General features: G+C 43.8%; 51 protein-coding genes and 1 pseudogene (1 of these 52 running past the window's edge). 27 read left to right on the top strand and 25 right to left on the bottom strand.

Translation table 11 applies throughout. The annotated features are described in order from the left end of the window. From AM228_RS19065 to AM228_RS19050, 4 genes are all read left to right on the top strand, one after another. On the top strand, positions 1–2,466 hold the 3' portion of the coding sequence (locus tag AM228_RS19065) for a substrate-binding domain-containing protein (protein WP_054468179.1). The gene continues 180 nt to the left of window position 1, outside the view; only the last 2,466 of its 2,646 coding nucleotides appear in the window; its start codon lies off the left edge, out of view; the stop codon is at positions 2,464–2,466. Positions 2,467–2,487: 21 nt separating this feature from the next. Continuing rightward, on the top strand, positions 2,488–2,985 hold the full coding sequence (locus AM228_RS19060) for a phage tail protein (protein ID WP_054468177.1): 498 nt from the start codon (positions 2,488–2,490) through the stop codon (positions 2,983–2,985). 60 nt (positions 2,986–3,045) lie between these two features. Then, positions 3,046–3,858, top strand: a complete 813-nt coding sequence (locus AM228_RS19055; RefSeq protein WP_054468175.1) for a hypothetical protein — start codon at positions 3,046–3,048, stop codon at positions 3,856–3,858. A gap of 136 nt (positions 3,859–3,994) precedes the next feature. Beyond that, positions 3,995–4,459 (top strand): hypothetical protein, encoded by a 465-nt coding sequence (locus tag AM228_RS19050; RefSeq protein ID WP_054468173.1) that lies wholly within the window; start codon positions 3,995–3,997, stop codon positions 4,457–4,459. A gap of 262 nt (positions 4,460–4,721) precedes the next feature. On the opposite strand, the gene hisIE is transcribed toward AM228_RS19050, so the two are convergent. Together hisIE and AM228_RS19040 are read right to left on the bottom strand one after the other, a co-directional pair. Continuing rightward, complete coding sequence (gene hisIE, locus AM228_RS19045; RefSeq protein ID WP_054468172.1) at positions 4,722–5,357, bottom strand: bifunctional phosphoribosyl-AMP cyclohydrolase/phosphoribosyl-ATP diphosphatase HisIE; 636 nt, start codon at positions 5,355–5,357, stop codon at positions 4,722–4,724. A 204-nt stretch (positions 5,358–5,561) separates the two neighbouring features. Beyond that, entirely contained in the window at positions 5,562–6,437 is an 876-nt protein-coding gene (locus AM228_RS19040; RefSeq protein WP_054468169.1) for a hypothetical protein, read from the bottom strand. Positions 6,438–6,589: 152 nt separating this feature from the next. On the opposite strand from AM228_RS19040, the gene hemL reads away from it, so the two are divergent. After that, the gene (gene hemL, locus AM228_RS19035; protein ID WP_054468168.1) at positions 6,590–7,888 is read left to right on the top strand and encodes a glutamate-1-semialdehyde 2,1-aminomutase; all 1,299 of its coding nucleotides are present in this window, start codon (positions 6,590–6,592) and stop codon (positions 7,886–7,888) included. 390 nt (positions 7,889–8,278) lie between these two features. Here the strand turns inward: hemL and AM228_RS19030 are convergent, their stop codons facing one another. Together AM228_RS19030 and AM228_RS19025 are read right to left on the bottom strand one after the other, a co-directional pair. Continuing rightward, on the bottom strand, positions 8,279–8,716 hold the full coding sequence (locus tag AM228_RS19030; protein WP_054468166.1) for a response regulator: 438 nt from the start codon (positions 8,714–8,716) through the stop codon (positions 8,279–8,281). A gap of 225 nt (positions 8,717–8,941) precedes the next feature. Then, a complete protein-coding gene (locus AM228_RS19025) occupies positions 8,942–9,880 on the bottom strand; it encodes an ADP-ribosylglycohydrolase family protein (RefSeq protein ID WP_156331904.1) in 939 nt (312 codons plus the stop codon). 395 nt (positions 9,881–10,275) lie between these two features. On the opposite strand from AM228_RS19025, the gene AM228_RS19020 reads away from it, so the two are divergent. After that, positions 10,276–10,488 (top strand): high light inducible protein, encoded by a 213-nt coding sequence (locus AM228_RS19020; RefSeq protein WP_054468162.1) that lies wholly within the window; start codon positions 10,276–10,278, stop codon positions 10,486–10,488. Positions 10,489–10,993: 505 nt separating this feature from the next. Here AM228_RS19020 and AM228_RS19015 read toward each other — a convergent pair. Beyond that, positions 10,994–11,617: a hypothetical protein gene (locus tag AM228_RS19015; protein WP_054468160.1), complete on the bottom strand. Its 624-nt coding sequence runs from the start codon at positions 11,615–11,617 to the stop codon at positions 10,994–10,996. Between the two features lie 395 nt (positions 11,618–12,012). Here AM228_RS19015 and AM228_RS19010 point away from each other — a divergent pair, with 395 nt between their 5' ends. Next, complete coding sequence (locus AM228_RS19010) at positions 12,013–12,591, top strand: glyoxalase-like domain protein (RefSeq protein WP_054468158.1); 579 nt, start codon at positions 12,013–12,015, stop codon at positions 12,589–12,591. A 234-nt stretch (positions 12,592–12,825) separates the two neighbouring features. Here AM228_RS19010 and AM228_RS19005 read toward each other — a convergent pair whose 3' ends face one another. Beyond that, positions 12,826–14,967 carry a PhoX family phosphatase gene (locus AM228_RS19005; protein ID WP_054468156.1) on the bottom strand — a complete coding sequence of 714 codons (2,142 nt, stop codon included), beginning with the start codon at positions 14,965–14,967 and terminating at the stop codon, positions 12,826–12,828. A 259-nt stretch (positions 14,968–15,226) separates the two neighbouring features. Between AM228_RS19005 and AM228_RS19000 the strand changes: the two genes are divergently transcribed. The 3 genes from AM228_RS19000 to AM228_RS18990 are packed head-to-tail and all read left to right on the top strand — an operon-like array spanning position 15,227 to position 17,505. Beyond that, complete coding sequence (locus AM228_RS19000; RefSeq protein ID WP_054468154.1) at positions 15,227–16,222, top strand: SH3 domain-containing protein; 996 nt, start codon at positions 15,227–15,229, stop codon at positions 16,220–16,222. Positions 16,223–16,263: 41 nt separating this feature from the next. Further along, on the top strand, positions 16,264–16,548 hold the full coding sequence (locus AM228_RS18995; protein ID WP_054468152.1) for a CrcB family protein: 285 nt from the start codon (positions 16,264–16,266) through the stop codon (positions 16,546–16,548). A gap of 30 nt (positions 16,549–16,578) precedes the next feature. Then, a complete protein-coding gene (locus AM228_RS18990) occupies positions 16,579–17,505 on the top strand; it encodes a bestrophin family protein (protein ID WP_054468205.1) in 927 nt (308 codons plus the stop codon). Positions 17,506–18,099: 594 nt separating this feature from the next. Here the strand turns inward: AM228_RS18990 and AM228_RS18985 are convergent. Then, a complete protein-coding gene (locus tag AM228_RS18985) occupies positions 18,100–19,404 on the bottom strand; it encodes a hypothetical protein (RefSeq protein ID WP_054468150.1) in 1,305 nt (434 codons plus the stop codon). 215 nt (positions 19,405–19,619) lie between these two features. Here AM228_RS18985 and AM228_RS18980 point away from each other — a divergent pair, with 215 nt between their 5' ends. After that, positions 19,620–20,252 carry a hypothetical protein gene (locus AM228_RS18980; protein WP_156331901.1) on the top strand — a complete coding sequence of 211 codons (633 nt, stop codon included), beginning with the start codon at positions 19,620–19,622 and terminating at the stop codon, positions 20,250–20,252. Between the two features lie 177 nt (positions 20,253–20,429). After that, positions 20,430–20,783: a hypothetical protein gene (locus tag AM228_RS33060; RefSeq protein ID WP_072160849.1), complete on the top strand. Its 354-nt coding sequence runs from the start codon at positions 20,430–20,432 to the stop codon at positions 20,781–20,783. Between the two features lie 342 nt (positions 20,784–21,125). On the opposite strand, the gene AM228_RS36875 is transcribed toward AM228_RS33060, so the two are convergent. Continuing rightward, positions 21,126–21,521, bottom strand: coding sequence for a hypothetical protein (locus tag AM228_RS36875; protein WP_354634981.1), 396 nt, complete (start codon positions 21,519–21,521; stop codon positions 21,126–21,128). Positions 21,522–21,585: 64 nt separating this feature from the next. On the opposite strand from AM228_RS36875, the pseudogene AM228_RS29920 reads away from it, so the two are divergent. Next, positions 21,586–22,002: pseudogene (locus AM228_RS29920) on the top strand (HNH endonuclease); the annotation flags it as partial. A gap of 169 nt (positions 22,003–22,171) precedes the next feature. Here AM228_RS29920 and AM228_RS33055 read toward each other — a convergent pair. Then, positions 22,172–22,318, bottom strand: coding sequence for a hypothetical protein (locus tag AM228_RS33055; protein WP_156331900.1), 147 nt, complete (start codon positions 22,316–22,318; stop codon positions 22,172–22,174). A gap of 169 nt (positions 22,319–22,487) precedes the next feature. On the opposite strand from AM228_RS33055, the gene AM228_RS18970 reads away from it, so the two are divergent. The 3 genes from AM228_RS18970 (at position 22,488) to AM228_RS18965 (ending at position 26,020) form a co-directional block, all read left to right on the top strand. Beyond that, positions 22,488–23,321, top strand: a complete 834-nt coding sequence (locus AM228_RS18970) for a segregation/condensation protein A (protein WP_054468143.1) — start codon at positions 22,488–22,490, stop codon at positions 23,319–23,321. Positions 23,322–24,539: 1,218 nt separating this feature from the next. Beyond that, on the top strand, positions 24,540–24,779 hold the full coding sequence (locus AM228_RS33050; RefSeq protein ID WP_156331899.1) for a hypothetical protein: 240 nt from the start codon (positions 24,540–24,542) through the stop codon (positions 24,777–24,779). A gap of 74 nt (positions 24,780–24,853) precedes the next feature. Next, positions 24,854–26,020, top strand: coding sequence for a sugar phosphate nucleotidyltransferase (locus AM228_RS18965; protein WP_054468141.1), 1,167 nt, complete (start codon positions 24,854–24,856; stop codon positions 26,018–26,020). 128 nt (positions 26,021–26,148) lie between these two features. On the opposite strand, the gene speA is transcribed toward AM228_RS18965, so the two are convergent. Beyond that, a complete protein-coding gene (gene speA, locus AM228_RS18960) occupies positions 26,149–28,173 on the bottom strand; it encodes a biosynthetic arginine decarboxylase (protein ID WP_231636867.1) in 2,025 nt (674 codons plus the stop codon). Between the two features lie 190 nt (positions 28,174–28,363). Between speA and AM228_RS18955 the strand changes: the two genes are divergently transcribed. The 4 genes from AM228_RS18955 (at position 28,364) to AM228_RS18935 (ending at position 31,870) form a co-directional block, all read left to right on the top strand. Further along, positions 28,364–29,038, top strand: a complete 675-nt coding sequence (locus tag AM228_RS18955) for a hypothetical protein (RefSeq protein ID WP_054468139.1) — start codon at positions 28,364–28,366, stop codon at positions 29,036–29,038. Between the two features lie 414 nt (positions 29,039–29,452). Continuing rightward, positions 29,453–29,638 (top strand): hypothetical protein, encoded by a 186-nt coding sequence (locus AM228_RS18950; protein WP_054468137.1) that lies wholly within the window; start codon positions 29,453–29,455, stop codon positions 29,636–29,638. Between the two features lie 484 nt (positions 29,639–30,122). After that, positions 30,123–30,635, top strand: a complete 513-nt coding sequence (locus AM228_RS18940) for an inorganic diphosphatase (RefSeq protein WP_054468133.1) — start codon at positions 30,123–30,125, stop codon at positions 30,633–30,635. Positions 30,636–31,000: 365 nt separating this feature from the next. Beyond that, a complete protein-coding gene (locus AM228_RS18935) occupies positions 31,001–31,870 on the top strand; it encodes an MBL fold metallo-hydrolase (RefSeq protein ID WP_054468131.1) in 870 nt (289 codons plus the stop codon). A gap of 178 nt (positions 31,871–32,048) precedes the next feature. Here the strand turns inward: AM228_RS18935 and AM228_RS18930 are convergent, their stop codons facing one another. Further along, positions 32,049–33,518 (bottom strand): GH25 family lysozyme, encoded by a 1,470-nt coding sequence (locus tag AM228_RS18930; protein ID WP_072160847.1) that lies wholly within the window; start codon positions 33,516–33,518, stop codon positions 32,049–32,051. A gap of 512 nt (positions 33,519–34,030) precedes the next feature. Here AM228_RS18930 and AM228_RS35445 point away from each other — a divergent pair. The 7 genes from AM228_RS35445 to AM228_RS18920 all read left to right on the top strand — a co-directional run bounded on the left by AM228_RS35445 (position 34,031) and on the right by AM228_RS18920 (position 36,585). Then, positions 34,031–34,177 (top strand): response regulator, encoded by a 147-nt coding sequence (locus AM228_RS35445; protein WP_231636866.1) that lies wholly within the window; start codon positions 34,031–34,033, stop codon positions 34,175–34,177. A 63-nt stretch (positions 34,178–34,240) separates the two neighbouring features. Beyond that, entirely contained in the window at positions 34,241–34,393 is a 153-nt protein-coding gene (locus AM228_RS35440) for a hypothetical protein (RefSeq protein ID WP_231636865.1), read from the top strand. Then, positions 34,381–34,656: a hypothetical protein gene (locus AM228_RS34370; RefSeq protein ID WP_054468129.1), complete on the top strand. Its 276-nt coding sequence runs from the start codon at positions 34,381–34,383 to the stop codon at positions 34,654–34,656. The genes AM228_RS35440 and AM228_RS34370 overlap by 13 nt, the downstream gene beginning before the upstream one ends. A 104-nt stretch (positions 34,657–34,760) precedes the next feature. After that, positions 34,761–34,889 (top strand): hypothetical protein, encoded by a 129-nt coding sequence (locus AM228_RS36285; RefSeq protein ID WP_255353225.1) that lies wholly within the window; start codon positions 34,761–34,763, stop codon positions 34,887–34,889. Further along, positions 34,886–35,050 (top strand): hypothetical protein, encoded by a 165-nt coding sequence (locus AM228_RS35435; protein WP_156331898.1) that lies wholly within the window; start codon positions 34,886–34,888, stop codon positions 35,048–35,050. The genes AM228_RS36285 and AM228_RS35435 overlap by 4 nt, the downstream gene beginning before the upstream one ends. A 33-nt stretch (positions 35,051–35,083) precedes the next feature. Continuing rightward, a complete protein-coding gene (locus AM228_RS36870) occupies positions 35,084–35,194 on the top strand; it encodes a hypothetical protein (RefSeq protein ID WP_156331897.1) in 111 nt (36 codons plus the stop codon). Positions 35,195–35,346: 152 nt separating this feature from the next. Next, positions 35,347–36,585 carry a response regulator gene (locus tag AM228_RS18920; protein ID WP_054468127.1) on the top strand — a complete coding sequence of 413 codons (1,239 nt, stop codon included), beginning with the start codon at positions 35,347–35,349 and terminating at the stop codon, positions 36,583–36,585. A 65-nt stretch (positions 36,586–36,650) separates the two neighbouring features. Here AM228_RS18920 and AM228_RS18915 read toward each other — a convergent pair whose 3' ends face one another. The 14 genes from AM228_RS18915 to ureE all read right to left on the bottom strand — a co-directional run bounded on the left by AM228_RS18915 (position 36,651) and on the right by ureE (position 57,527). After that, positions 36,651–38,078: an amidase gene (locus AM228_RS18915; RefSeq protein WP_054468125.1), complete on the bottom strand. Its 1,428-nt coding sequence runs from the start codon at positions 38,076–38,078 to the stop codon at positions 36,651–36,653. 392 nt (positions 38,079–38,470) lie between these two features. Beyond that, positions 38,471–39,688 (bottom strand): ABC transporter permease, encoded by a 1,218-nt coding sequence (locus AM228_RS18910; protein ID WP_054468123.1) that lies wholly within the window; start codon positions 39,686–39,688, stop codon positions 38,471–38,473. Between the two features lie 211 nt (positions 39,689–39,899). After that, entirely contained in the window at positions 39,900–41,828 is a 1,929-nt protein-coding gene (locus AM228_RS18905; RefSeq protein WP_054468121.1) for a response regulator, read from the bottom strand. Continuing rightward, complete coding sequence (locus AM228_RS18900; protein ID WP_054468118.1) at positions 41,825–45,889, bottom strand: CHASE2 domain-containing protein; 4,065 nt, start codon at positions 45,887–45,889, stop codon at positions 41,825–41,827. Before AM228_RS18900 ends, AM228_RS18905 begins: the two co-directional genes overlap by 4 nt. Before the next feature lie 44 nt (positions 45,890–45,933). Next, positions 45,934–46,740: a DUF928 domain-containing protein gene (locus AM228_RS18895; RefSeq protein WP_190880330.1), complete on the bottom strand. Its 807-nt coding sequence runs from the start codon at positions 46,738–46,740 to the stop codon at positions 45,934–45,936. A 47-nt stretch (positions 46,741–46,787) separates the two neighbouring features. Continuing rightward, complete coding sequence (locus tag AM228_RS36280) at positions 46,788–46,919, bottom strand: hypothetical protein (protein WP_255353224.1); 132 nt, start codon at positions 46,917–46,919, stop codon at positions 46,788–46,790. Positions 46,920–46,971: 52 nt separating this feature from the next. Further along, a complete protein-coding gene (locus AM228_RS18890) occupies positions 46,972–49,605 on the bottom strand; it encodes a CHAT domain-containing protein (RefSeq protein WP_054468114.1) in 2,634 nt (877 codons plus the stop codon). 138 nt (positions 49,606–49,743) lie between these two features. After that, complete coding sequence (locus tag AM228_RS18885; protein WP_054468111.1) at positions 49,744–52,317, bottom strand: filamentous hemagglutinin N-terminal domain-containing protein; 2,574 nt, start codon at positions 52,315–52,317, stop codon at positions 49,744–49,746. 316 nt (positions 52,318–52,633) lie between these two features. After that, positions 52,634–54,340 (bottom strand): urease subunit alpha, encoded by a 1,707-nt coding sequence (gene ureC, locus AM228_RS18880; RefSeq protein WP_054468110.1) that lies wholly within the window; start codon positions 54,338–54,340, stop codon positions 52,634–52,636. A gap of 36 nt (positions 54,341–54,376) precedes the next feature. Beyond that, on the bottom strand, positions 54,377–54,682 hold the full coding sequence (locus AM228_RS18875; protein WP_190880324.1) for an urease subunit beta: 306 nt from the start codon (positions 54,680–54,682) through the stop codon (positions 54,377–54,379). 79 nt (positions 54,683–54,761) lie between these two features. Then, on the bottom strand, positions 54,762–55,064 hold the full coding sequence (ureA, locus tag AM228_RS18870; protein WP_054468106.1) for an urease subunit gamma: 303 nt from the start codon (positions 55,062–55,064) through the stop codon (positions 54,762–54,764). A 230-nt stretch (positions 55,065–55,294) separates the two neighbouring features. Then, positions 55,295–56,176, bottom strand: coding sequence for an urease accessory protein UreD (locus tag AM228_RS18865; protein WP_054468104.1), 882 nt, complete (start codon positions 56,174–56,176; stop codon positions 55,295–55,297). Beyond that, positions 56,177–56,890 (bottom strand): urease accessory protein UreF, encoded by a 714-nt coding sequence (locus AM228_RS18860; RefSeq protein WP_054468102.1) that lies wholly within the window; start codon positions 56,888–56,890, stop codon positions 56,177–56,179. It abuts the gene before it with no gap. A gap of 202 nt (positions 56,891–57,092) precedes the next feature. Then, a complete protein-coding gene (ureE, locus tag AM228_RS18855) occupies positions 57,093–57,527 on the bottom strand; it encodes an urease accessory protein UreE (protein ID WP_054468100.1) in 435 nt (144 codons plus the stop codon). Positions 57,528–57,671 lie beyond the last annotated feature (144 nt).

The raw sequence follows: 57,671 nt of genomic DNA, 5'->3' as shown, positions 1-57,671 counted from the left end.
AAGCTCGATAAGCTTCCCGGTGTTAACAAACTGAAAAAATCTAAAAGATTCACTAAGCTGATTAAAAAGTTACCGAAATCAGTTAGAGATAAATTTGCTGGGGAATTAGAAACTCAGGAAACTGAACTGAATCTGGAAGAAACGATGACAGAGGAGGCAGTTAAACCAAGGATTGTTAAACCACTTTATGTGAAATATGCTTGTGAAGTGGGAAATCCTTTATTTTGTGATTTTCCTCAGCAAACTGTTGAGCAAATTGCTGATGCTAAATCTTGCCAAAAATGTCGGTTTCCGGCTTTGTTAGCCCCGGAAACTAAGATTCGGGGTTCTAAAGAAATCTATCAAATCGACAATTACCTGGGACACCGAGGAATTGGGAGATTTTATCAGGCGGTGCAAATTTCAAATCAAGAAGCATTAATTATTAAAGAGTATTTGTTACCAAAGCGTTATTTTTCCCCAACAGAAACTAGACAGTTGAAAGAAATTTTTTTGCGAATCGGCGGGTTTAATTTAGCAGATAATCGATTTCAAGATTTTCGGCTGATTCTGCCTTCGGAGGCGATCGCTGATGCGAACCAAGAACGCTGCTATCTAGTTTACCATACTAATTTATACACTGCCCCAACTTTGGCCAGTTACTTAGAACAAACTGGGGCAATGACCAGCAGGGAAGTCTACCAGGTTCTTAGCCAAGTTCTCCAAAGTTTAGATTGTTTACATCGGCAAAAGTTTCGCTTGCGATCGGGATTAGTTCGCCAAGGCATCCCTCACGGAAATCTGAATCTGGAAACGTTGATTATTGTGCCGAATTTACAGGGGTTTTTTATTTATCTTTGCGATCCGGCTTTGTGGGAAGATTTGTTTTATCCTGAACCGAATCAAGTGCCAGCCCGATCGCTTAAACAAGATTTAAAAGATTTGGGGAATTTGGCTTTTTATTTGTTAGCCGGTGATTCTATAGATCGGACAATGGGTTATCCTTTAGATCCAATGCTAGACGCAAACTGGCCAGAGTCGGTGAACCCAGAGTTAAAAAACTTTATTTTTAATTTGATGGAGTTGGGCGATTCTCTACCCTACGGGAAGGCGGAACGTCTACGGGATAGCTTCGCTTCACGCCAATTTGACAGCGCGGAAATGGCTAGATTAGCTTTGTTAAAAATTTCGGTAAATTTGGTGGAGAAGGTTGAATTTACCGAGGTAGAAAAGCCCGTAGAAGAAAAAAAGAAACGGAATTGGCGGCAAATTCTTTTGTGGATAGTCGGGATTTCTAGTGTGTTGCTAGTTGGTTATTTAATTTGGTTTTTCCTGGTTCGCGATCGCAGTCAAATAAAGGATTCATCGGTGGTCTGTTGTGTGGATCGAGTGTCCGGTTTTCCCACGGGAATTTTTTCCTATACGGCGAAGCAAAATGACACTTGGCATCGGGTTTTATTAGGAGAAAATCTAATTCGCCAAGGAACCACTTTACAGGAGGAGTTAGCCAAACGCTTAAACCCTCCGGCGAAAGATGGTCAGGAACCGCCTCAGATCCAGTTGATTTATCTACCTCAAGCTTCGGCAACAGATGCGATCGCTAAAGTTCGTAACCGAGAGGCTTATTTTGCCATTTCTAATCTGGTCAGCGTGGAAAAGTTCTATCGAAATCTGATCTATCGAGATTTGGACTATAAAATTATCGGCTATGATAGCTTAGTCTTTTTTGTCGCTTTTGGGTATAACCAACGAGAAAATAGTATTCCCACTTATTTAAATGGCCAGATTACTTTTGAGCAACTGCGTCAACTGTACACGGGTAAAATTACCAATTGGCAAGAATTGGGTGGGCCAGATATGCCGGTGAAATTATATATCCCTAATCAACCAGAAGCGGTGGAACTTTTCGAGGATGTGGTGCTGCAAGATCGTAACTTGATTCGGGAGTTTCAAGCTTTACAAAAGTCTCAACAGTCTGAACAACAAGCAAATAGTTTTGTGCAGATACAACCGGCGATCAGTCAGCCGAATAGTATGACTGAGCTGCTGCGAGGGATTATCGGAGATTTTGAACAAGAACAACCCGTAGGCGCGATCGCCTTTGGCCCTTTCAGCCAAGTATTTAATCAATGTTCCGTCTATCCTTTAGCCTTACAAGCAGACCAAAAAACACCGATTTCCCCGCTAATCCAAAACAATCAACAACCGATTACGCCCGCCAATGACTTATGTAATAATAAAGGCAGTTATGGCCCGAATTTACCAGAATTAATTTCCCAACGCTATCCCCTAGTTTATCCTCTGGCTTTAGTCTATTTAAAAGACAATCGTCTATTACCAGTAGGGCAAAAATTTGGCGAAGTTATGAGAACGGTAGAAATGCAGCGTTTACTCACTCAAACAGGTTTAATTCCTATTAAAGACCTGTCGATTCCCAGGCAAAATCCAGAAACAATCCAGAAAAAAAATTCCAAGAACATAAAATAAATATTTCCAGGGGTTTTGATTATGGCCGATACACATGGGCTAAACTATGTCACCGCTAATCGTTTTTACATAGAAATGCAGCCAGGAAACAGCCTGACGGCTTGTTTTAGCGAATGTTCCGGTTTAAGTGTTAACTTAAAATATGAGACTTACTTTGAAGGAGGAGTTAACGATCAACAGCGAATTATTCTGGGACATAAAGAATTCTCTGATGTGACTTTAAAGCGGGGAATTACTGACGATCTGGCTTTTTGGGATTGGGCAACAGGCTCACCCCCGAAACGTCGCAATATTAATATTTTATTGTTTAATCAAGCTGGTGAAACGATACAATGTTGGCGACTAATTGGGGCGGTTCCGGTTGCGTGGAAAACTGAGGGACTACAAGCGAACTCATCGAGTCTTGCTATTGAAGAATTGACGATCGCCTATGAGGGATTAAATGTGCAAGCGAAGACCGCTGGAGGTGGTGTGACTGAACTCAGTGCGCGGGATGGGACGGGTTTCTTTCCTCAGTAGTTGTATTTAGCGGCCATTTTCATCATGAATTTTAGATAGAATAAACCATAATAAAATAATATGATTCCCGTAAAACCTCTCGGTCTGCAAAATCCTTTACTACCCTCTAAACCTTTAGGTGAAAATCACCGATTATCCACGGTGTTTTTACCCGAAAATTTTGGGGATATTTCCTCAGAGTTTGTGCCAGAGGAAGCGATTGAGTCTCGCTCTAAGTCTGTCCCAAGATTTCCGCCCAATGATGACGGGGTGACAGAGGAAGATAAAGGTGAGAAGTATTCAGCCCTTGTTGGGGAAAATGCGGCAGAGCAACGGCGGTCAAACTTGAGTGCAAAACTTAGTCAAAATGCTTGGCCTACAGTGGTGGAATCTTTGAGTCAAATTCGCCCTTTGAATGAGGCTACAATGGAATTATCCAGGGCGATCGCCCCAGAAATTGTGTTTGATCTCCCAGGCAGCAATAACAGTCTGGTTCCCAGGCCAAAAAATGCTTCTGGGTCTTTATCGGCTAATTCAGAATTGCCAAATTCTTGGTCAAGTCTGGCTGACTTACTAGACAATATTAGTGAGAGTAATCTTGATAATTTTCCCCAGGAGGAAATTATTTTCACTCCCACGGGGTTTCAGCGGCAAAATTCTGATGAGAAAGCCAAGCAGCGTCAGTCCTCTGGGCCATCTTCTCCCCAAGAAGATACTTACGCGCCCTCGGTGATTCAACCTGTGACCCTGACTTCTCCGTATTTGGCTTCAGAACCCGAACTCCCGGATAATTTAGATGCGATCGCCCGCGAAGTTTACCGTCGAGTGGTTGCTCGCTTGCAAATCGAACGAGAACGTAATGGGCGATCGTATTCCGGTCGTTTACCCTGGTGAACTTAGGTTAACTGGACTTACGCATTTATTCAATCAATGGGGGCAACCACGGGGGGAATTGCCCCTACAAAATCCTGAACAATTGCCGGTTTCCCGGTTATAAATTCCTCTTGAAATCCTGATTAAAAAAATCATTATGGCAAATTCAGCAGCGTCTGGCAAACTCGAAAAAGCAAAACTAATTTCCCAAGAAAGTGACACGATCGAGTTTATGTTTAATCCGAATGAATTGGTTTTTCAAAGATCCATTCAGGTGAATGCCAGTAAAGGCGCCCGCACCAAAAGGGGTCTGCCAAAAGTCAGTTTTGCCTATCCAGAACCTTACACTCTGACGATTAGCAATATTGTTTTTGATACTTATGAAGATGGCAGCAATGTTATGGATAAGTATATTAATAAACTGAAAAAATCTGTAGAATTTGCTACGAAAGGCAGCGGCAAAGATAAACGTCCTCCAATTTATGTGTTTACCTGGGGACAACAGCAATACATCCGCTGTTTTGTGCAGCAAATAAGTTATAGATTGACGCGATTTTTACGGGATGGGACTCCGGTACAAGCGCGAGTTGATTTGACCTTAACAGAAGTGGATCAAGTTTGAGGTTTTGTTTTTGAGGTTTTGGTTTAGAAATTTCAGATATTTCAGATATTTTAGAAATCGGGTTTCTGAATAGGTTTCTGACAGCGATGCTGAAATTATTACCGAAACCCGATTTTTTTGCTCCTAGTTTTTGCTCCTAGTTTTTGCTCCTAGTTTTTGGCCGATATTTGATGGTTTCTGGCTAACCCGCGATCGCCTAAAAGGTTGCGATCGCGGATGAAACATCGCCTAAAAGATGAGGCTATTGATGGGGCTAATTGACTTATCCTCGGCGTTCTTGCAATTTGCGATAAACCGCTCTTAAGGGAACATTATGATGAGCTAATGCCACCATTGCATGATAAAATAAGTCAGCTACTTCCCCGGCAATTTCTTCGGGATTATCATCTTTACAAGCCATCACCACTTCGGCACTTTCTTCGCCAATTTTCTTGAGGATTTTATTATCCCCACCGGCCAATAGTTTACAAGTATAAGAGGATTCATTGGGATTATTTTTGCGATCGCAGATTACCTCAAATACCTGAGATAATGTATCGGCTGGGGGGGCAGAAATTTGCCCATCGACTTGATGAAAACAACTGCGTTCCCCGGTATGACAGGCAATATCGCCGATTTGCTCGATGCCAATTAGTAGGCAATCGCTATCACAATCGTAGCGCAGAGATTTGACTTTTTGGATATGTCCAGAAGTCGCCCCTTTATGCCACAATTCTTGCCGCGATCGGCTCCAATACCAGGCTTCCCCAGTTGCCAAAGTTTTTTGCAATGATTCCTGATTCATCCAAGCCATCATTAACACGGTGCCATCGAGATAATCTTGGGCGATCGCGGGGACTAATCCTTGCTCATTGTAACGAATTTGTTCTACAGGAATTGCGGTATTGAAATTTTCCATAATTAGTTGTTAGTTGTTAGTTGTTAGTTGTTGGTTGTTAGTTGTTGGGTAGGGATTCTTTGGTTGTTAGTTGTTTTTTGTTGGTAGTTGATTGTTCATTGTTGTTGGTTGGTGGTTGGTGGTTGGGTAGGGATTCTTTGATTGTTGAATTTGCCCAAACAACAACCAACAAAGAACTAAAGAACAAAGAACAACCAACAATTATTAATAGAATACCGTATTTTTAATTTTATCACTCCATTTATCCCCAAAATGCTGAATTTCTAAAAAATTGGCATTTGCTGGAGCGGGCTTATAAATTCTAAAAGTCCGGGCTAAACCGAGGGATGCCGCACTTTCTAGAGGGCCAAAAAATCGACAATCGATTTGGCCAAAATAATCTTGAATCGCCCAATACTCCATTTGCTTTTGATTTAAAAAGAAACAACCAGAGTGGGGGTTTTCTGCCCGTTTGATGACAATTTCTTCACCCATCAATCTGGCTAAAATGGTTAAATTATCGGTAAAATAATGGGCAAACTCTCCCGGTTGACCCGTTTTAAATAGTAGTTCTGGATCGATATAGTTTTTTCTAATTAAATTCGCTTCTTGCACCCATTCAAAGCGATTCGGCTGAAGTACCCACCCATCCCCGACCGATGAATTAAACCAACGCAACTTTTGAAAAAAAGCCGGATCGTGTAAAATTAAATCATCTTCTAAATAACCGTAATAATCATAAGCACCCAGATTTTTTTTCAGGATACCATGACATTGAAACCCTAATAACATCGGATCGCAGTCCGTGGGATGGTGTTGATAAAAATCCGAGGTCACCGGAAGGCGATCGAGCACATGAAGTCCTTGAGTGGTGGCAATGATAATATCCACTTGCATCGATGGATTTTGGTTCGCCGGTAATTGGTAGAGTTGATGGCGATCGTACTTAAAATAAATCTGATCCGACCCATACAGACCATGCAAGGCTCTAACACATTCAGTCAAAGCCAAAATTCTCGGCTGTGGATCGGCGCTTAAAGACGCATATTTTCCACCGCCATCAGGATTAAAAACATGGGGAATTACGATCAGGACACGCATTTTACTTATGGCTAATTAATCTTGAAATTCACTCTGTCACCGATGATCCATCTCCATGAGATAATCGATTCTTGTGTTGTCGGGGCGATCGCCCTTGCAACTAACTCAAAATCCGCACAGTGTACATATTCGTCCAACCAAGGAGAAGCACTTTGGTGACAACTACCTTTAATACAAAAAGATCCGAAGAAATTTTCGCAGACGCACTTAAACTGATGCCTGGGGGAGTGAGTTCCCCAGTTCGCGCCTTTAAATCCGTTGGCGGTCAACCGATCGTCTTTGACCGGGTACAGGGCCCTTATATTTGGGATGTAGACGACAACCAATACATTGATTATGTTGGCACTTGGGGGCCGGCGATCTGTGGCCATGCCCATCCCGAAGTCATTGCCGCTCTCAAAGCCGCCTTGGAAAAAGGCACCAGCTTTGGCGCTCCCTGTGTGCTGGAAAACGTCCTCGCCGAAATGGTGATTGACGCAGTTCCCTGCATTGAGATGGTGCGATTTGTCAACTCTGGAACTGAAGCTTGTATGTCAGTCCTGCGGTTGATGCGAGCCTTCACCGGACGGGAAAAAATTATTAAATTTGAAGGCTGCTACCACGGTCACGCCGATATGTTTTTAGTCAAAGCAGGGTCAGGGGTGGCCACCCTCGGCTTGCCTGACTCTCCCGGCGTTCCCAAGTCTACCACCACCAATACCCTCACCGCACCTTATAACGACTTAGAAGCGGTCAAAGCCTTATTTGAGGAAAACCCCAATGAAATTGCCGGGGTGATCCTCGAACCCGTGGTGGGCAACTCTGGGTTTATTCCTCCAGATGCGGGATTTTTGGAAGGATTACGGTTACTCACCCAAGAATATGGGGCGTTATTGGTGTTTGATGAGGTGATGACCGGATTTCGGATTGCTTATGGCGGAGCCCAGGAAAAATTTGGCGTTACCCCCGACTTGACTACCTTGGGTAAGGTAATTGGTGGCGGGTTGCCCGTGGGCGCTTACGGCGGTCGTGCCGATATTATGTCAATGGTGGCTCCCGCAGGCCCGATGTATCAAGCAGGCACTCTTTCGGGAAATCCTTTGGCCATGACTGCGGGGATTAAGACCCTGGAGTTACTCAATAAACCAGGGACTTATGATTATCTGGAAAAGATTACTAAGAAGTTGAGTGATGGCTTGTTGGCGATCGCCAAAGAAACCGGCCATGAAGCTTGTGGTGGTAGCATCAGCGCCATGTTTGGTTTCTTCTTTACCGCCGGCCCCGTGCATAATTACGAAGATGCCAAAAAATCCGATTTAAGTAAATTTGGTCGCTTCCATCGGGGAATGCTGGAACGGGGAATTTACTTAGCGCCTTCTCAATTTGAAGCTGGCTTTACTTCTCTGGCACATACCGAAGAACATATCGATCGCACCTTGGCCGCTGCCCGTCAAGTGATGTCTCAATTGTAAGGGATTCAAGTCAGTAGAGTAGAACTCTGCGCGAGGGGGTAATTGGGCAAATTTTGGGCAAATTTTTCCCGGATTTGTCGCCGCGTTTTTCTCACCCCCTAAAATATAGCGAGGACTTACGCAGTCAGTCAGAAATTTTTTCTTGGGAGATGCTTGAGAATGTTCCCCTCGCTCCAATGGCGTTGTCTTGCGTAAGTCCTCAGCGGGATTCCCGTAACGGGGATCCGCGTTGCGCGAACCCGCAACCCGTTGCGGATGCAACATCGCACTCAACAAATCCGCCCACTCTACCGATCGACGGTAAGTTGATCGACTCACTGACGATTGGCGTCCGGTTTGCCGGGGTTATAGTCGTGACATCTCCAGCCATTCCTGAGCGGCATTGTCCCCTTAAATCGACGGTAGCTGGACACACTTGAGCCAAAATTCGCCCAATATTTCCACAACATTAGCGAAATCATCCAACTCCACAGGTTTATGCACATAACAATTCGCGTGGAGTTGATAGCCCATCAAAATTTCCTCCCAATTTTCTGAATCCGTCAGCACAATCACCGGAATAATTTTGAGTAAATCGTCACTTTTAATCCGGGCTAAAAAATCTCGCTCATTCGTCTCCTGACCATTCACATTCAGCAAAATCAGGTGAGGAAGAGGTGAAACAGCATTGTCGTTTTTCTGAGTTAAAAAATTGAGGGCATCTTGGGGATCATTCACGAAATGAACCTGATTTTTTGGCGAAATTTTTGCCAAAGTTTTCAGGATGACCTCTTGAAACCGAGGATTCCCTTCGATCACTAAAATATGTTGACTTTTGTCACGGATCATTTGGGCAAAAACCAGAAAAATTTCAATAATTAATGAGCAAGTCTAGACGCCAAATCCCCAATGGATAACTCATGCAAATGCCCAAATCATTGTTTTACCATCATTCAGTGATCTAAAATAATGATCTAAAATAATCTGGCTTTCCGAGAAGGTTTCGGGGAATCAGTCATATGCATAAATTGATCTCTCGATTTATAATTGTCGGGAGATTTTCGCCACGAATCATCAGGACGAAAGAGAAACATCCAAACGATTCGCTAGTTTGATAATATCGTCTTTTCTGGCAATTTGATCTACCCATTCTTGGGGAATATTTTCAAACCCATAATAAATTCCCGCTAAACCCCCGGTGACGGCGGCAGTGGTGTCGGTATCTTGTCCTAAATTTACCGCTTTTAACACCGCGTCCGCATAGTTATCGGTATTGAGTAAACACCACAGAGATGCCTCTAAGGTATCAATCACATATCCACTAGAATGAATTTCATTGATGCTGAGGCGGTCAATGTCTCCATTAAATACCCGTTTAAAATGACTAAGTTCCTGAACATAGGGGGCGGATTGATAGAGGGGACTAATATTTTCTAGTCCTTGCAGATAGGCAGATTTTAAATCTTTTCCTTGTAATAAATTGATGGCAATACTCAGATAAATTCCACAGGCTATCAGCGATCGCGGATGAGCATGAGTAATCCCTGATACTTGATGGGTTCGGTCAATTAACTCGGTAAACGGTAGATTTTTATACAGAAATGCCATCGGCAAGATTCGCATCAGAGAACCATTGCCGTTGCTGCGATCGCTCCTTGCCCCCGACTCAGACGGTGGGGCGCCGTGTTGTAAATTCCAAATCGCTTGTAAGGTCGTATTGCCAATATCAAACACTTCCCAATGGGGTGTCCAATAACGCTCACGAAACCAGCGACAAAAAGAACGGGCGATCGCATTTAAATCAAAACCCTGACACAAAGAATCCGCCAAACAAAAAGTCAGAGAACTATCATCAGACCAAGTACCCGGTGGCTGATTGTATGTCCCCCAACCGATCATCGCTGTCACCGGATTTTTTAGGCGATCGCCACGGGAAGTAAACTCCACGGGCACCCCCAAAGCATCGCCCACACAAACACCCATCAACCCTGACAAAACCGGAGAACCCTGCATCATCTTCATTCACCTTCAATTTTTTTCATTATTGTATTTTGACTGGTTTATCGGTGTGGGGCTGCCATCGGGTGCAGGCCCTTCGACCCTTCCACAGGCTCAGGGCTCAGGGTAAGAGGTGCATGGGGGCATGGGGGCAGGGGTGCATGGGGGCAGGGGAGCCACTCCTGTGCGCCTCCGCTCCTGTGCGCCTCTGCGCCTCTGCGCCTCTGCCGACGGCGGGCGACTCCACTCCTCCGCTCCCTTTTACCAAATAAAAAAAATTTTTTCCGCTCTGGGAGAGAGATTCAGGCGATTTAGCCCGAAACAATGTAAAAAAATGTTGCAAAACTTTACAAAGTTTGTTACATTACTTAACAACAGGCAAACACAAATCGAAAAGCAGGAAAAACAACATGGCACGTTCCGGTTTTGTCAACAGCGAAGAAAATAGATTGAACAACTTTGCAGTCGAACCCACAATGTATGTGGATGAAACTCCTCGCACTGGCTTTACTGAATATGCAGAAAAGCTCAACGGTCGTCTGGCAATGATTGGATTTATTTCTCTGATAGCTTTAGAAGCATTCACGGGTCAAGGAGTAATCGGATTTTTACACAGTCTCTAAACTCAGATATCTGTTCGGTTTAGAGGGAACCTTTCCCAGACTTGCTTAACAACTCCCAACACAGCATTAGATTTAAATTACCTTCCCAGTAATTTAGTCTCAAAAACATTTAAAATTTACCAACCTCTGTTTACCAAACCTCAAAAAATATTCCAAGATAGCTACCATTAAACTCCTAAAGATTAATGGAAATGGCAACGGCTGCTATAAATTTTAGCTACAACAAATTGACGGCTAACTAAATTGAATCTAGGCTCTCATCTTTATCATTATCACTAGCTATCAACCTAGCTAGTGTTTTTTTTTGGCAATTTTTGATTAACTTAGTAGGTTGGGTTGACGCACGAAACCCAAACTACTGATTCGCCGGTCACGACTACGCTTAATTCTTTCTGGCGAATCCAGGAGATTTTAGCTGATGGTATGCTTCATAAAAAAAATGAATATCTCAGCGCTTTTATAGGCTGATTTGTTGCCGTCGTGAGACTAGAATGGCTCGCAGAGATCAAGTTGCTGCGGCACAATAAAAACTGCGGATATCGGGGGGGAGCAAAGATTCAATTTGGCGATACCCTTCTTTCAATAACCCTGTGATATCCGCCGGGGAAATGGATTCACCTTCGGCTTGTAAGTAGGCGGCAATCCGAGTGGGACTCCAATGAAATGTTTGCTCCATAATTAAAGTGATGCGGAGCAATGCAGGCATTAAATCTAAAGCTTGTTGGATATAAATCCACAAGGGCGGAGGCGAGATTTGCAAAGAGTAGTGAATTGATTCTACTTGGGGCAGTGGGAAACTCTTAATACAAAGGGCGGTGGTGTTAATTAACCAACTTTGGAGGGTCATTTGCGCGTTTTCTCGATCTCTGCCTGATAAATCTAATCCTCTGAGTTCGTGAAAAATATGTCGCCAAGTTAAGGCAAATAAATAATCTGTTTGGACGGGAGATTTGACCTGATGTTGAATCAAACTATAGACAATGGAACCATACCGACAGTAAATGGCGGTGAAATATTTACCCTCTTCTGGATAACGCTGAAATAGGGTGAGTAATTCGCGATCGCTGTAATGAAACAGGGATTGAATCGTGGGGTGGTTGGTTTCTGGAAAATCAGGCAGTTGAACCATTGTAAGTGACTGAATGTAAGTGACTGTAAGTTACTGATGTAAGTTACTGAATATTTAATACGCAGATTTGATAAGCAAAGGGAGTCGATCGCGCCTGATACCGGACACCGGACACCGGATACCGGATACCGGATACCGGATACTAGATATCTGATGCTTGATATCTGACTGCCGATAGCTAATGATTCCGACAACAAGCAGAATGGCAGGTAATATGTCTATATATATTGATATCAGACTGTGGAAAGGCGATCGCCGCTCCATCCAACCTGGCTCAGGAGTCTGAGCGACTGGTTAAAATTAGGATAAGTGTGCGAATCCTTTTCTGAACTCTGACAAGCTACTGCCGTTCTGGGATTTATTTTAACTATAGTTTTTTAACTCAAGAAAAGTGCATGGTCTTAACCGTTAGTCTAATGTCTAGTTTAACCACCCTCTTCGCATCATTCCCCCTGGATAGTCTCTTATCCACTCAAGGGATCATGGTGATGCTGCTGGCTGCTTATGCAGTAGCCATGTGGATGTTCCTCACCAGTGCGCCCAAAGTTTACACCGTAATGGTGTCGGATTTGGAAATTGCCAAGCAGTTTTATGAAGGTTTGTTGGAACTGCCAGCGGCGGAAGTTCCCCTACACTATTACTATAACTACGAGCAAACCCTCGGTAGTGCCAGTATCGATCCGCTTTATATGTCCCCTGTAACTACGGCACCCACCCGGACGGAAATGAATGGAACTGAGGGACTCTGGTATCAGATTAAAAAAAATACCCAACTTCATGTCATATCGGGTGCGAGTTTAGGGAATAAAAACCGGCAACGTCATGTAGCCTTTGACCATGACTGTTTAGAACAACTTCTATTGCGGGTTCAAAGCTATGGAGTTAAGTATAAAATTCGCCGGGATAAGCCACTCAATTTCCTGGTAAAAGATATTGAAGGGCGAGTGATTGAAATGTCAGAGGCTTCTGGTTAAGGCAATGGGCAATGTCTAAGCTGGGCATTGCCCAAAATTTTAGGACAATCCATTGATTTCAAGCATGCTGGCGTATAGGAGATAGGGCAGCATTGCATTCGGGTAATAAATTGTTGATTTTATCCGATAGATTATTTGCCTGGATATGCTTTCGCCATGCCCGTAGGGCTATATGCTTCGCCCCTACGGGGATAAAAAAAGGGTATAAAAAAATCAAAAAAACCGGGCATAATTTTAGGTAATTGCCTGGGAATTTAAGCGGCGAATAGCCACGATCGCCGGTCGAGGTGGGTCATTTTCCTCTTTACCAGGCCAATTAGAACCAATGGGAACAATGCGTTTTTGGGTAAACTCTTGGCCATCGGTGGTTTTCATCACAAAATCACGAGTTTCACTGGCGCTGTTTTGGCGAATTCCATTCTGTTCTCCCGGATGTTGGACTGATAAAAATAAGGTTTTTTGATCCGGGGTAAAAAATATCCCGGTCATTTCACAATCCATTGGACCTATGCCAAATAAGTAAGCATTTCCGGCATTTTCTCCACTGGTGGGAATATGCCAAATTGAGTTATTGCCAAAGCAACCTTGACGTTTTTTGTCTTTGGGATTGTTATGTTTATCGGTGGAAATATCCGTGACCATCCAGACATTATTGGCTGGATCAATCATTACGTTATCAGGATTAGAAAAACCCGCGCCCCCATCGGCGGGTTCACCGCCCATTGCTAACATATCCCACTGAAAAGTCAGGGAACTGGGGTTATTTTCATCTTCTTTTAGGCTCATAATCCACCCATATTCCCAGGGTTCTCCATTGGGACCAGAAAATATTTGTAAATCCGGGCTACCATCTCCACCGGGAGAACCAGAAGTAAAGGCAATATAAATAGTGCCATCAGTTCCGGTTTCTGAGTCTTCGGGACGGGCAGTGCAGGTGGCTCCCGCAGCATTGGCGGCAAAGTGAGCATCAATTAAAATTGCCCCTTGTTTTTCTTGGGCATTGCCATTATATAAATCCCCAAGGGTTTTGTATTTTTGTTTAAAGGCGATCGCCTCTTGATCTTTTTTAATCTCAAAAATACCCCCCTCTGGACGTTTGGGCAATAACACCATTCCCCCGGCAACGGTGGAAGGCATCACGGGATTAACCGGAGTTTCTGGACTCAGGGGCAACCAACGGCCTTTTCCTCCCGGTTCAAATACTGCCGCGTACAACATTCCCTCATTCATTAATTGGGAATTTGCCTTATCTTTGGGCTGGGAAACAATGCCTTTGCTGACAAATTTGTAGAAGTGACCGCCCCGGCGATCGCACCCAGAATAGACCGCCAAAGGTTTACCCGCTACCGCCAAAAATGCCACCGCTTCGTGGCGATACCGTCCCAACCAAGTATGTTTCGTGCCATAATCATTGGGATTAGCCGGGTCAACTTCCACCATCCAGCCGTATTTATTCCCCGCTAAACCCAAAACATTTCCTTGTCCGTCAATATCTCCAGAAATCACAAACGGTCGTTCCCCTGGGGCAAAAGAAGAACCATCAGCATAGACTGGTTCTGGCACTTGATCTTGGAAATTTTCTTCAGCACTAAATACCGTTCCCCAAGGCGAAGTTCCTCCGGCGCAATTGGCAAAAGTGCCGACAATTTTTGCCCCTAAATTATCATCATATCCTTGTTTTTTTTGTTGGTTAAAAATCGCGACTGCGGGGCCAGTTGCTTTTAAATAATGACCTTTTAACCCAGCAATTCCAGAAATGCGCCGTTCCCCTGGGGATGGGACGCGCTGCCATTTCCCCTGGCTGTCTCGGCGGAGGAACATTACCCCCATTCCCTGGTCTTCTAAAGCTTCTAGAGAAATTTGCCGAATTTTTTCTTTCAGGGGATTGTTCTCTGGCAAACTATAGGCATCAATTTTACCTTTTTTGTCTTTTAGGGCTTTGATTACTTCCGCAAAAGGCAGGGATTTACCGATGAATTTCTCATAAGTCTGCATCCAAGTTTTGCCGCTGATATATTCAAAATTAGCGGTCAAATATCCTTCATTTTCACTGGTGGCAATAAAGGAAAGATAGTCATTGTTGTAACCGACACGAGAAGCTCCTAATTTATCCCCCCAGGCAGCAATTACCTCATAGCTGAAACCTTCTGGTAAGACTAAATCATCCATTACTTCATAGTTACTGAATGCTTGGGCTTGTTCGCTCACATTAATCTGATTCACATCTAAAGGCATTGGTCCAAAGATGGGCTGAAAGCTTAGACCAGTGGTTTTGCTGATAATATCTTGGGAGACGGGGGCATTGGGGCGACCAGTACAAGCCGCACCAATGCTCATACCGAGAAACATGAGGAAATGTCTACGTTTAATTTTCATTTGGCTTAATTGGGTAAGGAGTAAAGGCGATCGCCAATCATAGATTTCCTAAAATTTTAGGCAAAATAGGATTTAGGGTAGTTTAAGGTTTGGTTATTTTCTGATATTTTATCCAGGAGTGATGATTTCTGCCAACGGGAAACCGTCCACCATGATCCACCGTCAACGGTGGGGGCGAATGGCTGGAAACCCAACCTCATCGCTCAAATCCCACAGCAATTAAAATAATATTGCTTTACCAAAAAGAGGAGGAAATAATATGTCAAAAAAACACTTAAATCATTGGAGTCAATGGCTGATATTTTTCACTTTTATGGCTTCCTCTTTCGGGGGATTAAAAACTCCAGCAACTCCCCTTGAAGGTGCGCTTGAAGGTGATTTGATCGTCGCCCAAGCATCGGCAAATCTTTGCCGCAAAGTGAATAGCGAGAAAGGATTGGCGGTGCGATCGCGCCCGGATCCGAACTCTGAGCAAATCGGCGGATTAGAGAGCAATCAACAAGTAACTCTCGCGGAAGGTGCGAGAAAAATTCCCGGTCCCGATGGGCGACTTTGGGTAGAAATTGTGTCACCGATTAATGGATATGTTGCCGTGGGATATCCTAATAGTGAAGTGAATCTCATTGATTGTCAAGAAACATCTCAAGAAACATCGGTTAACCAACCCCAAAATTCTCCGGATCGGGAGGCGATGGTAAATCTTTGCCGTCAAGTTTCTGGTGAACTAGCCCCGGAAGGTTTGGCAATTCATGCAGAAGCATCGAAAGGTTCCACCTATCGTGGAGGTTTACCCCCTGGTGGACGGGTGATGCTGGTGCCGAATTATCAACTGATTGCGGATCAAAATGGAGAAAACCGAAATTGGGTGCAAATTGCTGCACCGATCGCGGGATTTGTAGCGGCAGCTAACCTGATTCCCTGTGACGATGTAGGGCAGATTCCGGAAAATCCCCAAATTTCTACCACAGAAACTCCGGCAGCAACAAATACCACGACCAATTCCACATCCACAGAAAAGAATCCCGAACTTTGTCGGCGGGTAGAAAAGCGAGTTGCCCCCAATGGTTTAGCAATTCGGGCGAATGCGTCGAGTTCGGCGGCTTATTTAGGGGGAGTAGAACCCGGTGGCGATGTTTATTTAGTGCCAAATTATCAGGAAATTCCTGACCCAAATGATGCCAACCGCAAATGGCTGCAAATTACCGCCCCAATTCCCGGATTTATTTCCGCCGGAAATCTGGTTATGTGTCGGTAAAAATTTTTGATTGATGGCAGAATCTCACCAGCTTATGCCAATTGCTCGTTAATATCACGGGTTGTATCCTGATTGCTTATTTCGAGAATAGGGCAGGGGAAAAAATTAAGAATTTTCCCCCTGAACTCCGATTACTCTTAACCACTGGGTTTTGTGGCGGTTATACCACTTTTTCTACCGTTGGGCTAGAAACTAGCACTTTTTTGGCTCAACCCAATTTACCCTTAGCGTTTAATTACTGGTATGGTAGTATGTTCCTAGGGATGCTGGGCATCTATCTCGGAGTGAGATTAGCTCGATTACCTATAAAATCATCCCCTGAATAATTGATTGTTGACAATTTTATGGAAAAAAAAATGTCCTTTAAGTCCAAAACTATCTGGCTAAGAAAAACTTTTAGCATGAAAGGTTCTGTGTTGCGGGGAGTTTGGAAACGGTCTCTATTATGTGGAGCATTTGGCCTGCTGATTTCTTTTCTTTACTTGAATCAATGGCCGGTTTCTCAACCGATTTTAGGCAGTGTAATTCCTAGTATTGTTTTAGGTTTATTGCTAGTTTTTAGAACTAATACCGCTTACGATCGCTTTTGGGAAGGCAGAAAACTTTGGGGCAGTACGGTGAATACGATCCGCAATTTAGCTTGGCAATTTTCGGTCAGCATTAAGGAAGTTGAACCGGGCGATCGCGATCGCAAAATTCAAGCCTTACGTTTATTACCAGCCTTGGCGATCGCGAAAAAACTCCATCTCCGTTATCAAGCTGCCAGTGATGAGTTAAAACCTTGGGTTTCCCCATCTCAATACCAAGTTTTGCAACATACTCAAAATATGCCCCTAAAAATTACTCACTGGTTAGGGGATTATTTACAGCAAGAATACAACCGAGGTCTTTTAACGGTAAACCAACTGGCTAGTATTCATACTCTGATGACTCGTTTAATGGATAATGTGGGCGGTTGCGAACGGATTTTGAGAACACCAATTCCCCCAGCTTACGTGATTCATCTGAATCAACTGATCCTCCTCTATTGTTTAATGTTGCCCTTTCAGGTGGTCAAAGAACTAGGTTTTTGGACAGGGATATTTGTTGCTATTGTCAGTTTTGCTTTGTTTGGTATTGAGGAAATTGGCGTAGAAATAGAAAATCCCTTTGGTTACGACCATAATGATTTACCCCTGGATAAAATTTGTCAGGGGATTGAGAATAATATTGAGGAATTTACTCACTCTAACTCCGCTGAAGATAGCAGTAACATCATAGAAGCTGATTCTAATTATTTCTAAAGTTATTATGACCTATTAACTAGATTCGTAGGGTGGGCAATGCCTACCCTACGTCTTGGTGATAAATTTAATGACGAGAAATCGACGATGTTATTTTATGTAGGGGCGCTACGTCCAAGCGCCCCCGCTGGCGCCCCCGCTGGCGACCCCCGCTGGCGCCCCCCGAATTCTCGGGATCCGGTTCTGATCTGGGGGCGCTTGGACGTAAGGGCTCTTGGACGTAGCGCCCCTACAAATACACCAAGACCCAGGTTATGTGGGCTTCGGCCTACCAGACAATCACTATTTCATCCATCAAATAGTCAGCCCATCCGTTGCCCACCACTATTTCCGGCATAAATAAAATAGTCAGCCCATCCGTTGCCCACTCTTAGAGGTTTTACCACAGAGACACAGAGGGACATAGAGGAGTTAATGATATTATTTACAATCCGTTATCCCATCCGTTGCCCACTCTTAGAGGTTTTACCACAGAGACACAGAGGGACACAGAGGAGTTAATGATATTATTTGCATAATTTTGCATGATATTATTATTTACAATCCGTTATCCCATCCGTTGCCCACCGCTATATCTGTAGGCTGAAATCAGGACTAATTAGTCCGAGGAATTTGTAAACACCAAGATAAATCCGCTTTGCCAAAGTAAGCAGCCTGGGCTACATTATAATTTTCCCAAATTTTAATTAGTCCTTTGACTTGCGGACAAGGGGATGCTGCATAATTTTTAAATAAAATCCATAATTGCTTTTCTAGCTGAGGGCGGGCTTGAGGACAAATTAAGATAATTTTCATCAGTAAACTCATGGTGCGAATCGCCCCCAGATTAGAGATTAAATTCATAAAGATGACGTGCTTGTAAGGCGGGGTCATATCGACCACTAAAAATTGTAATGTAGCGGTACAAGTTCTGAGACTTAAAAAATCACTGATTGGGTCATCGGCTTTGGCCGGGAAAATGGTTTCTAGGTGTTTTTCTAACAGGGGACTAAATTGACGGATGCCGTAGCTGGAATTGAGGGTTTTGGTTAGATATTGATAAAAGAGTTTTTTGAAATCTCCATAAAAGTTAATATTAGACTGTTGATAATTGGAGAAGCTTTGGGCTAAGTCTCGATTACTCGGATGTCCGTCTACTTTGCCCAGATATTCTTGCAAGGCGCGATTGAGTTCTTTGTCCGTGAGAAAGGTGGGATTATTTTTACTAAAAATTCTCAGGGAATTTTTGGTGGTTTGATGCTCGTTAGCTTCTGGGAGCGATCGCCGCACTTGAGAAATCACATATTGGGATAAATTGGTATCAAATTCTTTGGTTTTTTTAGATTTGAGTCTTCGCAATGTTGCTGATAAAGAACCGCTGTCTTCACTGCTGACACTATAAGGATATAAATAAGGATAACGATAGAGTAATGACTGTAATGGCTGATTTTCGATCTGATTGACGGTAATTTCCTGGGGCTGCAAAAGTCCCAAGAAATGTTGCAGAGATTGGCATTGTTCGCTTTTACGGAATGCTTGCAACCTTTCATGTAAGCGTAAGGCGGTGCGCGATCGCCAGTAAGCGTCCGCATCAGGATTTGCCGGGCCGGTGAATAGACCCACTAGCTTGGGAATGAATTCTGCCGTTGCCGGTGTTTTTTCCCAGGCTTCAATTAAAATTTGACAACATTTATACAGACAGATATTAAACGCTTCTTGCTCGACTTTATAAGATAGCAAAGTATCTCGAGCACTCTCGACTTGCTCATTGGGATAATTCGTGCCATTAATCCACAATGCTTGGATGAGAGCGATTAATTCTTCTGGAGATTTTTCGTCAACGATGGTCGTACAGTGATGATAAAGCCGCTGTTGTTCTGGAGGAGTTTTTGCTGGGTTGAGATCGAAAGAGTTTTTCATGGAGTTCTTTACAAGTCTTGTTATATATAGGTTGTAAGCTGTTTGTTTCCCCGTTACCGCCACCTTCATAGCCACTTGGGGTATTATCGGAGTCAGATCCATTGTTCCCTAATAAATAATATATGATTCCTAAAATCACCCCTAAGCCCAAAAAAACTGGGTCCATATTTATCAGGTTTCGACTGACTCAAGACGGTAAGCAGAAAAATTATGAGATGACCTTGCCACTTAAATGGGATGACCGACGGGACCGCCGTAAGGCTGAAAAAATTGCAGATATCATTAGACAAGATATTAAACATGATTTTCTAGGATTACAACCACCGGCATTCGATCCAACACTGCAAAAGTATCGCCCTGGGTTGAAAATTGCCGTGGCGCCAAAAATCCCATCATTGCTAGATGCTTGGGTTAAGTTTGTTGATTTCAAAACTCAGCAAGGGAAAGTTCAAGAAACAACCCTGACAGATGCTTATCCCCGCGTTGAAAAAATGCTCACAAAAGTTGACCCAGAGTTACTGAGATTAAGTAATTCTAAAGAACTTTTGAGTTTCTTAACCAAGCACTACAAACCAAGCACCTTGGTTTTTTACTACACAAAGATATCCGCTTGCGCTAATTGGGCTGTAAAACAAGACATCTGGGAAAAAAATCCTTATAGCCGTGATTTAGCCATTTTAAAGAGTCAGTGTGAAAATCCTGAGAAATCTGGTAAAGCTTACTCTGACTCTGAAGCCATGACAATTCTCAAAGCGATCGCCACTGACCGCTTTACCTCACCCTATGCCTATATCAAGCATTCTTACTATGGTCAGTTTTTAAAATTTCTGTTTCTAACCGGGGCCTGACCGCAACTGGCGATCCCTCTGGAGTGGGAACAAATCGTCTGGGAACGGGACCGGCCTATCAAGATTTACTTTGACCGTGCCTATACAGATGGGATTCTCAAGCCTAGTAAAGGAGATCGCAACGGCAAAAATACACCACGGGTTTTTCCGGTTAACTCAGAACTGGCAGATTTAATCATGGCAATTCCCAGAAAAGAGACGATTCACCGTGAGCCAAGAATTTCCCGTCATCTAAAAACTATCAACCGGCCTCACTACCCCGATCTGGTTTTTCCGTCACCCCGTCGTTGGTATATCACCATTGACAATTTTACCAATCGGATATTTAAGCCGGTCGTTGAGTCACTGGTAGATGCCGGGGAAATCAGCGAGTATCTCCCAACATACCATTCCCGTCACACTACCCAGAATCGTTGGTTAGAGTCTGGGATGTCGGAAGAGGCGATCGCCGCGTTGCTGGACACATCCCCGGCAATGATTCGTAAGCATTACCGAGATGACCCATTAAGTCGGCTCTTGATGGAAAGGTGATGGATCGAGACGTAAATGGCGCTCGCGGGATATTCTTGCGGGCTTTGGTAGATACGCCCTGGATGAGTGAGCATCTTGCATTTGTTAATGAAAGTTAGCAAAAAGGTATCCGTTTTCGCCCCGCCAATTGCTCGAATCTCACCAGTCCAGCTAACCGTTTTGCTGGTGTACGCTTCACAGACATCCACCACCAGAGACCCGCGCTCTGTTGCTTTATGTTTCAGGAATTGCTCGAAACGGTAATGCCCAAATGAAAGCATATTCCGCACAGTCTTTGAGCGGATTTTTCTTGTGGCCTTGCGGCTCATATTTGAAGTCTCAAACGTTGGCAGGAGAATTACATCAAAGTTGTCTACCAGAAATCTGGCGGCAATGCGGATGCAATTCATCTACCAGGTTGCGAATCCTGACCCTGATCCTGTCAGCGGCTTTTTTCATCCGCCGCCGTTGCGGGGCGCTTACGCAGCTAAATCGAGAAATCAGATCGTCGAGGTGATGACATAGACGTTGAATCCTGGAGAAATCTGACTCTCCTATCTTCCCGACTTTCTGTTCAGAAAAGAAGGTTAGGAATGTTCTAACTCCAGGGTCTAAGGCTACCACCCGCCCTTGGTTGTCGGGCTGATGGGTGGTAGGCCCGGATGAGGGGACGCACAGATAATACTGCCCGCGGACAAGAACTAACCGACAGTCCCCAAAGTTTTCCGGCAACTCTTCTGCATAGTCAAGTTGACCCAAAATTTTGTGGTATATGCCCCGAGGCTTAACGGCAGATTTTGGGATATAGCATGACTGGTAAGGTAGACACGGCAAATGGACGTTTGCAACAAAAGACGGACTGACGCTATGGAAACACGCGGATGTCGAAATCAAACGACATACCCTAGTCAAGCCTGACAAATCACCATTCGACGGAAACTGGTTTTACTGGAGTACCAGGCGAGGACAAGACATCGAAGCCCCTACGAGAGTGGCAAAATTGCTGTTTCAGCAAAAGGGTAAATGCCCATATTGCGGACAATACTTCACAAGCAGCGACCTGCTAGAAGTAGACCATATCATTCCTAGAAGCCAAGGCGGAAAGGATGAATACAAAAACCTGCAATTGCTTCATGCTCATTGTCACGACTTAAAGTCAAGATATGGCGGAAGCGCCCAAGGGCGGAGGAAGAATTACCACTCTGGTAGTCGTACCCATGTAAGGGGTCAACGTGGGTAGGAGCCTAGCCTAGTGCCATGAAAGTGGCACGCTGGGTTCTGAATGGGAGGTGGGGAGAGCGATTTCCCCATCTACCCCTAATGGGATAAAGTAAGGAAGTGAATCACCTGGACTAATCACGGATTGTGCTGGTTCGGTCATATTCGGTCATATTGGTGCCACCTCTGCTTTAACCCCCTAACCGAGAGAGAATATTTTTGCTCAACCGCCATACCGCATTACTTTTCCGGTCAAGGGGCGTTCGCTTCGGCGTTGCGGATGCAATATCGCGGACTTCGTGTCCGAGGCAATCAATCGTCGGCAGCAGACAGGCCAATTTTGTCAGATATCTGTTTGTCAGATATCTGATGGATGACAAAGCTTTCATTGGCGGGTAAGATTGGCGGGAATCAAGGGAGGAAGAAAGATTTTTCCGTGCAGTCCGAAAATATCCATATGTTCTGAAATTATTTCTTTGCTGCTCGCAGGTATTTTTTGGGTTAAATATGAGTGGTTCTCTGGCGCAAGATGCGATCGCACTACTAATTGACTTGGCCAACCAGGGAGAAATCGATCCCTGGGATGTGCAAGTCATTGATGTAATTGACCGATACTTAAGTGGACTGGTGCCCGTACATGACGCCAGTCAAGTGGAGCGAGAAGTCGCTCTATCTCGGTCTGGACAAGCTTTTTTATATGCCTCAATGTTGGTATTACTCAAAGCGGATAACCTGGTGAGGGCTGAATCGTTGTCCGACGAAGAGGAATCTCCCGAAGCAGAGGTCGAAGACTTGGATGCTGATGAGCAAAATTCCCTGATGCCTTTGAGACTGGAGAAACAACTCCGCCGTCGGGCCGTGGCTCCCGTGCCAAAAAAACGCCGCGTCACCTTACAAGAGTTGATCGATCAGCTACAACTGATGTCTCAAACCCTGGAAGAATATACTCCCAAGCGCAGCACCAACCGCCCTAAACCCAATAAAGCTCAATCTAAAGCGGCGGTGCGGGCGCTGAGTGAATTTGCCACCCAAGAAAATCTTGCGGAAGTCGCCAAAGCCTTGGATCAATTTCTTTCTGACCAGTGGCACGAGTTAACCGACAATGATGATTGGCTAGAAATTGATGATTTAGTGGAGCGATGGAAAATTTCTAACTTTCAAGGATCGGCCAATGGCAGCCACAAAAATCCTGGATCCCACAAACATTATGACCGGGTAGGGGTTTTCTGGGCGCTGTTGCTGCTGTCGGCACAGTCGAAAGTTGAGCTCTGTCAGGAAGAATTTTACCAGGATTTAAAAATTCGCTCGATTTCTATCTCCATGAATTTACAGGCAATGTAAGACAGTTAAAATACATATAAAATACATAAATTTTGCGAGCTATCTCGGAGATCGACCATCGGTCTGACGAGCGGAAATCTCCGAGAGATCCGCTGTTTCCTATCGGCTTGACTGAAGGTTTCGGGAAAAATTGCCCCAGACTTTGTTTTTTTTGGTTGATGTAGATTGATTTAGATTGGTTTATCGTTATTTCAAATAAGATTAATACAATTATGTAGGGGCGTCCAAGCGAACCCCTATGTAGGAGAGGTTCGCTTGGACGCCCCTACTAACAGAGATTAAATGTCTCATTTTTACATTTTTAGTAGGGGTAGATCAGAGAATCGCTCCTCTGACCTCCCATTCAAAACGGAACGTGCCACTTTCACGACCCTGCCGCTCCGGGCGGTACTCGCTTTACTTGGCTCCTACTAGGGTAGCTTGCACTATCCCGTTTGGCATAGTCTTCTCACTTTGACCCGTGGGACGATGCCGCCTTGATGGTTCGGTTCAGGCCGTTCGATGTATTGCATTCAAATGCATCTTGGGGGCAATTACCCACTCAGCTTTCGCTCACTGTACGCACAATGAATGTTTTAATTTATTCCTACCCTTGCAGGTGGCTGATAACGTATTCAGGTAAACCATGTTAGGACTAACTTTACCGCCGTATCCCCTCTGCATATACCAGGCATTACCCCAGTCTTTTGCTTCTGGATACATCTGACCCCCACAAAGGCTTGCCCTTACACTTATCACTACTCAAATTGCTTTGAGAGCCAATAGGGGGGGATACTTCGTTCCGTGGTTTCGGGTATAATTAGCTAATAGTCCACCCTATCCCCCTGGGTACTTTTAGGACTTCAATATCAAAGCCTTGTCTACTGCTTACTTTGACTTTTGTGGGTTAATCAAATAATTACCCACTTATTCCCCATGTTATCCATTTTGAACGCAGCGGATCAACCAGTTTCGCTACTTAGTGATTAAGAGGGTTCAGGACGGGCGTTTGCCTATTACCCCTGGAATGTAATTATAATTCCAGGAAATCCGGGTATTGTCCTCCTTATTGGACAACTTTCACCACAGTTATAAGGGTTTGTGGAGCCGTTCATCGGCTTAGACTATTCGTTACTCAAACCGACACCCACACGACGTTTCAGCCGTTTTGCTTCCACTTTGGAGGGGAACGAATCGCACATTTAAAATAACTATAGATTGATTTAGATTGGATTTAGATTGATTCAGTGTCCCCTCTCCGAGACGGGACATTTCTATGTTTCTAAGAGTATTATTTGCGGCGATCGCGATCGCCCCCTAGCTTTTCTCTTTAACCAGGAAACCCAAACCATCCTGAGTCCCACAAGGAGAGAAAACTTTTCAATTAATTTATGTAAATTAACTGTTCAATCTCAGGAAAAATTTCCCCAGAAAAGGTTTTCCATGATGTCCACTACTGATTGGCCTAATTTCAAGTAGTAAGTATATTGAAAAGGTTACCACGGCTAATTGATACAATTAGTTGACCCTAGCTTCTTAAACTACAGATGCCTATGAAAGCAATGATTTTGGCGGCAGGAAAAGGCACCCGCGTCCGCCCCATTACCTATACCGTTCCTAAACCGATGATTCCCATCCTAACTAAACCAGTGATGGAATTTTTAGTAGAACTGTTACGTTTACATGGCTTTAACGAAATCATGGTAAACGTCAGTCACTTGGCGAATGAAATTGAAAACTATTTTCGCGATGGTAGCCGTTTTGACGTGCAAATTGCCTATTCTTTTGAAGGGAGAATTGTTGAAGGAAAACTAATCGGGGAAGCGTTGGGTTCAGCGGGAGGAATGCGCCGGATTCAAGACTTTTATCCCTATTTTGATGATACCTTTGTGGTGCTCTGTGGAGATGCGCTGATTGACTTGGATTTAACTGCTGCGGTGAAGTGGCACAAAGAAAAAGGCTCGATCGCCACAATTATTATGAAATCTGTGCCGAAAGATCAAGTCTCCAGCTATGGGGTGGTCGTCACCGATCAAAATAATCGGATTCAAGCATTCCAAGAAAAGCCCCCGGTTGAAGAAGCCCTCAGTACCGATATCAACACCGGGATTTACATTTTTGAGCCTGAAGTCTTAGATTACATTCCCTCTGGGGTCGAATATGACATTGGCGGAGATTTATTTCCTCAATTAGTGGCCAAAAAAGCACCCTTTTACGGGTTAACAATGGACTTTCAATGGGTCGATATTGGCAAAGTCCCTGACTATTGGCAGGCAATTCGGGATGTGTTAGCGGGCAAGGTGAAAAATGTTTCCATTCCGGGGAAAGAAATTCGCCCTGGGATCTACACGGGCTTAAATGTGGCGATGAATTTAGACAAAGTAGATATTACAGGCCCGGTGTATATTGGCGGGATGACTAAAATTGAAGATGGCGCTACGATTATCGGGCCAACTATGATTGGGCCAAGTTGTCATATTTCTGGTGGGGCAACGATTGATAATAGCGTGATTTTTGAGTATTCCCGTTTAGGTCCCAATGTGCGCTTAATCGAAAAATTGGTATTTGGTCGTTACTGTGTGGATAAACATGGTGTGTCCTTTGATATGCAAGCTGCGGCATTAGACTGGTTAATTACCGATAGTCGCCAAAGTCCCCTGGCAAAGCCACCAGAAGAACAACAGGCGATCGCGGAAATTCTCAAAAACGAACATAAGTAATCCCCATCGATTATGGCTATGGGAATTTATATGAATTAACCAATTGATATAAATTCCCATACCAATAATCATCCCAGACAAATTGACGTTTAGCTTGGCAAACTCAGGACAAGATATCGGACTGGAATTTAGGACTGGGATAAATAAGTATAGCGGCTTAAACTCTGTTCATAGTTTTGTAACAAACGTTGAGACTCTTCTAAAGTAATCCGCCCAGTTTCTAAAGCATCTTCCGTTTGTTGGCGAATACTTTCAATCATATCCTCCGCATCATATTGCACATAACCTAAAACTTCAGTAATCGTGTCCCCTTTGACCACATACTTAATTTTATAGCTATTATTGGGGGTTAGCTGAATATGCACGGCGTTAGTGTCGCCAAATAAGTTATGTAAATTACCCATAATTTCTTGATAAGCCCCACTGAGAAACACGCCTAAATAATAGGGTTCTTTGGGTTTCAGAGGATGTAATTCTAGGACGGTTTTCACATCTAATAAGTCAATAAACTTATTGATTTTGCCATCACTATCACAGGTCAAATCAGCCAGGATTCCCCGTTCGGTGGGTTCTTCGTCTAGACGGTGAATGGGGACGATGGGAAATAGTTGATCGATCGCCCAGTTATCCGGCATGGATTGAAACACGGAAAGATTGATGTAATAGGTCGATGCCATGTTTTTTTCCAAGGCTTCTAAGTCATCGGGAATATATTTTTGATGGCTGACAATTTCATCAATTTTCCGGCAACAAGCCCAATAGAGTTGTTCCGCTTTGGCGCGATCGCGTAAGGAAATATAACCAAAGTTAAAAATACTAATGGCTTCTTCTTTAAACTGGATCGCATCGTGATAAGCTTCCTGGTAATTTTCCGGGTTAATATCGCGATAAGTTTCGTAAAGATTGCGGATAATTAGAGGTTCTTTTTCTCCGGTTCTTTCCGGGGGTTCCGTGTTCACATTACTACAGCCGAGTACATCAAAAATTAACACCGACTGATGGGAAGCCAAAGCCCGACCACTTTCACTAATTAACACAGGAGCAGAAATTTCTGCTTGTTCGCACGCTTCCTTCACCTCTGCCACAATATCATTGGCATAGTTTTGCATATTGTAGTTTTTGGAAGCGTGAAAATTAGTCTTAGACCCATCGTAATCCACGGCTAAACCACCGCCCACATCCAGATAATTCATGTTAGCGCCTAACTTGGCCAATTCTACATAAATTTGGCTGGCTTCTCGGATGGCATCTTTGATCACGCTGATGGAAGAAATCTGCGAACCAATATGATAATGCAATAGTTGCAAGCTATCTAGCATTCCTTCTTCTGAGAGGCGATCTACCACGGCAATAATTTCTGGAATCATTAGGCCAAACTTCGCCCCTTCTCCCGAAGATTCTGCCCAACGACCAACCCCTCGACTGCTGAGTTTGGCTCTAACTCCCACCACAGGTTTAATGCCTAAAGATTTACTCAAAGAAATCACGGTTTCGATTTCTTCAAGCTGTTCAATGACGATAATTGCCGTTTTACCCAGCCGCGTGGCTAACATCGCGGTTTCAATATATTCTCGGTCTTTGTACCCATTACAAATCAGTAAAGATTCAGGATGTTTTAAGCAGGCTAAGGCAATCATTAATTCTGGTTTAGAACCAGCTTCTAGTCCTAATTGATACGGATGACCAAAGCGGACTAAATCTTCGATTAAATGCTTTTGTTGATTGCACTTAACCGGGAATACCCCCCGATAGATTCCCGGATATTTGTAGCGGGCGATCGCCTTGGCAAAACAAGCATTTAACCGTTCAATCCGGTCTTGTAAAATATCGGAAAACCGAATTAACAACGGCAAGGAAAGATTGCGCTGTTTCAGCGCTTCTACCAGTTCATACAAGTCCAAAGAGGCACTGTTATCGCCTCTGGGACAAACGGCGACATGACCAGCGGCATTAATGGAAAAATAGGGTTCTCCCCAGCCTTTAATTCTATACAGTTCTTCGCTGTCTTCGATTGTCCAAGCGGTTTCTCCGTTGCTGGGGGACGGTCGTGAAGCGAAGCTATCCCGAAGAGAATCGCCGTTATGATGCATTTCCGGCGATCCTCCCTGTAATTCCTCAGCGGAGAAGGTTTCTGTCTGGTGCTCTAAAGCCATGTTGGATATAACCTCGATCGAGATGGCGATTTTGAGTTTAACCTATTGCATTGGGCGATCGCTGTTTTCTCCTTGACATGGGTCGATTGGTTATGTTTCGCCGGTCTGTAGGGGCGTTCTTGCGTTCGCCCGGATCCGTCAACAGTCAATATAATGATCAAAGATTCCACAAAGGTGGCTTAATTCGGCTATGAGTCAAAATTTCTATCGCAGGCGATCGCCATATTTACAAAGATTCGGTGCTTTGGTCTTATCGATCGCGGCATGGTTCACACCCACAAAAGCCCCAGCCAATAACACAAACGGGGCGGGGTTTCTCCCTTGTCAACCGCCGAAATTTGGTGAGTCCCTCCTGTTAATCGTCACGAATAGCAATGAAACTCAGCAGCAAGTGATGGGTATCCTGCCCCCACAAGTCATCGCTACCGCTTGTCAGTATTTAGATGATGTGGTGCTCAGAGTTGAGGGGTTTCCCAGCATCAACGCAGCTAGTAATTGGGCTCAATATATTAATACCAATTTCGGATTATCTGCCTTTGTTGCCGTTCCCCAGGATGATTCCAGTATGCCACCTAGAATCCGCACGGTAAGTGAACCATACAATCCTCAACCCTTGCGTCAGGGATATGCGGTGTTAGTCGATTATTTTAACAATCCCCAAGTCGCCGTAGAATTACAGCAATTATTACCACAGAGCGTCGGTCTTGTCTCCTATCAGCAACGTCCTTATTTGTTAGCCGAATTTACCGACAACCAAAATACCGCGAAAAAAGTCCTGCAAACTCTGAGCGATCGCGGTTTTTGGGTCTTTATGGTGGATGCACCTGGGGTGATTCTCCTCCGTTCTCAGGTGACGATTCGTTAAATAATTATTTATTAATTATTGGTTATTAATTATTAGTTATCAGTTATTAGTTATTTGCTATTTATTATTCGTTGGTGGTTGTTTGTGGTTTGCCGCATAAATCTCCTAAACAATAACTAATAACCACCAACCAATAACCACCAACCAATAACCACCAACCAATAATCAATCAACAGCAAATGGGCGATCGCGCTTCACAACTTCTTCACAAGTTTATGATATAAGTTTATGATAGGATATTAACAAATCATTTTTAATAATTTTAGCTACACCAATACCCAAGGTGAAAGCTAACAGCCAGGAACTTCTGGCAATTTAAATAAGTTCAAAATAAACAATGCAGTAGTGATTAGTTGGTTATAATCATAATCACTATGCAACAGACTCATATAATCCTTAACAATTAACCAGGTTATGCAATCAGGTGAATCCTCCGTCCGATCTAGTGAACAACCTTCCCAGAGGTGGGAAAATCTGTTTGGGATGGCGATCGCGCTATTGACTTTACTCTTGCCGTTATGGGTAATTGGCTATTACTCTCAGGCAGATAGTCAAACTTTTGGGGAAGGTCGATATCAGATTCCCACCTTGGAAAAGTGATGCCGGTTCACAATTTCTCAGAGGGCATAAATATGATGTCAGAAACATTTTTTAGAGCGGGTTTTGCTCCCTAAACCCACTAGAATACTTGGATAAAAATTGATCGATTCCCTTGAATATCATTTTTGTTTAAGAAAATATTAAATTTCCCACAATTGGGAAATTATCCAAAAAATCAGGCAACCCGGTTTCTCAAAAAACCGGGTTTTTTTGAGGAGAGGTTTTTCCGGGACATTCCTCGCGGTTTGGAGTATCCGGGAGTCCTTGAGAGTAAATTATTGCTAATTACGAATTATTTATCGATATTGATCGATAAATTTGGAAATCTCTTAATTTCAGTCGTCTGTGAAGGGATGGTTTCTGGTAGGATGACTGACGGTGATTCCCTCGCCCTCCGCAAGGGGAACGGTGTGGATACGCCAGTCAAACTGCCGATCGCGGTCTGGCCGATGCAAGATTTTACTTGTAAAAAAAGGAGTTATTTATGGATTTATCGCGGATTCCCGCTCAACCAAAGCCCGGTCTGATTAATGTTCTGATTGAAATTCCCGCTGGGAGTAAAAATAAGTACGAGTTCGATAAAGAGATGGGCGCATTCGCCTTGGATCGCGTGCTGTCTTCTTCGGTGCAATATCCTTATGATTATGGCTTTGTCCCCAATACCTTGGCCGATGATGGAGATCCTTTAGATGGCATGGTGTTGATGGATCAGCCGACTTTTCCAGGATGCGTGATTACCGCCAGACCGATTGGGATGCTGGAAATGATTGATGGAGGCGATCGCGACGAAAAAATTCTCTGCGTTCCCGACAAAGACCCCCGCTATGCCAACGTGACATCCCTAAAAGATGTAGCCAAGCATCGCTTAGACGAAATTGCCGAATTCTTTAGAACCTATAAAAATCTTGAGAAAAAGGTGACAGAAATCCTGGGTTGGCAAGATATTGACCAAGTAGCCCCCCTGGTGGAAAAGTACACAAGAGCCGGTAGCAAGTAGCGATCGCCCAGGGGCAGGTAGCGGACTGGCAATTAATCCCACCAAGATAGCTTCCTGCCTCTGAGTCGGGAAACAAAAGACAGGGTTTTTTGATAACGTCAGCTTTTCTAGCCAGATATTTCACTTTAAGATAGGCTACAAATGATTAATGTTAAAATTTGGGTTTTTGAACGGGTTGATTTGAGTGGGTTGATTTTGGTGGGTGAAACTCTCCGGAGTCCCCACTGAGCAACCAGAACAAATTTATAATTAGTCAAGGTCTTGGGGGATATATTGCAAGCATCCCCATCCCCAGTAAATCTGGTCGAGGCTGGGTTAATTCAGCCTTGGCACATCGTCCACAACAGTTTGATGGAAAAGCCAGTATGGAAACCAGCACTTCCATTGATTTTTTAGTCCGTTTTTGGGGGGTAAGAGGAAGCATTCCTACCCCAGGCAAAGAAACTGTTCGCTATGGTGGCAATACCTCCTGTGTGGAGATGCAGGTCGCCGGTAAACGTCTGATCTTTGATGGCGGTACAGGCATCAGGGTACTGGGTAAAAACTTGCTATCACAAATGCCCGTAGAAGCGCATATATTTTTTACTCACTCTCATTGGGATCATATTCAAGGATTTCCTTTTTTTGTTCCGGCTTTTGTGCCGGGGAATCGCTTCCATATTTATGGGGGAATGGCGCCCACGGGACATACGATGAAACAGCGTCTTTCTGACCAGATGCTTCATCCTAATTTTCCTATTCCTTTGAAAGGAATGCAGTCAGATTTAAAGTTTTATACGGTTAAGCCCCAAGAGATTATTCAGCTTGACGATGTAACCATCGAAACGAGTTTATTGAATCATCCCGGTCAGGCAATTGGGTATCGAGTCACTAGCGATCGCGGTACGGCGGTTTACTGCACGGATACGGAACATTATGCCGATCGCCTCGATGAAAATGTCTTGCATTTAGTCCGGGATGCGGATGTTTTAATTTACGACGCCACCTACACCGATGAAGAATACTACCATCCCAAAACCTCGAAAGTGGGTTGGGGTCATTCCACTTGGGAAGAAGCAGTCAAAGTTGCTTTAGCGGCGAATGTGAGAAAGTTAGTGATTTTTCACCACGATCCTGCCCATGATGATGACTTTTTGGATCGGGTGGAAGCCGATGTGCAGCAAGCTTTTCCCAATAGTTGCCTTGCCCGGGAAGGAATGGCGATCGCGATCGGCGCCAATCAAGAAGACCACTAAACAGCGTCAATCCACTCAAGCGCTATTTTGTGCGATCACGCTTCGGCGTTGCGGATGCAATATCGCGCTTCGGCGTTGCGGATGCAATATCGCGCTTCGGCGTTGCGGATGCAATATCGCAGCCGGTGAATTCATCAGGGTTAATCGTGATTCAACCATTAACTGCGATTAACCACGCCTAACCTCGCCAGCGACGGGCAAATGCCTCTAACACCGAGGTGCTAATTTGGCTTTGTAACCACAGAAGAGACTGATATTGATGCGGCAGGCCCTGATAAAATTGGCAGACATTGATTAAACTAATGGTCGATCCTTGAAAAGTGGTTTGATTGCGCCAGCGACGGGCAAATTCTTGTTGGGTAAAGCTGGGGATTTGTGCTTGCAGCCAATTGAGCGATTGCTGTTGATTGCTTAACCCCCGATAATATTCGCACACATCGCTTAAGCGAATTGGGGTTGATTGACTCACTGCTTGGGTGTTGGTCGATCGCCACAAACGGGCAAATTGTTGGAGAATATCCCGAGACAGTTGATTTTGGAGCCACAACAGAGCATTTTCTTGATGCGGTAGTCCCTGATAATACTTGAAAACATTGGCCAGATGAATTGGACGAGGAGACGCTGATGCCGGATCATTGCGCCACCGACGGGCGAATTCATTCAAGTTTGAGGCGGATACTTGTTGGTGCAGCCAGTCTAAAGCATAGTTTTGGTTGGGCAAATTGCGATAAAAACGACAAACATCTAACAAACCAATGATCGGCGCGGGCGTGGGCGTGGGCGCAGGCGCAGGCGCGGGCGTGGGCGCAGGGGCAGGGGCAGGGGCAGGGGCAGGTGCTGGCGCAGGGGCAGGCGTCGGCGTGGGTCGGGGCGGTTGGATCTGAGAAACTAAGGCTCTCCAGGTTTGAATTCCCACGACTCCATCTACGACTAAATTCATCGCCCGTTGAAAGGCCATGACACTCTGGGTGACGCGATCGCTGAAAATCCCATTGACGGAATCTGAATAAAATCCTTTTTGATTTAAAACTTTTTGAATATAGGCCACATGAGATCCTTTGGCCCCTTGTCGGGAGACATTAAACCAGTTGACATCCACCCCTCCGGCAATGCCATTGACTTGGCCGCGATCGGTGTATTGCCAAAAAGTCCAACCATCCCATCCCGCTGGAATGATCGGTTGATAGGCGGTGGTGTAGTGGGCAATCCACAGGGGGTAATCAGAAAAACTGGTAGGATTACCGAAGATTTCCCAGGTGTAGGGATAGGTGTAAATAATCGGTTGACGCCCTGTTTCTTTTTCGACGATTTGCAACCATTGGGTAATCCCAGAGATAATTGTGCCGTTGGGCATCCCATCGGTGGTTTCAATGTCCAATACTGGGGGCAAATCATCCGGCTCTAATTTAACCGTGCGGAGAAAGATGTCCGCCTGGGCTTGGGGACTATGTTTGGGTCGATAAAAGTGATAGGCTCCCCGGGCTAAACCAACAGCCTTGATATCGCGCCAATTGCGATTAAAAGTCTCCGCCACAAAATTAGATCCTTCAGTGGCTTTGGTGAAACCAAAGGCCATGCCAGAGTTGGCCACGGCCTGCCAGTTTACTGGATCCTGCCAGTCGGAAACATCTATGCCACGTGCACACATAACTGAAAACTCGCTAATTTTTCAAGAAGAAACAAAACGGCAATAAAGCTGTGAATGGGTGCGATCGCCATTTATCTTTGTATAATAACAGCATCGGGGATTTTATCTAAACTTGCGACAAAGCTTGATGATTAGACCTTTGGGAAAATTATCAGAGGCCGCCCTGAAAAATGGGTTTGGAGCGATCGCTCTTGAATAGAAGCAATATTAACCAATATATTGTTATATTGTTACATATCACTTGCCATATTGAAGCATTTCCCGGATATTTTGATTCAACCGTGCTGATTAGGCAGCGAACGATGAGGCTAAAATTTAATATTTACTGCTAATTTAACTGTAATTTATCTGGTTAACTTTTTATTTTTTGCTTATTTTTTAAATTTTTAATAATTAATTTTATATTGAATATATGATGCAACATGAATGACAATTTAACAGGTAATTTTCAGTGAAAAAAATTTTTAGTCGTTGATGATACGGCTTATAATATCCGTTTGGCGGCGGGAATTTTGCAACGAAAAGGGTATGAAGTTTTCCAAGCCTTAGATGGGTTGACGGCATTAGCCAAACCTAGTGAGATTTTACCGGACTTAATTCTCCTGGATCTTAAAATGTGGGGCATTGATGGTTATGAAGTTTGCCAAAAGTTAAAATAAAATCCCAAAACCTCTGAGATTCCGGTAATTTTTATTAGTGGTTTGGATGAGTTGGGGGATAAGGTGAAAGCTTTTAGCTGTGGTGGGGTAGACTATATTACTAAACCGTTTCAACCTGTGGATGTGCTGTTAATAATCGAAAATCAGCTAAATCTGCGATCGCTCCAACGTAGAAAGAAAAAAATATTTTTTTATAAAAAACCTTGCAAGAACTAAAACAGACGCAAAACCAGTTAATTCAAACTGAAAAGATCGCTTCCTTGGGGCAGTTAGTGGCGGGCATCGATCGCGAAATCAATAATCCAGTAAATTTTATTCAAGGTAATATTAGTCATATAAATTATTATCCTGCCGATTTATTACAGTTAGTCAAGCTTGATGAAGCAGCTTTGCCAAATACGCCAAAAACCATTGTACAACCGAATAAATTGATTGGTAATTTATTTCAGACGATTTTCAAAAAATTTGGCAATGGATGAATGTGGGGGGTCAACGAATTAAAAAAATTGTTGATTATTTACGAGTTTTTTCTGGCGTGAGTCAAAGTTAAAGAAAGTGGATATTCACGCTGGAAAGTAGTTTGATGATTTGGCAACATCGCTTCTACGATCGGGAGAGCGATCGCCCCATAATTCAGGTAATTAAAAATTATCAACAAATTCCCTTGAATGCTATGCTGGAGAAGTTAACCAAGTTTTTATTAATATTTTGACAAAGGCGTTCGCGAAGCGTTGGGGATGCAATATCGATGCCTTAACTCACCCAAAGCAAAAATCATCCCCGGTTGCGATTGACGATCCAGTCTGCCGTAACCAGTCAGAATGCTTTCAACCGACGATTGAGATTAGCACAGAATTAATTGATGCCCACTGAGTACAAATCACCATTGCTGATAAGGATCCAGGAATGACTGAAAACGTCAGAAAACAATTGTTTCATCCATTTTTTACCACCAAGGCAGTGGTGAAGGGAACTGGCTTAGGATTGTCCATTCCATTAGTTATCAAATTGTGGTAGAAGTACACCAGGGAAATCTTGATTGCCTACCCTGGGATCCGGGGCAAGGTCTAGAATTATTTTACCCATGAAACAGTCAAATCATCTTCATTCACTCTCAAAGTAACTCTGAAATTCACTTTGAAAATTACCCGAAAAAATAAATAACCAAGATGAACCCGCAAAAACATATCGGCAAAATTTTAATCGTTGATGATACTCCTTACAATTTGAAAGTTTTATCAAATCTATTACTTCAAAAAGGATATGAAGTACGTCAAGCTTTAAATGGACAAATCGCTTTAAAATCGGTTATGGAAGAACCTCCTGATGTAATTTTGCTGGATATTATCATGCCAGACATGGACGGATATCAAGTGTGTGAACAGTTAAAGGCTTGTGAAAAAACGGCCAAGATTCCCGTAATTTTTTTAACGGTTCTTGATGATATTGAATATAAGGTGAAGGCTTGGAGCTACGGGAGCGTAGATTATATTACTAAACCTTTTTATTTTTCTGAAATTTTGATCAGAATAGAAAATCAAATTAAGATTAGTTTATATCAAAAAGAACTTAGGCATAAAAATCAGGAACTAGAGCAAGAAAATCAGATATTATCCCAAATTAATAATCGTTTAATTAAAGAAACCAATGAACTAATTACCTGGATTGCCCGAATTTATCAAGAGATTAAATTCCCTTTGCACTTAATTGCCCAGAATTTAGAACGCCTAAAAACGGAATATTTACCACCCCTGGATGCCCCGCATCATGCCAACCAGATTTTCCAAGCGACTCTGGCGATGGAACAGCTAATCAATTATCTGGTGGATTATGCTTGCTTGATCGCCCCCTATAATTCCCTGGAATTAAAATCGATTAGCTGTCAAACGATTCTCCGAGAAACCCTGAAAAATTTAGCCACAGAAATTCAACTTACCGGGGCAACTATTACTTATTCAAAATTACCAAATATTCGGGGAGACCGAAAAAAAATTAAGCAGTTATTTGAATATTTACTTCGGTATGCTTTGACGTTTACTCGTGCAGAAGTCTCCCCGGAAATTAAAGTATTTGCTGAGTATCGAGAATGTCAGCCAGAAGCGAATCTGCCCAGCAGTTCTGAGCGGGTTTCTGAGCGGATTTCTGAGCCGGATATAGGCAAAAAAAACCCCAATACTCATGGGGAATGGCGGCTGGCGATTCAAGATAATGGCATCGGCATGGCGGCCAAAGATTTGGAAAACATTTTTGCCAGTTTTCCGTACCTAGATGAATCACCAGAAGACCGATCTATGGGCATGAGTTTGTTAATTTGCCGCAAGATTGTGGAAAGTTATGGAGGACGCTTTTGGGTTGAGTCAACCCCAGGGTTAGGTAATTGCTTTTATTTTACCATGCCGATGCAATGATGCCGGTTTTAGTCATTTTTGGCTTATGCTCGTCAAATTTTGGCATTTTTGGTGGTAACTGCCGATTACTGATTGGCGATCGCCGGTCGCTGTTGGTGCCAAGGTTTCGCCGCTTCTATTTGTGCCGCCAAAGCCAATAAGGTGGAGTCCGCCCCAGGGCGACCAATGATTTGCACTCCCAGGGGCAAACCTTGCTGAACATTCACCGCATCAAAGCCCATTGGCAGGGCGATCGCTGGTTGCCCGGTGGCGTTAAAGGGCGGACAAGGAGCCACCCAATTAATTACATTTTGTAAAATCGCTTCGGGGGAGAGGTCAGCCCATTGACCAATGGCAATGGGGGGATGGAGATACACTGGCAGGACTAAGGCATCATAGCGCTCGAAAAAGGCAACTAATCGACGGGCAACGATTTGCATTTGGGCAACCGCTTGTAAGTATTGACCGCTGTTGACCGCATTGGCGCGATCGAGCAGCCATTGGTTCATCGGCTGGAGGATTTCAGGGGGAATGCCAAAAAAGGCCACACTGGTTTGCCACACCGTGACAAAGGGTTCGATTAAGCCGCTAAAATCCAATCCCGCTGGTTCCAAGGTATGACCGAGGGCATCTAGTATTTGAGCGGTGGTTAGCACTGCTTGCTGTAATTCTGGGGAAGCTTGACCGACAGGGGGAATCTTGCTGGCAAAAGCGATGCGGAGGCCGCCCGGATTGGCGTCGGTGGCAGCGGCGAGAAAGGAAGGATGGGGGTCTGGCAACCAGTAGGGATCGCCAGTGACGTAGCCGGAGACGGCATCCAAGAAAGCAGCGGCATCGGTCACGGTGCGGGCAAGGGATCCATTGGTGGCAATGCCACTGAGACAGTCCCCAATGGGGGCAAAGCTGATCCGACCCCGGGACGGTTTGACGCCGACGACGCCACAGCAAGCCGCAGGGCCGCGAATGGAACCGCCGCCGTCAGATCCTTGAGCGATCGCACATAAGCCAGCGGCTACGGAGGAAGCGGCGCCGCCACTGGAACCCCCGGCAGTATAATTTAAATTCCAGGGATTTCTGGCTGGGGCAAATCCGGGCGGTTCTGTATAGGGCAGGCTGCCGAGTTGGGAAGTGGCGGTTTTGCCCAAAATGATGCCCCCCGCTTGTTTGAGTCGTTGGACAATCCCATCATCGTGACCGGCAATTTGCGATCGCAGGGCGGCGACCCCGTAGCTACAAGGGACACCGGCAACGGGATTTAGGTCTTTAATACTGATGGGGACGCCGAAAAATGGCGGCAGTTCGCCTGGGTCAAGGGTGGTCAGTTGTTCGGTTTTGGCGATCGCGTCCGCAGTGGCAAGTTCCGCCGTGACGGTGAAATAACTCCCCAGTTGAGGATTTAGTTGCTCAATGCGATCAAGATAAACTTGGGTTAACTCTATGGGCGAAATTTCTTTACGGCGAATCAGTTGCGCTTGTTCCAGTGCCGGGGAAAAGGCCAAATCGGTTGCATTCATAGGATAAGAACAGATGATAAGAACAGATTACTTAGGCGGATTTACTTGAGAGCGATTTTTGATTGATATAGACCACAAAGGCAATGGTAGGGGCGAAGCATTCCGGCAAATCATCTCTGGGACAAAATCAAAAATTTTATACGGTCATGCTTCGCCCTAACCCAGAGATTGTGGTCTACTCACTAGAAAACCGCGATAAACAGACTTACTTACAGCGGCTTTCAGATTACTAAACCACGAGCGGGCCCCTACAGATATTTGTGGTTTACTCGCGGAGAAAATTGCTGTAGGACTTACGCAACGACTATATGGTGTCTTGGTGCGTTACGCTTCGCGCTTTCACACCCTACCGATAGCTTAAGCAAATTTACTTAGACAGATGATTTAGGCGGTTAGGCGGTGCGTAAGGCGACGATGGGATCGAGTTGGGCAGCCCGTTGGGCAGGTAGCACCCCAAAAAATAAACCGATCGCCCCTGAGACTCCCGTGGCTAAGGCGATCGCGCCTATAGAAATCCCGGCTTTTAAGGGGGTAAAGGTGGCCACCAGGATGATGCCACTCACGCCGATGCTGGTGCCGACTAAGCCACCAGCCAGGGAAAGAATCACCGCTTCAATCATAAATTGAATTAAAATATCTTGCTCGGAAGCGCCGATCGCTTTGCGTAAACCAATTTCCTGGGTGCGTTCCGTCACCGACACCAGCATAATGTTCATAATGCCAATACCCCCGACCACTAGGGAAATACCCGCGATCGCCGCCAGCATGATGGTCAACGCCCCGGTGATCGCACCGACAATCTGCAAAATATCTTTTTGGCTCTCAACGGTAAAATCATCTTCGGTGGTAATTTGGTGCCGCAGTCTGAGTAAATTGGTAATTTGAAATTGCGCCGCTGGCACGCTGGCTTCATTCACGGCGGAAATAGAAATAAAGGTCAAATCCAAGCCATAAGGAGAGGTGCGACCCGTAACCCGATTCACCATTGTGGTAATCGGCACATAAATGGCATCATCTTGGTTCACTCCCATAAAAGCCCCTTTGCGTTTCATCACCCCCACCACTTGAAAGCTGACCCCTTTAACCCGCAAAGACTCGCCGATCGGATCGGTAGAACCAAACACACGGTCGGCAATATCCGACCCGATCGCCACCACTTGATTATTCCGTTTCACATCTAAATCCGTGATAAACCGGCCTCGATCTAACTCAAAGCTGCGGACAGCCATAAATTCTGGGGTTGTCCCCACCACCAGGGTTTGCAGATTTTTGTTGCGATAAGTAATAAATTGGCGATTCTGTCGTTGTGGGGCTACCGCTGCCACCGAAGGCACTTGATTGGCGATCGCCTCCGCATCCGCTAACACCAAAGTCCGGGGAAAATCCAAGCTGGTATTTTGAGTTTCTCGCGAACCGGGGACCACAAACAACACATTTGGCCCAAGGTTTTCAAACTGTTCCGAGGCTAATTTTTGCGCCCCTTGTCCCACCCCCACCATCACGATCACCGAAGCATTACCAATAATAATGCCCAACATCGTCAGACAGCTTCTGAGTTTATTCGCCACCAAGGTGCGGCTGGCCATTGAAAGACTTTCAAAAAAATCCATGATTAGAGCAAAGAGATTTCAGGGGCTTCACGAGTAGGCGGCAGAAGAGCTTTCTGTGCGGCTATTCCTCAGCCAAGCTCTTCTATAGTTATATTTAAGAGTTGTGTTTAAGTCAACGGATCGCATCTTCCTTTTTCTTCTAACCTCTCTATTTTAACGTCTATGACCAGAGTGCTAGAAAAAATCCCGAAATAAATTCCGAAATCAATCATTAATTCGGGGACAGGGTCAATTCAACAATTTGAGCGAACTGAGAATTTTGGACAAAACCCACGAGACGCTCTCGGACTTGCTCATGGGAAGGCGGAATGTCTTCTAAGAGTTTCATCACCTGAGACGGACTAGATTGTAAGGCGGCTTGGTGAATTTGCTGTAACCATAAAGTAGGCATAAATTCCAGAGATTTACTACTGAGATACTCCGGGAATTCGGTGGCCGCAGATGCCAGAACTTCCGAGGCAGAAAGTTGACAAATACAACCGACGCCTAAATGCGCCAAAATTTTATCATAAACAATTTTTTGATTAAATGGTTTGCCCACTAAATCATCAAAAAGTAACTGAATTTTGGTCGATGCTTCTAGGTCAATCAAATTGGCAGTCATCGCCAAAATTTTCGGTGATAAGTCGGTTTGGATATCCCGAATTTTTTTAGTGGTTTCATATCCATCCATGCTCGGCATTTGTAGATCCATCCAAATCAAATGCGGCTGCCAAACCATCGATTCGGCGATCGCCTGGATGCCATTTTCTACCGCTCGCGTTTCTACATCTAATAAGTTCAAAAATTCCAGCAACAAAAATCGGTTGGTTGGGTCATCATCCACCACTAAAATCCGATGCTTTTCTGACGGATATTTCAGGGATGTTGTTTTAGACAACTCTTGAAAAATCCGATCATTTTTGGGAATCATTACGGGTAAATAACATTGAAAAGAACTCCCTTCATTCACCACACTATGAACAATTATTTCTCCCTCCAAAATTTCTACAAATTTTTTACTAATCGATAGACCCAGCCCGGTGCCTCCGGGAATCTTTTGCCCCATTTCAGTTTGGAAAAAAGGCTGAAATATTTTACTCAAATATTCTGGAGGAATTCCCAGACCCGTATCTATCACCTCAAACAGCATGGTTAAAGGTTGTTGATTTTCCGTTGGCTGCGGCCGATCTAGATCGCCGCCCTTCAGCTTCAAAGTCGTTCCCGCAAAATCTAGTACCGTTAAGCGTAAAATGACCTGGCCTTGCTTGGTAAACTTCAAAGCATTTCCCAGCAAATTAATTAACACTTGTCGCAGTTTTTGCCGATCGGTTTCAATTTTTTCAGGAAGCTCAGAATTTCGCTCAATTAAAAATTTAATATTTTGCTGGCTTGCCTTAAAAGTAAAAATGGCATTCAGGTGATCGAGCAGATCGTTTAAATCAAATGTTTCTTTAATCACCTTAATTGATTGTGATTCAATTTTGGCTAAATCTAATATACCATTAATTAAAGATAGTAAATAATGACCACTTTCATAAATGATTTCCATATATTCTCGATAATCTGCACTCAAAGCGGGATCGGTTTTCATTAATTCCGCAAAGCCGAGAATTGCATTCATCGGGGTTCTGAGTTCGTGGCTCATATTGGCAATAAACACACTTTTTGCCCGGTTCGCTTCTTCAGCCATATCTTTGGCATAGCGTAATTGGGCTTCCAACTGCTGGCGATAAACAATCTCCGCTTGCAGTTCAGCTTTTTGCCGTTGAATGGTTAATTGATTTTCAATCCGCGCCAAAACAGTTTGCTCATCAAATGGCTTAGTAATATAGTCAAATGCGCCAACTTCAAACCCTTTAACTTGGGAAGCAGGATCGTTGAGAGCGGTTAAAAAAATTACGGGAATATCTCGACTGTTTCGGGATTGTTTCAGGCGGCGGCAAACTTCATATCCATCCATTTCTGGCATTAAAATATCCAGCAAAATCACGTCAGGTGGATTCATTTCTACCGCATCTAAAGCCCGTTGACCATTGGTTACAGGTCTAACTTTATACCCCGCCTCCGTCAAAATTGCTGACAAGAGTTTTAAGTTTTCTGGGGTATCGTCAACCACCAAAATATCCGCTTTAAAAGTTTGAGAGTTATGGTAATTCATTTAATTAAAGGTTTGATAATTTCAATAAGGCGATCTATTTTGAATTCATGCACTAAATTGGCTAACTCCTGAGCCAAGGGCTGATTGATTGGGTATAGTTCTTCTAATAGTTGAAAAATCCAATGCTGATCTGCGCTTCTGGCTGCTTGGTATAGCTGCGAAATCCATTGATGAGGCATGACCATCAAGCTTTCCGGTTCTAGGAGATTTTGGTGTCCATTGTTGGGGAGTTCGTCCACACAAGTTTGGTTAGGAAATAAAGTCGCCTCTGAACCGGGTTGTTGTTTCCAGCTAAGACTCGATGAAACCATAGAAATATCTGAGATTTTATCCCTCTCAAACGGTGAAAATTTTACAGGGGGCTGAGTAGTGTAATACAGATCGTGGACTCCGAGAGATTTGCCGATTTGCTGCAAAATGATTTCTGTGGGAGAGGATTGGTGAATACAGTGATTCGCACCAGCGGAAAATAAAGCCGATCGCTCTTCTTTAGATTCACTGGTGATTAATACCATCATAAATGTTGGAGGATCAAAGTTGAACTCTGGCAGCCGATCTTTTTCCCGTTGGCGAATCTGTCGAATCACTTCAAAGTCATTGATTTGAGCAATTTGCTGATGGAGTAAAATCAAATGTGGCTGCCAACTCGACCAGGTTTCGATCAGGTCTTTGCCATTAGTGACTTCCCGAACTTGAAAATTTAGGGAAATCAGGGAGTTAGTCAAAACTCGATGATTTTCGACTAGGGGATCGGCGATTAGGACGCGATCGCAGGATGGGGAAGTCGATAGGGTTGTTGTCGCCGTGAGATTTGAGGCGATCGCCCCATAAGTGAGGCTGGAGGACGGTCGGTTGCCAAGGGGCAGACTTTCCACTAAAGCCACCTGCACTTCAAACTGAAAAGTCGCTCCCGACTTTCGCGCACCTTGGTCGGGGTTTGGTGCGGGCAAAATTGCCGATCCAGGGGTAAACTTTTTCCCTCGACTAATAACAGTGATTTTACCCCCCATTAACTCAATAAATTGTTGACAAATGGCCAGCCCTAAACCCGTACCTTCTTGAGAATGGCGACCTGCGGCGGTTTGCACAAACGGTTGAAACAATGAGGGGAAATCTTCCGGTTCAATTCCCTGTCCAGTATCTTCTACCGTAAAGCATAATCGCAGATTGGGCGAATTTTCCGGGCTGATTTGGGTCAGTCGGACAAGGACTTGGCCTTGTTCCGTAAACTTAATCGCATTTCCTACCAGATTAATCAAAACTTGACGTAATTTTTGTTCGTCGGTTTTCACCAAATCCGGCACCTGAGCATCCCGGTCAAAAATCAGCGGTAAATTTTTGCATCGAGCTTTAATCTGCATCATTTCCTGGACAGAGACTAATAGCTGACTTAAGCTTACCGGATGTTCATTTAATTGGACTTGCCCTGCTTCAATTTTCGACATATCCAATACATCATTAATCAGTTCCAGCAAATGTTGGCCACTGCGACCGATAATGGTTAAATATTCTTGATGCACTGGTGACACAGACCCATCCCGCTGAATAATTCGGCTAAAACCTAAAATAGCGTGTAAAGGGGTGCGGAATTCGTGGGTCATCTTGGCTAAAAATGCACTTTTGGCTCGGTTGGCAACTTCAGCAGCTTCTTTGGCTTTTTGTAACTCTAGTTCCGCCTGCTTGCGATCGCTAATATCTCTTAAGGAGACAATATAAGCGGATTTTCCTTGGGATTGATATTCGCCAATTTTCATCTCGATGGTTTTAGTTTGACAAGGCTCTCCCATTAAATAAATCTCAAAGGTTTTGTCTTGAGGAATGCCAAATTCTGAGTTAATTAGTTCCTCTACTGGTTGATTGAAGATTTGCCCAGCCGCTGGATTAGCAAAGCTAATTTTTCCTTGGTGATTTAAAATTAATAAACCGTCGGAGGTATTGGTGACTATCGCATTCATCTGGGCTTCATGCTGTCTGAGGGCAATTTCTGCTTTTTTCCGTTCCGTAATATTTTGCACTTGACCGATTAAATACAGCGGTTGGTTATTTTTATCTTGCACCAAAGAGACGCTAACTAAGCCATAAATGATTGAACCATTTTGATGAATAAACCTTTTTTCTCGGTAAAAAGCATCTTCTTTTCCCGATAAGAGTTGTTGCAAATATCTGAAGTTGTCTTCGATGTCTTCAGGATGGGTGATATCGTAAGAATGTTTTTGCAGCAACTCATCGGCAGAGTAGCCCATCATCTGACATAAAGCCTGATTGACTTGTAAAAACTGCCCCGCTGGTGACAGCAGACAAATCCCGATCGCGGAATATTCAAAAGCCTGTCTAAATCGTTGGTCACTTTCTTTTAAAGCTGCCGTTCTTTCGGCTACTTGGATTTCTAAAGTGCGATTATAATCGGCTAAGATTTTTTCCGCTTGTTTGCGTTGAGTAATTTCTTGAAAAGTCACCAAGGCATAAAGGATATTGCCTTGGTTGTCCAAGATTGGCTGACCTTGGACTTCTAAGAGTAATTTTTGGTCTGGGTGACGCATTTCAATATCATCAACTTTAATGCTTTCGCCCTTTAACGCTCGAATTACTGGGAGATTTTCCCAAGGATATGGCTCGTCAGTTCCGGCGACATAGAGTTGATAAAAGGTGATCATTTCTTCCGGACAAATGCGATTTTCAGGGGGAGATTGAATCAGCTTTTTTGCTGTTTTATTAATATACATAATTTCGTGATTTTTTGTATATAAAAAAACACCAATTTGTAAGCATTGTAAGGATTGAATTAGCTGCTTTTCACTATCGCGTGCTACCTGAATTGATTGATAAATTTTTAGGCTAATGGTGCTGGTGGTTAAGGCGATCGCGGCAGGAATCACCGGCAGCCACCAGCCTTGTATAAAGGCTAAATAAGTGATACTAAATAACAAACAATTACCTAGACTAATGTTCAGGGTAAGTTTCAGCAATTGCAGCATCAGCTTATGGGGATATTTTTCCCGATTTAATGCCCATGAACTGGCGATCGCCCAGATAAATGACCAAGCAATGATCCAAAAAAATTCCGTAAATTCTGACCAAGACTTAATGGTTGGTCGCCCCTCAATGGCGGCACTCAAAAGATGACTGATCGCATTCCCATGAATCATCACCCCAGGAGTGGCTTTAGGGATTGTCGTTAACTCGCTACTGTAGGGGGTGTAAAATAACTCATTTAAACTGGTGGCGGTGGAACCAATTAACACAATGCGTCCGGATATTTTTTCGGCTTTTAATTCTGAATTAAATTCGGGATTTAACAGTTGGGTCAGGGAAATTTTTTCAAAAATTTGATCGCCACCGCGATAGTTTAATAAGATTTGATACCCCGCAGTATTGGCTCGCACATAGCCGCCATTATAGCCAGTAAATGGTTCTAAAATCGCTTTACCTAATTGAATCCGATCTGGTTGATTTTTATTTTTAATTACTTGGGGGGTAATGCCGTGAGTTTTTAGATAGTTGATGGCTAATTGAGCGCCAATACTTAATTGTAGTTGGCCTTGGGAGTTGTGATAAGATAGCAGCACCCGCCGCACTTTGCTATCCGCATCTAATAATAAATCAACGATGCCTACTTGACCGATCCGGTCTAAACTCGGAGGAGCGGGAACTGGCTCACCAATCACTTTTTCCACCCCGATTAAATTGGGGGTCGATCGCATCACTTGGGCTAAGGTTTGATGCCCCGGTTCTACTGGCAAATCTCGATAAAACAGTAAGCCAATTCCCGCTGGGTTATGTCGATTGATAGTCTGAATCACTTCTGCTAAAATAGCATCGGATAAAGGCCATTGACCGACGCTGGCAATATCTTGTTCATCTACGGTGACAATTAAGAGGCGATCGTCCACTTTTTCCGCAGGCCGCCAATTAAAAAATTGATCTAAAATTGCCCATTCTAAGAGTTGCAAAGATCCGGTATATTTGAGGCAAATCACGCAAAAAGTTACGGTAGGGGCAATTAATAAAATACTCCGCCACTGCGGGGTAATTTTGTTGATTTTTGACAGTAGCCAATTCACTTTTGTTGTTGGTTGTTGGTTGTTGGTTGTTGGTTGTTGTCAGATTAGGGTTGCTCTAACAAGGTTTCATGGGCGATCGCACTCAGTCCCACAGAGCCTAATAAATTGCTCCAATTCTGATTCAATAAATTTGAGTCAGTGGCGGATAAATTATCCAAACCGGCTGATTTATTCAGTTGAAACAGGGTGGTTAAAAGATCGTACCAAAGTCCCGATTGACCATACAATACCGCCTGTTGCAGACTCGGAGTGGGCGATAGCTGACTGGCCAGATTTGCCTCTAGTTGAATTCGTTCTATTTTACCTGTGACCCAAGGCATATCTGTTTGAGTACGCTGACACATTAACCCCACTGACCACTGATAAGTTTGACCAATTTCTAAAGGATTTTGCTCTTGGGGTAGTGAGATTTGCACCACTCCTGCATTCCCGGAAATGGGCAACGTTGCCTGATAAATTCCGCGATTATTTGCGTCTTTTAAACTAAAATAAATTTGCCGAGCGGAAGTGGTGGGAATATAGACAAAAAAACTGGGATGAGAGGCGATTGTTAACCCGCGATTATTTTCCGGCATCAAAGCAGTTAAGGGAATTTCACGGATTTGTTCGGGAAGCGTTGCGGATGCAATATCGTCCCGACATTTAACCGCCGTCCTCGAAGCGCCACCCCTGGAATCGTCGGCTCTATCATCGGTGGGGGGTTCAAAAATGACTGACAAAAATTGTTCATTTGAAGCCGTTTCCGCTGGTAAATCCAGGTGGCTTTTTGTTTGGGCTGATGCGGGCAAGGAAAATGCCATTACCATTCCCCAAGAAAGCAGCGCCAGAAGAGTTTTGAAAGTTTTAGGCATCAAAAAATACATAGATTGAATCCTGATTTCGATAAATCGGTTATAGACTAGGCTAAGTGACTGGCGATCGAGATCAAGTGCTTGAAACCCTTGACTTGAGAGCCGCCACTCTGATCGATCGATGGGATAGAAGCATCAGGGATAGATAAAATATCCTCTGAACGACCTAACTTTGTCATCCGCCATAAGGCGTAAAAGTCATAAACGCGTAATGATTTTGATGACTCTATTTTATAGCCAATTTCCCAGTAATACAAAGGGAGCCCAATAAAAGGGATGTTGGGACTGGGGATTTTTCAGCAAGGCTAACTGAGCCTTTTGTAAGGCTTTGGCTTTTGAGGTGGCTGGCTGCCCCCCCGCAAGTTCTTGGTAAAACCGAATCATTAAGTCCGCAGAGGAACGATCGCTCACTTGCCACAAGCTGCCCAAGGTGGTACGCACCCCAGACCGCACCGCAAACCCTGCTAAACCCAAGGCTGCACGGCGATCGCCTGTGGCGGTTTGGCAAGCACTCAGCACCAGCAATTCCAGGGGATGACTAAATTTTTGCTCTCGCGATCGCAGAATGCTGTTAAACTCCTGCACGTTGATTTTGCCATCCCAAGTCAAAATAAATGTATTTTCCACGTCGGAACTAAATTGACCGTGGGTGGCAATATGAACCACGGGAAGATTCGCAGAATTGATTTTCGCAGTTAAATTGGCATTGGTAAACTTTTGATTTAACAATAGATCGGATTTGAAGATTTGAGCAATTTCTCTGAGTTCGGTTTCTACAGCGGGCAAAGCAGAAAAATGCCCTCGCGCTTCGCTGAGTCCTGCGGTCAAAACCCCTAATTTTTCTTTAGTCAAAGACTCCACATTTAATAATTCTAATCCGGGAGCGAGAGCGATACTATATTTTTCAATTAAATATTGTTGCCCGTCGTAAAGGGCAGCCATTGCCAAATTCCGCAAAGCCCCATCTAAAACAAAGACTAAAGTTTGAATATTGCTGGCGGCTAACTGCGGTTCAGTGGGTCGAATTAGCCAATCATACAGGGTTTGGGAGACTTGGAGGCGATCGCTATCAAAAAAAGCGGGATTTAAGTATAGTTGAAACTGCTCCAGTCGCCCTAGGATCTCTTTTTCTGGTAATTGGGTTTCATAGTAAGTTAAATCTGCACCAGGTCGCGCCAAAATCACCGACAGGCGATCGGCCAAAATAATCGGATAAATTACCGCAGCAGTGGAATCTATTTGCTCAATTTTGATCGGCTGGGCTGCTAAACAAGCCTCGCGAAAAAAGTTATCTAATTCTGCCAACTGCAAAGATTCAATTACTTGTCTCGCTTGCTGAAGGTTGGCTTGATTGTTGGGTTCTTGCACCAAAAGTCTCACCAATTCCCGATACACTGGCTCTACGGTTTCCGTAAAAGAAAATTGCACATTTCGGTCAATATTCACAAAATCATTCCGTAACCTTTGTAAGCTATTCACCGCTTGGGTATAAGCAGAAATTGCCTCATGTTTTCGGCTTTGATTGGTTAATATTCGTCCAAATTGCCATTGCCAACGAGCGATTAAATCTAATGCCTGAATTTTTTGGGCAATCCATAAGGCTTCTTCCGTAATTTTTTCCGCTGCTTGCCATTGTTGATTTTGTTCATATAATTTACCTAAAGTTCCTAAACTATAAGATTCAATCTTGGGGGTTCTTAAGGTTCTAGCCCCTTGGATCGCAGGGGTTAATATTTCGGCGATTTCTCTGGGAAAAATTATCGTATTATTTGCTGGAATTTTTAGTAAAATATCTGCCAAGTTGATTCTAATTTCTACGGAACTATTACTTAAGGTTAATTTATTTAAGTCTTGCTTAATTGTTGCATATAATTTTTGGAATTTTGAGGGACTATCTTCAGCCCGCAGCAGATTCAGGTAATTCAGATTAGCCTGTAATTTTTGAGTTATCGTCGGGGCAATTTCTTCGGCTTGCTGATAAGACAAAGCTGCCGCTTGGCTATCCTTTAATTTTTCATAAATATTGCCTAAACTCAGCAAAATTGCACTGGTAATTTGTGGAGCGTTTAAATTTTTACTTAAACTTAAATTTTGTTCTAAAATGTCTCTAGATTCTGTTAGTTTTCCCGTAAGACTTAGAGTGATGCCAAGCTGATGTAAGCTGCTGACTTTGAGCAGAGAATTAGGTTCAGCTTCTAACTGGGTCAATACTTCTTTTAAGATAGTTTGCGATCGCGGATACATCCCCAAACCTTGCAGGGCGATCGCCTGATTCATTTGGCTGCCTAACTTGCCAATAGTATCCCCAATTTCTGTATAGGCGATCGTGGCTTTTTCCCAATTTTCTAAAGCTGCTTCAATGTGACCTAATTTTAACTCTACTGACCCAGCGGTATTCAAAGCTTGAGCCAATATTGCTTCGATCACTTGTTCTGCCTGAGATGATAACTCTAATCTGGCGAAAATAGCTAAACTTTGATCAATTGCTTGTTTCGCCTCAAGCCACTGCTCTAATTTTTGATAAGCTAAAGCAACATAAGTTAAAGCTAGGGCTTTTTGGGCTGGGAAATTTTCCTGTTCAGGCTGGTCAGCCACTCTTTGCCAAATCTGGGCAGCCGCTGCATAATTTTCCTGGGCAAATAAACTTTTTCCCTCTTCAAATAAAGTTAAAGTGACATCGGTAGTTTCATTAAAGGCGATCGCCTCTTCCTCAAGTCTAAAGAAAGAAATTTTTGCATCCACATCAGCCCACTTTTCAAACCGAAAATGATCCGCCGTAATTTTCGCGACTCCGGGAGACATTTGCAGCACTAATAAAAACGTCACAACTGCCAGAGTTATCAAAAATTTAACTTGTTTTTTCATGTTTTTTATGCTTATAACATCCTCGATAAATTAGATCATCCCATTTCTGTAGGGGCGAAGCATGACCGCAGATATTTTTGGCGGAAAACCAGGAATTTCCTCCCGGAATGCTTCGCCCCTAAGAAAATTTGTGGTTTATTAATCTGAAAAGCGCTGTATGGCAGCACAACCATATCCTACCATTAAATTAGGGCTAAAACTAGGAATTTCTGCCACTAATTCAATGTTATTTTTTTGATTTATCCGCCAGTTTGTTGCCTCTAAAAATTGGGTAAATTTTGACTCAATTAATGGTAAAATTTGCCGTAAACGATAATTTTCTATTTCGGTTATTTCGGAAATTTCTTGGCTAGATAACAATCGAAAATCTTGCCAAACTTGCTGACTTTCTAACGCTTGGGTGGGATTCGGTAAACCACCCGGTCCGGCAATCACAAAATAACTCCCCTGATAATCTGTACAGCCATTGCGAATTAAATCGGCAATATTAATCGGGTTTTGAGATAAAACCAGTAACCCAGAAGTTAGACTACTTTCTGGAGTATTAATTTCGATGATACCATCGATTCCCCGTTCAGAACTAGCAGTAATTGTCCTATTAGTCGGTAAAAATATGCCCTGAGTGGTGATTTGGATATTTCCCCCATTGCCCGCGAAGGCATTGGCATTAATATAGCTATTATCTAAGGCGCCTAATATTTGACTTTGGATGGTAATATTTCCGCCATTGCCACCTCCTGGGGCTTCAGTTCCCGACTGGGTGGAAATGAAACTATCATTTCGCAGAATTAAATCTTCCCCAATATTTAACCGGATATTACCCCCTTCTCCAGACTCAGAAGTGGACGCATTAATGCTGCCTCGATCCAGTTGAATATTCCGCGCATTCAGGGCAATAGTTGCCCCAGACCCAGATGTGGCTACGGCGGTAATTGCTCCTTGGTTACTGACTAAAATTTGGTCAGCATTTATCAGAATTTGACCGGGATTTCCCGCGCCACCATTGGTGGCATTGACCAATCCGCGATCGCGGACAATTAATCTGGGGGTATTAATCATAATCGACCCCGCATTTCCCGCCACCGTTGTTCCTGCTTGTTTATCTTCTAAACTGACAAAACTAGCGGAAGAAATTAAACTCGGTCGGCTTTTGGGTAATTGACCTGTCACCTCGATGGATTCCGATGCATTAATGATTAAATTTCCCGCATTGCCACTGGAAAAAGCGGAAGCAGAAACTCTGCCAGAGTCCCTTAAAATTAATCGGGCTGTATTGATGATTAAAGTTCCGGCATTTCCTGAATTAAAAGATGTAGAACTCAAATTACTGGGTCTAATATTTGTGTCCGGTCTTATTGGGTCGAACAAGATGCCACTTAATTCTATCGATTCAGTAGCATTAACGATCGCATTTCCGGCGTGTCCCGTACTATCGGCCAAGGAAGAAACAAAGCTGCCATTTATTGCCGTTAAATGTCCCGTAGATAAATTGACATTACCGCCATTTCCGGTACTGAGGCTGATGGCGTAAATGCCACTGCCGTCGATTAATTTTATGGCATCCGTAGCCACAATATTAATATTACCACCTGGCGCCGCACTAGAGGTGGAAGTCGCGATCGCATCTCGAGCACTTTCAGCCATCAACTGCTGGGTGGAAATATTAATATCTCCCCCCGCACCTTCCCCCACCGTTTGATTCTTAATCGTACTGGGAAAATTACCCGCAACATTTACGCCGACAATCTGCACAGACTCAACGGCATTCACTGTAATATTGCCCGCTGCTTTGCTGCCCTGATTTTGGATAATTATCCCTGAACCATCACGTATTTCTAATCTTTGCCCTTGGACATAGATGGACCCGCCACTATCGCCACTGGCATCAACTAAAGCCTCAGATAATAACTGAATTAACCCGAAATTTGCTCCGGCTGCATAGTCCAGTTTCCAACCATAATCAGTGGGATTCAGACTCACAAACCCTGAACCGACACTGCCTAAAAAAATATGTCCTCCGGGAGCGGTTAAAATTCCGCCATTAAATCTTAAATTACTGCCAACTAAGGCCAGGGTATTGCCCGGTTTAATCTGCAAACCAGGAGGACTTTCAGCAAATCCTGTCACCGGGGTAAATCCTAGACCTAATTCATTATTAGAATTCAAACTATGTCCCGTTCCTTCGACCCGAATTTGCCCAGTATTTGTCCCGAATTGCAACCCAATGGGTACATTAATTGTTAATAGCGGTGGGGCATTTCGTTCGGTGGCACTAAAAAAGCTACCATCGGCTAGTTTGATACTATCTGCGGTACTGGCGATAAACGATCCACCCAAATTCAGCTTGGCATTGGCACCGAAAACAATGCCATTGGGATTAATTAGAAATAAATTAGCCAAACCATTAGCTTGAATCAGCCCATCAATCCGAGAAATTTGCCCGCCTGTCACCCGCGTAATAATATTTTTAACGGTGATGGCATTGTCGAAATAAGCCGTTTCTCCGTTGAGCAGATTAAACTGTTCAAAACTGTGGAATAAGTTGCTGCCTGCGGTAGTTCCGCCGGTAATTTGTTGCACTGATCCTTGAGAATTGACAACGGACTGACTCGGTAAGCTGCGATCGGAAACAATCTGGGCTAATAGCGGCCTAGGGGAAATAACATAGAGCAAGATTACCAGAAATCCGCTGAATAAATTGGAGTAATTCATTTAATTAAATTACCTGGTTATTTAATTAAATATCTATTTATTGATGAAAATGATTATAGCATTTTTTTTTATTTTTTACCACAAAGACACAAAGGACACAGAGAAATGATATTTCAAGGCTATCTCTCTGTGTCCTTTGTGTCTTTGTGGTGAAATTACCTGGTTATTTAATTAAATATCTATTTATTGATGAAAATGATTATAGCATTTTTTTTTATTTTTTACCACAAAGACACAGAGAAACACAGAGAAATGATATTTCAAGGCTATCTCTCTGTGTCCTTTGTGTCTTTGTGGTGAAATTTACCCTAAAAAATTAAAACAGAAAATAACGCTGGGCTAAGGGTAAAACCGTGGCCGGTTCGCAGGTTAATAATTCTCCATCAGCCCTGACTTCATAGGTTTCTGGATCGACTTCGATGTTGGGTAAGGCATCATTGAGTTTCATGTCGGCTTTACTTAATTGACGAACATTAGAGACGGCTAATGTCTGTTTTTGTAAGCCAATTTTTGCCCCAATTTCTGCATCAATGGCCGCTTGGGATACGAAAGTAAATGAAGTGGCGGCAATTGCCCCGCCATAACTGGCAAACATTGGTCGCATTTGGATCGGTTGCGGGGTGGGAATACTGGCATTGGCATCGCCCATTTGCGACCAGGCGATCGCACCTGCTTTGAGGACAATTTCTGGTTTGACCCCAAAAAATGCCGGTTTCCATAAACATAAATCCGCTAATTTACCCTCTTCTATGGAACCAACATAATTGGCAATTCCGTGAGTAATTGCCGGATTAATCGTGTATTTGGCAATATAACGTTTGGCGCGGCAATTATCATTTTCCGAATCCCCGAAAAGAAAGCCCCGTTGCACTTTCATTTTATGGGCAGTTTGCCAAGTTCTAATAATGGTTTCTCCCACTCGTCCCATTGCTTGAGAATCGGAGGAAATCATACTAAATGCGCCCAAATCATGTAAGATATCTTCAGCGGCGATCGTTTCTCGGCGAATGCGCGATTCCGCAAAGGCAACATCTTCGGGAATACTTCGATCTAAATGATGGCAAACCATCAACATATCGAGATGTTCTTCTAAAGTATTCACCGTATAAGGACGGGTGGGATTTGTGGAAGATGGCAATACATTAGCTTGCCCACAAACTTTAATAATATCTGGGGCATGACCACCGCCTGCCCCTTCGGTGTGGTAAGTGTGAATTACCCGATGTTTAAAGGCGGCAATAGTATCTTCAACAAATCCCGCTTCGTTCAGCGTATCAGTGTGAATGGCCACCTGAATATCGTATCGATCGGCTACCGTTAAACAGGTGTCGATCGCCGCTGGAGTCGTGCCCCAATCTTCATGTAATTTTAGACCCATTGCCCCAGCGACGACTTGTTCAATTAATCCTTGGGGTTGACTACTATTTCCTTTGCCTAAAAAACCCAAATTCATGGGGAAAGCATCCGCCGCTTGTAACATTCGATAAATATTCCACGGCCCAGGGGTACAAGTGGTGGCATTTGTCCCCGTTGCGGGGCCTGTTCCTCCCCCGATCATGGTGGTAATTCCAGAAGCGATCGCCACTTCTATTTGTTGGGGACAAATAAAGTGAATATGGGAGTCAATTCCGCCTGCGGTGAGAATCATTCCTTCCCCGGCGATCGCCTCGGTTCCTGGGCCAATAATAATATCGACGTTATCTTGAATATAAGGATTTCCGGCTTTGCCAATTTTAAAAATTTTGCCGTCTTTAATGCCAATATCTGCTTTAACAATTCCCCACCAATCGAGAATTAAAGCATTGGTAATTACTAAATCCACAGCCCCATCTGCACAGGAAATCGGCGATTGTCCCATGCCATCGCGAATTACTTTTCCGCCGCCGAATTTAACCTCATCCCCGTAAATTGTGTAGTCTTTTTCTACTTCGATCAACAGTTCGGTATCCGCTAACCGGATGCGATCGCCCACGGTCGGGCCAAAGGTTTCCGCATAAGCCCGACGATCCATTTGATAACTCATATTAAATGGCCTTTAATTTCCTAATTTAGTCCTAATTTAGAGTGAACCATTAATTTTATTGTTGAAGCCAAAGACTTGGCGAGTACCGGCAAGGGTGACTAATTCCACCTCTTTTTCATCCCCCGGTTCAAACCGAACCGCCGTCCCTGCGGGAATATTTAACCGCATTCCTTTGGCTTTTTCTCGGTCAAATATCAGGCTATTATTCACTTCATAAAAGTGAAAATGAGAACCGACTTGAATCGGGCGATCGCCGCTATTAGCTACGGTTAATCGGAGAGTTTCACGGCCGGCATTGAGTAGAATCTCTCCCGGTTGAATAATCATTTCACCTGGAATCATAATGGTTGAATTTGTGATCTAATTTTCGTGAGATAACTGTCGAAATTTTTTCCTAATTTGCCCCTAATTTTCTCCTAATTTACCGAATAGGATGATGAACTGTCACCAGTTTTGTCCCGTCGGGAAAGGTCGCCTCTACTTGGATTTCATCAATCATTTCCGGCACTCCTTCCATCACCAAATCGCGAGTTAATAAGGTGGTGCCATAACTCATTAATTCGGCCACGGTTCGCCCTTCTCTAGCCCCTTCTAAAATCGCCGCCGAAATATAGGCGATCGCTTCAGGATAGTTAAGTTTTAATCCCTTTTCTTTGCGTCTTTCTGCGAGTAAAGCCGCCGTAAAAATGAGCAGTTTATCTTTTTCTTGGGGAGTGAGTTGCATTTTTTTCTCTTCTCATCTATACTAAATAATATCTACGGATATATCTCAGGGAATGCCGATCTCTAATTAGACATCTCCAAAAAATAAATTATGGCTGCCTGATTAGGCCAGGGCGAAGCATAAGGGATAGGCATATCTCTAATGTCACCGTCAAATTGTCGCCCAAGTGCTTCGCCCCTAGAAAATAATCCAAATTAATACATTGTTTTCTGGAGATGTCTATTAGCGAATTAGAGTTGCCAAACCCTAGGTTTACTAGCCGGAATTCCCAAATAACTTAAACGGAGTAAATGCCAAACATCGATAAACCAGCTTCTCACTTCTGAGGTAGAATTTCCCCGATAACGACATACTAATCCATTTAAAATTTGAGTCACTCCTGCTTCACCTTCGCCTTTGCGATTATACCAGAAATTCCGGGCAGATGCGATCGCATCTGCGGAAACAGGTTGACCGATCCAAAACAGAGTCCCAACCAAAGGGTATCCCTTTAAAGCATTAGGACTATGAAACATTTCTTCAGAACCAAATAAACATTGGCGATCGATCCATAATGGTTCTCCGGCTTGCCAAACTTCTGTATTAGAACGCCATGCCCCGGCGAGAAACTTTTCTCCCCTAGCTGAACGACCAAAGCGGGTAATTTCCCAACCGAAAAAACTGGCACCAGGGGCTAATTCTACAGTTAAATCCTGCCGATACAAGGCTTGATTAAACACAATTGTTTCTTGAGGAATAAACTCCAGGCAAGCATCATTATCTACTTTAATATTAATGGTTTGTTGGGCATTATTGCCGTTACTGCGATAAATTTTACTCGCCGCTGCTGTGGTAATCAAGGCTTTAGCATTTTCTCGCAAATGGAAATTTTGAGCAAGTCTATCTCCCCCCACAATGCCCCCAGCAGTATGTAAAACCACGCTATGACAAATTGTTTCCCCTTCGGGATAAAAGGGTCGTTGAATTTTTAACGGGGCTTTCATATAAGAATCAGTGACCTGAGTCTTACCCTGGTGGTTAGCATAAACTAAATTCAGGATTCCCTGCCATCCCGCTTGCCTGACTTGACCTAGTTGTTTTTCTCCTAAATCATTAATTTGCGAATTATTCATTTAACTTCTAAATAAACGACTATACTGAGTTTCATGGGTCATGCTGGCTAAGGCTAAACCCCAACTACACGCCATTAAATCATCATCATTTAATGTTAAAATATCTTCAGTAGCTTGCACCAACTGATTCTGGAAGTTAAAGAGGATTTGTTGACCCGTAGTTTGACCTAAAGGGATTAATTTAACCCCCACACTAATCAGATTGGTTGCCCAACTCTGGAGATAACCCAGTAAAGCATTTTTGGCCTCAATTTGCCAGGTAGCGGCACAAATTCCAAAGGCGATCGCATAATTACAGCGTTGACCAACCGCATCAACCCAAGCCTCTAAACCCAACACTAAAGCCCGGTTTTCTTCAGGCTGATTTGATGAAGATAAACTCACCAATAACTTGATCAAACTATTGCCCATTTGCCAACTTTGCTGACGTAATTCTAGGGTTTCCTTACTGGCAGTTAACCAGGCATTCCAATAACCAATCTTGCCTAAATCTTGGTCAACGACAGAGCGATAACTCCGCAACATCACCGCTGCTTCTAAGCGAATTGCCCCATAAATTAACTCTTGATTTAACCAATATTCTAAGCTATTTTGGTTATGAATAACACCTTGTTCAACCAAAGTTTCTAGCCCATCAGAATAACTATAAGCGCCCACGGGCAAAGCCGGACTCGCTAATTGCAACAAATTTAATAGTAACTGGGATTGATTCATATTAAAAATGGGTGTGGGGTGTAGGGCCGCCATCGGCCGCCATCGAAGTGTGGGAAGCCGCCATCGAAGTGTGGGAAGCCGCCATCGAAGTGTGGGAAGAAAATCTCCTCTCTCCCCTGTCTTCCCTCTCTTCCCTCTCTCCCCTGTCTTCCCTCTCTTCCCCCTAAACCCTAAACCCTGCCCCGAAAGCTCCCCGCTCCTCCTAATGATGTCCATAAGCCCCAGTTTCGGGGAAAAATGGGGCAATTTCTTCTTGAACTTGTAATCCTAACTGAAGCAGCATTGAGGCTAAAACTGAATCGGGAGAAAGGCGAAGATAAGAGGGCTTAATTTCTAGGGGAACATGACGGTTTCCTAAATGATAAGCGGCTTTGAGTAAATCTAATGGGTTGGTTGCGGTTACTGTTAGGACTGGTTCGGGTTTAGCCACAATTTTAATAATGATTTCTGCGACGTCTGACTCCAATAAATCCCCATCTTTTAAGACCGTTCCTCTGGGTAAACGCAGGGATACACTGTGACCGTCAGCAGTTTCTAGCCGCTGACGAGTTTTCGTGCGTTCTTCGGCGGTGAGATAAAGAGAGAAATTAACCGGAATTTCTGCGTTGGGTGGTAAGCATTTGGTCAGAACTATCATGGACTAATTATCCAGTTTGATTTCGATAGAATATGATATAGCAGTTATCGGATTTATAAAATACGGAGATATAGCACTTTTACGAGATATGAAGTACAAAAAAACCTGTCATTCCTGCGAATGCGGGAATCCAGAAAGCCTCTG

This window comes from Planktothricoides sp. SR001 (genome assembly GCF_001276715.1).
Classification (GTDB): Bacteria; Cyanobacteriota; Cyanobacteriia; order Cyanobacteriales; family Laspinemataceae; genus Planktothricoides; species Planktothricoides raciborskii.
Note: the sequence above shows the minus strand (reverse complement) of the source record. Positions and strands in the feature narration are given on the sequence as shown.

Coding starts and splice junctions, on each gene's coding strand:
- AM228_RS19060 (WP_054468177.1), top strand. CDS start 2,488: ATGGCCGATACACATGGGCTAAACTATGTCACCGCTAATCGTTTTTAC.
- AM228_RS18915 (WP_054468125.1), bottom strand. CDS start 38,078: ATGAATGCAACCGATTTGGCCTTTTCCCCGGCACTGGAACAAGCGCAA.
- AM228_RS18935 (WP_054468131.1), top strand. CDS start 31,001: ATGGAAACCAGCACTTCCATTGATTTTTTAGTCCGTTTTTGGGGGGTA.
- AM228_RS18860 (WP_054468102.1), bottom strand. CDS start 56,890: ATGAATCAATCCCAGTTACTATTAAATTTGTTGCAATTAGCGAGTCCG.
- AM228_RS18865 (WP_054468104.1), bottom strand. CDS start 56,176: ATGAATAATTCGCAAATTAATGATTTAGGAGAAAAACAACTAGGTCAA.
- AM228_RS33060 (WP_072160849.1), top strand. CDS start 20,430: ATGGCAATTCCCAGAAAAGAGACGATTCACCGTGAGCCAAGAATTTCC.
- AM228_RS18905 (WP_054468121.1), bottom strand. CDS start 41,828: ATGAATTACCATAACTCTCAAACTTTTAAAGCGGATATTTTGGTGGTT.
- AM228_RS18920 (WP_054468127.1), top strand. CDS start 35,347: ATGAACCCGCAAAAACATATCGGCAAAATTTTAATCGTTGATGATACT.
- AM228_RS19025 (WP_156331904.1), bottom strand. CDS start 9,880: ATGCAGGGTTCTCCGGTTTTGTCAGGGTTGATGGGTGTTTGTGTGGGC.
- AM228_RS18965 (WP_054468141.1), top strand. CDS start 24,854: ATGAAAGCAATGATTTTGGCGGCAGGAAAAGGCACCCGCGTCCGCCCC.
- AM228_RS18980 (WP_156331901.1), top strand. CDS start 19,620: ATGACCTTGCCACTTAAATGGGATGACCGACGGGACCGCCGTAAGGCT.
- ureC (WP_054468110.1), bottom strand. CDS start 54,340: ATGAGTTATCAAATGGATCGTCGGGCTTATGCGGAAACCTTTGGCCCG.
- AM228_RS19020 (WP_054468162.1), top strand. CDS start 10,276: ATGGCACGTTCCGGTTTTGTCAACAGCGAAGAAAATAGATTGAACAAC.
- AM228_RS18940 (WP_054468133.1), top strand. CDS start 30,123: ATGGATTTATCGCGGATTCCCGCTCAACCAAAGCCCGGTCTGATTAAT.
- AM228_RS19015 (WP_054468160.1), bottom strand. CDS start 11,617: ATGGTTCAACTGCCTGATTTTCCAGAAACCAACCACCCCACGATTCAA.
- AM228_RS36870 (WP_156331897.1), top strand. CDS start 35,084: ATGACTGAAAACGTCAGAAAACAATTGTTTCATCCATTTTTTACCACC.
- AM228_RS36285 (WP_255353225.1), top strand. CDS start 34,761: ATGATTTGGCAACATCGCTTCTACGATCGGGAGAGCGATCGCCCCATA.
- ureA (WP_054468106.1), bottom strand. CDS start 55,064: ATGCAACTCACTCCCCAAGAAAAAGATAAACTGCTCATTTTTACGGCG.
- AM228_RS18950 (WP_054468137.1), top strand. CDS start 29,453: ATGCAATCAGGTGAATCCTCCGTCCGATCTAGTGAACAACCTTCCCAG.
- AM228_RS19055 (WP_054468175.1), top strand. CDS start 3,046: ATGATTCCCGTAAAACCTCTCGGTCTGCAAAATCCTTTACTACCCTCT.
- AM228_RS19040 (WP_054468169.1), bottom strand. CDS start 6,437: ATGCGTGTCCTGATCGTAATTCCCCATGTTTTTAATCCTGATGGCGGT.
- AM228_RS19005 (WP_054468156.1), bottom strand. CDS start 14,967: ATGAAAATTAAACGTAGACATTTCCTCATGTTTCTCGGTATGAGCATT.
- AM228_RS18955 (WP_054468139.1), top strand. CDS start 28,364: ATGAGTCAAAATTTCTATCGCAGGCGATCGCCATATTTACAAAGATTC.
- AM228_RS18875 (WP_190880324.1), bottom strand. CDS start 54,682: ATGATTCCAGGTGAAATGATTATTCAACCGGGAGAGATTCTACTCAAT.
- AM228_RS18930 (WP_072160847.1), bottom strand. CDS start 33,518: ATGTGTGCACGTGGCATAGATGTTTCCGACTGGCAGGATCCAGTAAAC.
- AM228_RS18890 (WP_054468114.1), bottom strand. CDS start 49,605: ATGAAAAAACAAGTTAAATTTTTGATAACTCTGGCAGTTGTGACGTTT.
- AM228_RS19050 (WP_054468173.1), top strand. CDS start 3,995: ATGGCAAATTCAGCAGCGTCTGGCAAACTCGAAAAAGCAAAACTAATT.
- speA (WP_231636867.1), bottom strand. CDS start 28,173: ATGGCTTTAGAGCACCAGACAGAAACCTTCTCCGCTGAGGAATTACAG.
- AM228_RS18990 (WP_054468205.1), top strand. CDS start 16,579: ATGTCCTTTAAGTCCAAAACTATCTGGCTAAGAAAAACTTTTAGCATG.
- AM228_RS19030 (WP_054468166.1), bottom strand. CDS start 8,716: ATGATCCGTGACAAAAGTCAACATATTTTAGTGATCGAAGGGAATCCT.
- AM228_RS18970 (WP_054468143.1), top strand. CDS start 22,488: ATGAGTGGTTCTCTGGCGCAAGATGCGATCGCACTACTAATTGACTTG.
- AM228_RS18910 (WP_054468123.1), bottom strand. CDS start 39,688: ATGGATTTTTTTGAAAGTCTTTCAATGGCCAGCCGCACCTTGGTGGCG.
- AM228_RS18885 (WP_054468111.1), bottom strand. CDS start 52,317: ATGAATTACTCCAATTTATTCAGCGGATTTCTGGTAATCTTGCTCTAT.
- AM228_RS36280 (WP_255353224.1), bottom strand. CDS start 46,919: ATGACAAAGTTAGGTCGTTCAGAGGATATTTTATCTATCCCTGATGCT.
- AM228_RS18895 (WP_190880330.1), bottom strand. CDS start 46,740: ATGCCTAAAACTTTCAAAACTCTTCTGGCGCTGCTTTCTTGGGGAATG.
- ureE (WP_054468100.1), bottom strand. CDS start 57,527: ATGATAGTTCTGACCAAATGCTTACCACCCAACGCAGAAATTCCGGTT.
- AM228_RS19010 (WP_054468158.1), top strand. CDS start 12,013: ATGGTCTTAACCGTTAGTCTAATGTCTAGTTTAACCACCCTCTTCGCA.
- AM228_RS19000 (WP_054468154.1), top strand. CDS start 15,227: ATGTCAAAAAAACACTTAAATCATTGGAGTCAATGGCTGATATTTTTC.
- hisIE (WP_054468172.1), bottom strand. CDS start 5,357: ATGGAAAATTTCAATACCGCAATTCCTGTAGAACAAATTCGTTACAAT.
- AM228_RS18985 (WP_054468150.1), bottom strand. CDS start 19,404: ATGAAAAACTCTTTCGATCTCAACCCAGCAAAAACTCCTCCAGAACAA.